Here is a 57,671-nt window from a genome sequence, read left to right on the forward strand (position 1 = left end):
CCGCCGCATTGGCTTATACGTATCAAGTTTCTCTCGTGCAGCAGGGCGGTACAGCCTATTATGCGGAAATTTTAAAAGATGAGGATCGTTCCGAGAAAGTAACCGGTACGCTTCTTCACATCAAAGACCGCAAAATGACGATGGATAACTTCGAAGTTTATGAGATCGGAAGCAGTGCGCTCGTATTGGATGCGGCCGGAGCGGAATCAAGCCTGTCTTCTCTCGTAATCGGAAGTAAGCTTGAACTGCGCCGTAATTCCATTACAGGCGGCAAAGAGTACGGACAAGTTGTGGTGAAGGAAATACCGGTCAACAAAACATCTACAGGCACGGTTCAAACCATTAGCGGAGATTCTGTCGCCATTGTGGATGCTCAAACAGGCAAAGCAGAGACTTATACGCTGTCCAAAAGCTCCACGATTGTAGATGCGGACAACCGCCTTGTTGAGAAATCGGCGATTCGTGTCGGTGACTCTATATCTTATACGGTGGAAGCGAGCCAGATTACCCAGCTGCGAATCGTAAAAACCCAAACGGGCGTGAGCAAAACCGTTCAAGGCAAGTTTTCGAGCCTGAGCAGCGACAAGACCGGTATTTTCTACAGAGACGAGAAGGATGGTTACGGAGCGGGCAATCTTGCACCGAATGTTCAGGTTATTATTGACGGTGTCGTTTCCCCGAGCCTGTATGATCTCGAAGAGGGCGACCAGCTCAGCATGGATATCGCGAACGATCAAATCGTGAAAATCACAGTGACGAATCGTTCCATTTCCAGTGTGCTGTTTGCGACTTTTATCCGTTTTGACTCGAAATATAATCGGTTAGACATCCAGCAAGCAGATGGTACACAAAATGCTTATACCATTTCGGATAATACGATTATTACCTTTGCTGGTAATTCGTTGCCGTTTAAAAATTATCCAGGCTTCGGCAGCCTCTTCACTGAAGGCAAAAAAATTGACCTGAAAGTATCGAAGAATAAGGTCACAGCTATCCAGCTTTCCCTTGATGTTTCGGGTGTTATTACTCAAATTAATACGGTAACGAACGAAATGAGCATTCGCGCAAGCAACGGGCAGTCGTTTACATTCAAAATGTATTCTCCTCAAGTGGAAATTCCGAATAAGAGCGGAGCTACTATAGCCGATCTCAAAATCGGAGATCAGGTTACGGCTGCGATTGATTATAATCAAACCGGTGTAACGAAGGTGAGCGTGGACAGCGCCAGCTTGATGCGCGTACAATATGTAAACAGTTCCCAGCAGGTCACTGCCGTCAATGAGCAGGGCAGCGGGTCCACTTTCTCTCTGACGAATGCCAAGATCGTCAAAAGCGATGGTTCCGCAGCGGTGGCAGCCGATATTCAAGCGGATGATTATTTGTTCGTTTCGTTTAAGGGCGGCGTGGTCATCAAAGCTGAAATCGTGAGTCCTGCCCGCGGTCAGGTGACGAATGTCGACCCGGTTAACGGGAATTTGACAATTCAGGAGCCGACAGGCAGAATTCAAATGTTTACACTCGGTACGGATGACGTGGTTAAGAACGGTTCCTCGGTCATTAGCTTGAATGCGATTAAAGCGGGAGACCGCGTCCAAGTCGTGTCGCAATCAAACGGCAAAGTAAGCGTACAGCTTGCTACGGCCATGACCAAAACCTTCAGCAGCTACGAGTACAACGTTAATCAGATGGAGTTCGGTACAGAAGGCTCTACAGAACGCTACAACATCCACCGCAGCGCTTATTACCATAAAGGCAGTGAAACGCTCAGCGCTTCTTCTTTTAACAAGGGAGACAGTGTAAAGGTGTACGTCGTGGAGAATAAGATTGTTGAGATGGAAAAGTAATCCGGCATTTCCGCCAAGACCGCCCCGGAAGCAGGGGCGGTTTTTACTTTGTTCGAAAGTTTTTGCAAAATGTTCGCAATTGATTGGTCCTTTCCATTGCAACCGGGGACACATTCGGCTAAACTTGTAAAAGAAAACGGGGAACTGAAAAAGAGGGTTACCATGAATAAGAAGCAGGTAAGGCACATTTTGGACACGATCGGCGATATGTATCCCGACGCGCACTGTGAACTGGTTCATTCGAATCCGTTTGAATTGACCATAGCGGTGCTGCTTTCCGCCCAATGTACGGACGAAACCGTGAACAAAGTCACCCAGACGCTGTTTCAGAAATATAAGACGCCTGAAGATTATTTGTCCGTTCCTTTAGAGGAGCTTGAGCAGGATATACGTCGAATCGGTTTGTTCCGCAACAAGGCGAAAAACATTCAGAAGCTGTGCCAGCTTATTCTAGAACGTTATGACGGTCAGATTCCTGAAAAGCATGAACAGCTAGTAGAACTTCCTGGTGTCGGACGCAAGACTGCCAATGTTGTCGTCTCTAATGCTTTTGGTGTTCCGGCCATTGCAGTTGATACACATGTGGAAAGAGTGTCGAAGCGTCTGGGAATAGCCGGCAAGGACGATTCGGTACTGGAAGTCGAGAAGAAATTGATGAGCAAAGTGCCTCGAGATGAATGGACCTTAACTCATCACCGGCTTATTTTTTTTGGAAGATACCATTGCAAGGCTCAGGCTCCCAAGTGTGACATCTGTCCGCTGCTTCTGGAATGTCCTGAGGGCAGGAAGCGTATGAAAATCAAGAAAGTACGCAAGACTAGTCAAAAAGAATGTGTAGTGAGGGATGAATAGGAATGAAATGCATAGCGGTGTATACGAAGAATTTTGAATTATTTTCCGATCTGTACGAAACGATCATGAACACGCCTCTTTCCGAGAATGAAGAAAAGGAAATCGAGGGAATCGTCGTCAGCGAGTCCGGCGAAGTACCGGAGAATTACCTGGAGAAAATGAAAGTAAAGCCCGAAGTTGTGGTTATGAAAGTGAAAGAAGGCGACATTACGATCCTTCAGCACGGTGATGTGTTCGAAATTTTCGTGCCGGAAGAAAACCTGAGCACGAGCGCTGTCGTTTCTTAATCGCTTCGCGGCAGCTCGATCTTCAGCCTAACACCCGTCTGACTGCCCGGAAAACTTCACTGCTTTAGCAGCGAAGTTTTCCGGAAGCAGTCAAGACGGGTTTTTTGCATACAAACATAAATTGACTTCCACCCGATCGGGCATTAAACTTTAAGGGCAAGTTGAACAGACGAGGCTGTATCGTAGTAAGATAGGAACAGTAACGGACGGATATCTCTTTAAAGAGAACCGAGATCATAAGGGCATGGGAGATCGAAACGGATGAATGTGAAGCTCATGGAGAAGAAACAGGATACGATTTTGGAGGCTTTCGGCAGACTGAGAGAAGAAATGCGCCAAGCCGGGGATAAAGCAAGGGTAAGAAAACTGGACCAGCTGGAAGCGAAGCTCCGTCTGGAAAAGTCGGTTATTGCGTTCTGCGGACATTTCTCCGCCGGTAAATCAACGCTGATCAATACGCTTTGCGGACACAGGCTGCTGCCATCGAGTCCAATTCCGACAAGCGCTAATATTGTGAGCATCGAAAGCGGGACAGCAGGTGCGGAAGTGATTCACCGCACGGAAGAGGATGGCGAGGCTAGAGCTCAAACGATCCAGCTGGAAGAACTCGACGCGTACTGTGTGAACGGAACCGACATAGAGGAAGTACGGATTCGTTATCCGCTTCCTTTCCTGGGTGAGCATGCAATGCTGCTGGATACACCGGGAATTGATTCTACGGACGATGCGCATCACATGGCTACGGAATCCGCTCTTCATCTGGCGGATGCGGTGTTCTATGTCATGGATTATAACCATGTGCAGTCGGAGATCAATTTGGCTTTTACCAAACAGATGAAGGAGCGCGGCAAACCGCTGTACCTCATCGTAAATCAGATTGATAAGCACCGTGAAGAAGAGCTTGCGTTTGCCGCTTATAAAGAAAGTGCTTACGATGCGTTCCGCAGTTGGGGAATTGAGCCGGACGGGATGTTGTTCGTCACGATGAAACAGCCGCAGCATCCTGCAAATGAATCTGCCAAGCTTAAATGGCTTCTGTCTAACCTCATCGGTATGCAAAAGCAGCTTAGAGAAGCAAGTGTGGATGCGGCAGCCGATCATCTGATCGGTGAGCACATTCTGTGGCTGCAGGAGCAAAGCGAATCCGAGAAAGCCGTGCTGCGGGACCGGATTGATGAAGAAGAAGCAGCGCTCTATTTGACTCAATATGAGGAGAAACGGCAGGTTCTTGCTGAAGCGGAAGCTCTCCCTCAGCGCCTGACAGACCAGCTGCGCAAAGAAATAACCGGCATTATCGAGAATGCCAATGTAACACCGGCATTAACGCGCGATAAAGCGCACGATTATTTGCTCAGCCGCAAGCCTGGCTTTAAAGTCGGCTTGTTCGGACGCGCGGCACAGACTGCGGCCGAAATCGACAAGCGGCTGTCCGCTTTCAGCGAAGATTTCGCTGAGCAGGTCCATGCGCAGATGGACTGGCATCTGCGTGACGCTCTCCGCAAAGCTTATACAGGTATCGGTATAAGCGACGAAGGACTTCTGGCGGACATCGACGCATTCACCGTCGATGTAACGCCGCAGTGGCTGGCTTCGGAGGTGAATACCGAAGCGGTCTTTAACAGCGAATATACGCTGACGTATATGAAGCAAGCAGCCGGTGAGCTCAAGGCCGCTGCCCGTCGTTCCGCGCTTGCGCTTACAGACCGCCTGGCCGGGCTGGCAGGGCAGCGGGCTCAGCAAGTGCATACGGAGCTGTCGCCGCAGCTTAGGCAGCTGGAGCACCGCCTGGAGGCGGTACGGGAGCTGGAGCGCTTCGAGCAGGCGGAAGCCGCCCGCGGCGATAGCCTCCGGCAGGCAGCCGACTGGCCGCATGCGGATGAGCCGGATCTGCCGGACCTCGGCGCCTACCGCGAGGAGGAGGCGCCCGGCGAGCTGCCCGGCGTGCTCCACTCATCCGCGATGGAGACGATCCTGCGCGCCGCGCACACATCCGCCGCTGCGGATGATCCAGCCGCAGGCGGTGCAGCGGCACCTCTGCCGCACCGTGGAGCCTCCGCGGCAGCGGGAGCCAGCGGCGCCACCGCGGAGGCCGGCGTGCCGGAGCATGGGCGCTACGGCGCTGCTCAGCCTGCGCAGCAGCAGGGGGCGAAGCGCGCGGAACGGCGCGCGCAGGAACTCTCCGCCGCAGCGGATCTCATCGAGGATATGCCCTCGATGAAGTCTATTGTGCGCTCGCTGCGGGAGAAAGCCGAACGTCTGCGCCACAAGACGTTTACGGTTGCCTTGTTCGGCGCGTTCAGTGCCGGCAAGTCGTCGTTCACCAACGCGCTGATCGGCAAGCGCGTCCTGCCTGTATCGCCGAATCCGACAACCGCGGCGATTAACAAAATCGTGCCGCCGACAGCGGATTGGCCGCACGGGACCGCGAGAGTCAAAATGAAGGCAGCCGAAGCGATTCTTCAGGATGTGCTTTACTCGCTGGAAGTGCTGGGAGTCCGGCTATCCGGGATGGAAGCGGCTCTGGATGCTATACGCAAGCTGACACCGGAGCACGTGAGCGCCAAGGGAAAACCCCATTTCTCGTTCCTCAAGGCGGTAGCCAGAGGCTGGGCGGAGGCTTCACCGCTGCTCGGGACGGAGCAGCGGGTAGGGGAAGAGGAATTCGCCGCCTATGTCGCGGAAGAATCCAAATCCTGCTTCGTGGATTACATTGAACTGCATTATTCCACTCCTTTGACGGAACAGGGAATTGTATTTGTAGATACCCCGGGTGCCGATTCCATTAATGCGCGCCATACGGGAGTGGCTTTTGACTATATTAAGAATGCGGACGCCGTACTGTTCGTTACGTATTATAATCATGCATTTTCTCAAGCAGACCGGGAGTTCCTGCTTCAGCTCGGACGTGTAAAGGACAGCTTTGAGCTGGATAAAATGTTCTTCCTGGTCAATGCCGCTGATTTGGCTGCCAGTGAGGAAGAGCTTCAAGGTGTCGTACGCCATGTGGAAACGAACCTGCTGCAGCATGGAATCCGCCATCCGCGGATATATCCCGTGTCCAGCCATCTTGCTTCGGAAGGAAAGCTGCATCAGGATCAAGCGGATCTTGAGGCTTCCGGCATTCTTCCTTTCGAACGTGATTTTATCCAGTTTACGCTGGAAGAACTAACCGATATTTCTTTGCGTTCGGCCGATCAAGAGCTTCAGCGGGCCGTTCATGTGTTAGGTGAGAGGATACAAGGGGCCCGGCAGGGCGAAGAAGCCAGGAAAGCCAAGCTGATTGCCTTGGAAGAGGCCGGGGAGAAGGCCGTTCAGCTGCTCAGCGGCACCGACCATGCTCCTGCCAACCGGGAGCTGAGTAAGGAAATTAGCGAACTGCTGTATTATGTGAAGCAGCGGACCCTTTACCGCTTCGGAGAGCTGTATAATATCGCGTTTAATCCGGGTTCTTTCCGGGGTGGAGAGCGTGATGCGAAGGCTGCGCTGCGTGAAAGCGTGCGGGATCTGATCCGGATGATCGAATTTGATCTTCAGCAGGAGGTACTGGCTACCAGTTTGCGGATTGAGCAGCAGCTTAACAAGCTGGCCCAAGGAACCTACGACAGCTGGGGTGCGGAGCTGCAAAAGCTGCTGGAAGGGTATGATTTCGAAGCCTATGAAGCATCCGCTTTCGGGACGCCTGATCAGTTCGTTTCCCTGGAGAGCATTGATATCCCGGATAAGGTTCTTACTTCTTATTTTAAGAATGCCAAGCAATTCTTTGAGGGGGAGGGCAAGAGCAAGCTGCGTACGGAGCTGGAAGGCCGTCTGGCGGACCCTGTGGCCCGTTTTGTAGAAGCGGCCGTCAGCGGATTGACATCCAAATATGCGCAGCATATAGAGGACACATTCCGAATGCTGAAAGACAGACATCTCGAAAGCAGCAGGGAGCACCTGGAAGGAATGCGGGATGCCCTTCAAATGCGTACAGATGTCGAGGTGCTCGTCTCCAAACGCGATGCACTGGCCATGCAGCTAAGCGGGAGATAGCACTCTGCAGCCATTTGGCAATCAACCGCTAACTCATATGACAGAATAGAATGCCATCCGGAAATCCGGGTGGCATTTTTTTGATGCGATGGAACGGCTAGACGAATAACCGGAAATATCGCCGGTAAATTATCAAATGGATTGACAGAGCGGCGCCAAATATAAGGGGCGGCGAATATAGCGATTGCATAATCCCGTTGGGGGTAAAATGCATTTTTTCAAAGTGTATCAAGGGTTTGCGGGATTCGGATTTTAACACCTATTTAAAGACGGATTAAAGAAAAAAGAGCATTTAGTTAGGTTTGTTATGGTAGCGCTTACATATCACCCAAAACCCATGATTTAGAAGCATGGGAACTGTTACTTCCCCATTTCGTTAGAGTACGCATTCTGAAGAGGTTTTTAGCCCGTTTCCACTCGTTGCTGGCAAACAGGGATGGTGTTAAGATTCATAAAGGTTTGCTGGGTAAAGCTGTTACAAAATCGGTGAACTTAGCCAAAATCCAGGGAGGATACTATGGAGGTCTTTAAGGGGCTCAAGAGATTTTACTGGCCCGAAAGGAAGCTGCTGTTGGCTTCTATCTTTTGTTTGATTTGTACCACTGCACTCGGACTGGTATATCCGAACTTGCTCCGCTACTTGATCGACGACATTATTACAAAAAGGCAATTCGATCAGGTTCCGATGCTGGCACTGCTCGTTGTAGCGGTTATATCGGTCAAGGCTTTGTTCCAGTTCCTGCACGGCTTCAGCGGCGGCAGGCTCGGTAACAAAGTGGCTTACAACATGAGAGAAGCCATGTACGAGAAGCTGCAGTATTTGTCTTTTCAGTATTACGACAAGGCGAGAACGGGTGACCTGATGTCGCGCTTAACCGCCGATTTGGAAGCGATCCGCGTCTTTGTCGGCTTTGGATTTGCCCAAATTCTGAACATCTTCCTAATGATCGGATTCGGCACGATTATGATGTTCTCGATCAACTGGAAGCTGTCTCTGCTCACGATGGTTACAATGCCGTTTCTGGCTTTTGCGGCGATCCGTTTTGAAGGTAAGATTCATCCGGCCTTCCGCTCGGTCCGTGCTTCCATGAGCAATATGACAACCGCGGTGCAGGAGAACATTACCGGGGTAAGGACGGTAAAATCATTTGCCAGAGAGCCTTATGAGGTAGAGAAGTTCACTCTGCGCAATGAAGATTACCGGATGAACAATGTGGCTACTTCACAGATCTGGTCCAAGTATTTTCCGGTAATGGAGCTGATTGCGAATCTGAGCGCCGTTATCCTGCTCGGTGCCGGCGGTTACATGGTAATTCAGGGAACACTGACGGTCGGCGAGCTTGTGGCTTTCTTCAGTCTCGTCTGGTATATCATCGGTCCGATGTGGGGCATCGGCTTTCACATCAACAACTATACGCAGTCCAAAGCGTCGGGTGAGAAGATTCTGGAAATTCTGCATCAATACATTCATGTAAAAGATGTTGAACATCCGGTCGTACTAAATCCCGATGAAGTGGAAGGCCGGGTCCGGTTTAATCAGGTTACCTTCGCTTATCCGGATGCCCAGCCCGCCCTGCACGATTTAACATTGGATGCTCAGCCCGGTAAAGTCATCGGCTTTCTTGGAGGTACCGGGTCCGGTAAATCCACGATTATCAGCTTGCTGATGCGCGCTTACAATGTGAAAGACGGCAGTGTAACGCTGGATGGTACGGATATTAGAGATATTCATCTGCAAAGTCTGCGAAATCAAATTGCAACGGTATTTCAAGAGACATTCCTTTTCTCCTCTACGATCCGCGGCAATATTTCATACGGGCGCAAGGATGTTACGATGGAAGAGATCATACGAGTGGCCAAACTCGTCAAAGCCCATGATTTTATTATGGAAATGCCGCTCGGATACGATACGGTGGTAGGGGAACGAGGCATGGGCCTCTCAGGAGGACAAAAACAGCGTATTGCGATCGCCCGCGCTCTGATTAAGGATCCCAAAATTCTTATTCTCGATGATGCGACAAGCGCGGTAGATATGGAAACCGAACAGGAGATCCAGGCGGGTTTCAAAGAAGTAATGAAGGGAAGAACGACCTTCATCATCGCACACCGCATCTCCTCCCTGAAGCATGCGGACGAGATCATTGTCCTGGACAAGGGACATGTTGTGCAAAGAGGCACTCATGATGAACTCATCCGGCAGGAAGGTCCTTATCTGGATACATACCGGATTCAATATGCGGATCATCCCGATGTTGCTGAGTCTTCAAGTTCACAGGAAAGAAGGGCAGTCCATTGAACCATAGCGAGCGGGAACAGAGGACGGGTACGCAGGGGAAGGGGAAGCAGAAGGATGCGCAGCCCCGGTTTGTCTACCAGGACGACGAGATGCTGGAGAAATCGTTCGACTGGGGGCAATTCAAGCGCCTTGCCGTATATGTGAAGCCTTACAGCAAGCAGTTTATTCCGGTTGTCGTCGTGATGATGATTGTAGGGGCGATTACCAAACTTACGATTCCGTTAATTATCAGTACAACCATTGACGAAGCACTCGTTATCGGCGGGGACGTGCAGTTTCTTTTTACCATGGTCGCTATTATGCTGGGCGTATATATTATTCAATGGCTGGCGAATAAATACCGGATCCGGTATACGAGCCTGATCGGACAGCGTGTTATCTTTGACCTGCGGCACGATTTGTTTCGTCATATCCAGCGGTTGTCGTTTGAATTTTTTGATAAAAGGCCGGCCGGTTCCGTACTTGTGCGTGTTACCAACTATGTCAACTCTCTGCAAGATTTGTTTACAAACGGTGTCGTTAATATGATGATCGACTGCGTGCAGCTGGTTGGAATTATCATCATCTTACTGACGATTAATTTCAAGCTGGGTGCGGCTATTATTATTACCGTGCCCCTGATGTTCCTTGTATCCTCTCAGCTGCGCAAAAGAGTCCGCCGTTCCTGGCAGACGGTGAACATTAAGCAGTCCCGCCTGAATGCCCATTTGAATGAATGTATTCAGGGCATCCGGGTCACACAAGCGTATACGCAGGAGAAGGAGAATATCGAGTTTTTCGAGCAGATGAACGGGGACAACAAGCAGGCTTGGAACCGGGCATCCAAGCTGAACCAGAGCTTTGGTCCGATCATTGAGATCACGGGCGCGATCGGTTATTTCATCTTGTTCTGGTATGGGGCTGCGCTCTTTCAGAACGGGGAAATTACGATCGGATTGTTGTTCGCTTTTGCCAGTTACATCGGGAACTTCTGGGAACCGATCAACCGGCTCGTGCAAATGTATTCGCAGCTGCTGGTTGCGATGGCGTCTGCCGAACGGATTTTTGAATTCATGGATGAACAGCCTACGGTACGGGAGAAAGAACATGCGGCAGATATGCCTCCGATTAGGGGCGAAGTGCACTTTGAGGATATCGTATTCGAATACGAGCCTGGCCGCAGGGCGCTTCACCAGATTAATCTGGATGCAGGGCCCGGTCAGAGCATAGCTCTCGTAGGGCATACGGGCTCCGGCAAAAGCACCATTATTAATTTGCTGTGCCGTTTTTATGATCCGACAGAAGGACGAGTGCGGATTGACGGTATAGACATCCGGGATGTGAAGCTGCACAGCTTGCGCTCGCAAATCGGTATTGTCATGCAGGATACCTTTATCTTCTCCGGAACCATCCGCGATAATATCCGGTTCGGTAAACTGGAGGCGACAGACGAGGAAGTGGAGCAGGCTGCAAAAGCCGTACATGCCCATGACTTCATTATGAATCTGCCCTTCGGGTACGACACGGAAGTTCAGGAGCGGGGCAATGCCCTGTCTATGGGTCAGCGCCAGCTCATTTCTTTCGCGCGGGCTCTGCTTGCCGATCCGAGTATTCTGATCCTGGATGAAGCTACAGCGAGTATTGATACGGAGACGGAACTGCGCATTCAAGAAGCGCTTAAGACACTTCTGAAGGGCAGAACTTCGTTCATGGTCGCCCACCGTTTATCGACAATCCGGGGTGCCGATAAAATTATCGTACTCGATCACGGCCGAATCATGGAGTCTGGAGATCATGATGATCTGATGCGGCAGGAGGGGATCTATTACGGGCTAATTCAGGCCCAGTATAAGTTTTTGCAAGAGGTCGGCTAGCTTCTGAACCTTGAGTGAAAGGAACTCCTGCGGGAGTTCCTTTTTGCTGCGCGCTCACAGGCTGGGAAATGATGAAAAAAATGGCGATATCCCCTCTGGACAGACAGGTTCAGTCATGTTAGGGTGATTAATTGAAAGACACAGCGCGAGGAGGATTTTTTTGAAACAGCAGACACCAACGCCTCTTGGAAGAAAAATGAGGATTAATGAAATCGATATAGTCCGCGCTGTCGCGATCATAGCCGTCGTGCTGATTCATTCAACGCCTGAAGCTGCAATGTATTCGTGGCAGGGGACGGTCGTTCCGGATGAAGGAAGCCTATCTCAAATCGTCATGTTTACGCTTAACCGATTGAGCCAATTTGCGGTGCCAATGTTTATTCTGATCAGCGGACTCGTTCTTTTCTACCGGTATTCGGGGAACTGGAGTTTCAAAACAGCTGTACAGTTTTACTACAAACGTTTGTGGAGTGTCGTTATTCCTTATTTGGTCTGGTCATTTATTTATTATATTTATAACCCTTGGCTCGCCGGTGTGCCCATGAACCTGAGCGCAGGCGATTTTCTGGAGAAAATAAAATGGGCGGATACGGGTTATCACTTGTATTTTATGATTATTATTTTCCAGTTCTATCTGCTGTTCCCGCTTCTAATGACATTCGTGCGTTACAAATGGTTTCGTGTCTCCATGATCCCTCTGGGCCTGGTGATTCAGTTAGGGTTCTATTCCTATCATCACTGGTTCGCGGAAGTAGAACATACGGCTTCGCTGGCTCCCACTTATTTCGCTTACTTCATGGCAGGGGGGTTCCTGGGCCTATATTACAACACCTTCCGCAGTAAAATAAAATCGTTCACAGCAGCTGCATTTGTCGTTATGCTTATCTCAGGCGGCGCTAATATAGCGATGTACCTGCTGAACCGGTATCAAGGACAGATGTTCGAGAATACCTGGTATGTCGTCACGATGCTCGTCTATGCCATCTCAACCGCTGTAGTGCTGCTGGGGGCGGGTAATGTCCTGCTTAAGCGGCTGCCTCGTATTTCGGGCTGGCTGCTCCCTCTGGGTGCGTATTCATTCGGGATTTACCTCGTTCATCCGGTTATCCTGTCTGCGTTTAAACACAAAATCAGCGCTCCGGGAAATATCCTGAGCTATAATCTATATGTTCTGGTCAGCTTCCTGACTGCGCTGCTCGGTTCTCTAATTGCCGCATTTCTGTACCGTAAGGCAGCCCAGAGCATCAAACGTTCCAAGCCTAAATCCGCCGCAGGCGGCCGGGTAACAGCCGGAGGCTGAACGCATGAAGAAAACACGTCCCCTTAGGACGTGTTTTTTGCTAGACAAGGTCTTCGGTATCCGGTTTGCTACTCTATTTTGATCTTGAAGAGGATAGCGTACCCGGCTTCCGCAGCGCTTTGGGCCCTATTATACGAATCGTCTAATTGGTCCTTGGTTATGGTCCGGAATCCCCAGACCGCTTCAGGAGTTTCTGTTGTAATCAGGATAGGTTCTGTGGGTGAGCCCTCCGTCTTTAAGAGTGGCCGTCTGGAACGGTGGCTGGCTGGAGGGCTGTACGCTTACGATAGAGGGCGAATGAACACGTGAAGGAGAAGGAGAAGGAGTTGTGCAGGAAGAAATCAGTAGAGGGGCAAGGCAGCTATATAACAGAAGGATGGAGGTACTTATTCTGTATTCATGTCAACCCTCATTTATCACCGGTTGATTTGATGTGTGTAAATTACCATATATGGGAATTTACATCTGCGCCAGCAGAGTGTTTATCCTAGTACGGTTAAAAGACTTTCAATAAACGAACGCTTGTTCTATAATGAAAGTACTCTTCTTTCCTGCCGATTTGCAAAACGCTTTGTGAAAAGATACTCTTGAAAGTAAGTAAATCCAGTGTAAACAAGGGGGCCGCTCAGCGGATGAAATCGCGAACGATATGGTGGACAGTCGGTACGACCGGTCTGATCTCGACCCTGGTCTTTGCCGGCGGTTTCGGATATGCAGTTAAAGATGTGCTGTTTCCTTCAGCCGTTCAGAATCCGATCGTCACAGCTCCGCAGGAAACTGCTGCACCAAGCGGGAGTATCGAGACGAAGGAGAAAGTGCAGCTGGTAACGCTTGGGGACTCGCTAACGGCTGGAACCGGCGACGGTACCGGAAAAGGCTACGTGGGACGATTCCGCGAGAAGCTTCAGACACAGCTCAATAAACCCGTATATGTGCTTAACAATCTGGCTATCCCCGGTGCAACGACGACGGCTTTGCTCAAGGAGTGGGATCAGAAGAAGACGACGGATGCGCTGAAGCAGGCGGATCTTATTTTGCTGACCATCGGGGGCAACGATATTTTTCAAGGCGGAACGGGGATCTTTGACAATGCCACCCAGGAGTTTAACCCGGATGCCGCAGCCAAGCGTGTGGAACCAACTCTTGTGAATCTCAAAAAGATTCTAGCTGATATTCACCAGGCTAACCCGGACGCTACGGTGATGTACATAGGCCTCTATCATCCCTTTCTTGATCTTGACGAGAAAAAAGCCGGTTCGCTCATTGTGCAGAAATTTAACGATGCGGCCTTCGCGCTTACGAACCAATATCCGAACATGATTTTTGTTCCAACCTATGATTTGTTCGAGCGGAACCTGAATAAGTATCTGTTCACAGACCATTTCCACCCCAATCAGGACGGATATGAACGGATTGCGGAGCGGATGGCGCAAATTTTAAAATAACGGGAGGGATTGGATTTGGGGACCGGGCGGGAGACGATTTTATCTGTCAAGAACGTGAAGAAAAATATCCGCGGGAAAGAAATTATCAAAGGCATCTCTTTTGACGTATACAGCGGTGAAATTTTCGGTTTCCTCGGACCTAACGGCTCCGGCAAAACCACCACGATTCGCATGCTCGTGGATCTGATCAAGCCGACGGCGGGCGAGATTACCATCTGCGGATATGATGTGCAGCGTGATCATGACGAGGCAATGCGTTATGTGGGGTGTATTGTTGAGAATCCGGAATTGTACGGGTATCTGACGGGGTGGGAGAACCTCGAGCATTTTGCAAGAATGCTCCCTGATGCAGGCGAAGACCGCATCCGGGAGGTGGTGGAGCTGGTCGGGATGGATGCGCGCATCCATGACAAGGTCAAGACCTACTCGCTCGGGATGAGGCAGCGCCTGGGCATCGCTCAAGCGCTGCTGGCCAGGCCTAAGCTGCTTATTCTCGACGAGCCGACCAACGGACTCGATCCCCAGGGAATCAAGGAAATGCGCGCGTTCATCCGCAAGCTGGCCAAAGGCGGGCTCAGCCTCTTCGTGTCGAGCCATCTACTGAGCGAGATTCAGCAGCTGTGCGATCGTGTCGCGATCATCAGCAAGGGACAGGTGATCTCGGTCGGTGAAGTGAACGAGCTGCTTGTCCAGTCCGGCAGCAAGGTGCTTTGGACCGTAGAGCCGGCAGAGCAGGCGGAGGCATGGATGCGGGCCCGGCAGGATATAACGGTTCTCGGGTACCAAGAAACGCTCACGTCGGAGGAGGACGAGCCTGTGGGGATGAGCCCTGGCGGGAGGGCCGGCCGAGCGGGTACGATTGTTACGCAGCTAGGCGATGAAGCGATCCCCGGGATCAATCGGGATTTGGTCGATGCAGGAATTCGTGTCTACGCTATCGAAATGAAACATCCGACCTTGGAAGATCTGTTCCTGAGTCTGACGGAGGGTGAGAAAATTGGGTAATATGACGGCGCTCGTCCAAAACGAAAGCATCAAAATGATCAAAAAAAGGCGGTTCCTGGTCGTCATCCTCATTCTTGTCGCACTTATTCCGATGTTTACTTATGCACAAATGCGTGTTTCCCAGAATACGCTTAAGCAGTTTGGAACGACGGACTGGAAAGCGCAGGAGAGGCAGAAGATCGTAGATTTCCAGCGGAGTCTGGGGTCTGCACGCGTACCGGAGGAATGGAAAGAGTTCAGGCGGGCACAAATAAAAATATCCCAATATTATCTCGATCATAATATTAATCCGCAGTCTCCGAATGGGGTAACATTCACGCGCGAGTTCCTGAACAACTCGATTTCTCTGTTCATTCCGTTAATCATTATGGTGGTCGCTGCGGACATCATGTCGTCGGAACATTCGACAGGGACGATTAAATTATTGTTGACAAGACCGGTAAAGCGATGGAAAATCCTAATGAGCAAGTTGATCACGCTTATCCTGTTTGTTTCCTTGATTGTTTTGTCCACCGCAGCGCTCTGTTATCTCATATCCGGACTGATTTTCGGGTATGGGGGATGGAATCTTCCGGTCTTTACCGGCTTCAAAGCCAGCGGCGGAGAAGTTGATTTGAGCGGCGTTCATGCAATCAGCCAATGGAAATATTTGTTGATGCAAACCGGCCTTGTCTGGTTTGTAGGGATTGTGGTTGCGATGCTTTCCTTGATGTTTTCTGTACTTGTCCGTTCAACGGCAGCAGGTATGGGCATCATGCTGGCCGTTTTAATTTCGGGCAATATTCTGACGAATATGGTATCATCCTGGGAAACTGCCAAATACTTGTTTATGGTGAATCTGAAGCTCACGGATTACATGACGGGGGCATTGCCGCCGATCAAAGGAATGAGCCTTGGCTTCTCGCTGACGGTTCTATCCGTATGGACTTTGGTATCGCTTATTATTTCGTTCGGGGTATTCACCCGTAAAGATATTTTAAATTAACAGGATACGTATGGACCCAACCGGGAATGGAAAAGGAAAGAAGGAGGCTCTTCGATGACCGAGCAGCTAGAGATCATGACGAATCAATCCAAACAGACGTCGGATTACGATGCGGACGCGATTCAGGTACTGGAGGGGCTGACTGCCGTCAGGAAAAGACCTGGCATGTACATCGGCAGCACCAGCTCTTCAGGGCTGCATCATCTGGTTTGGGAAATCGTCGATAATGCGGTCGATGAACACCTCGCGAAACATGGTTCCAAAATTGAAGTGATTCTCCATAAAGACGGAGCGGTCACGGTTCAGGACAATGGACGCGGTATTCCTACCGGCATGCACAAGATGGGCATTCCGACACCGCAGGTTGTATTTACGATTCTGCACGCCGGCGGCAAGTTCGGCGGTGGAGGCTACAAGAAATCGGGGGGACTTCACGGAGTAGGGGCATCGGTTACGAATGCTCTGTCAGAATGGCTGGAAGTTATGATTTTCCGCGACGGCAAAATACATAAACAGCGCTTCGAGTACTGGATTGACGAGAAGGGCATCGAACATGTAGGGGAGCCGACAACGGGTCTTGAAGTGACGGGTACAACGAACAAAACGGGCACCCGTGTTACGTTCAAGCCTGACCGGAGAGTTTTCCAGAATGGAATATCGATTAGTTACGATACGCTTTCGGAGCGTCTGCAGGAAATTGCTTTCCTGAATTCGGGGCTGGAAGTGCTTGTGAAGGACGAAAGAACCGATGCATCCCAGACGTTCAAATACGACGGCGGCGCGAGTGAGTTCGTGAAGTTTCTCAATGAGAATAAGACCGTGCTCCACGATGTCGTTCATTTTGCGGCGGAAAGAGACGATATTGAAGTCGAGGTGGCATTGCAGTACAACGATGGCTATACGGAGACGCTGGCATCGTTCGTCAACTCGATTCCGACACGCGGCGGCGGTACCCATGAGACAGGGTTTAAGACTGCTTATACGCGCGCAATGAACGAATATGCCCGTAAAACGGCAATTTTGAAGGAAAAAGACAAGAATCTGGACGGAACGGATCTTCGTGAAGGCATGATGGCGGTCATTAACATCAAGATGAGCGAAGTGGAGTTCGTCGGGCAGACCAAGGACCAGCTCGGCAGCGCATCTGCAAGAAGTGCCGTGGATGCCATCGTGACAGAGAAAATGGCAGTCTTCCTGGAGGAGAATCCCCAGATCGCACAGATGATGCTGAAGAAAGCCGTCCAGTCGGCCAGAGCCCGCGAAGCCGCGCGCAAAGCCCGCGAGGAAGTGCGCAGCGGCAAGAAAGGCCGTAGTGAAAGTTCGAATCTTGGCGGGAAGCTGACGCCGGCACAGTCCAAAGACTACGCGCGCAACGAGCTTTTTATCGTGGAGGGAGACTCCGCAGGCGGCTCGGCTAAGCAGGGACGGGATTCGAAACATCAAGCGATTCTGCCGCTCAAAGGCAAGCCGATGAATCCGGAGAAAGCCAAGCTGGCGGATATTTTGAAAAACGACGAATACAAGGCGATCATCGCGACGATCGGGGCGGGTGTAGGCTCGGAATTTGCCGTGGATGAGAGCAATTACGGCAAGATTATCATTATGACGGATGCGGATACGGACGGGGCGCACATTCAAGTGCTGCTGCTGACGTTCTTCTACCGTTACATGAAGCCTTTGATCGACAACGGGAAAATCTATATTGCACAGCCGCCGCTTTTTAAAGTGACCAAAAAATCCAATAAGAAGAACACGGTGCACTATGCGTGGACAGAAGATCAGCTTCAGGCACTGAATAAAGAATTGGGTAAAGGACTGGAACTTCAGCGCTACAAAGGTCTAGGCGAGATGAATCCGGATCAGCTATGGGAAACGACAATGGACCCGGAGACACGTACGCTGCTTAAGGTGCAGATCGAAGATGCGGCCAAAGCGGAGCGCAGGGTATCGACGCTGATGGGTGACAAGGTGGACCCGCGGAAGCGCTGGATTATCGAGAATGTGGACTTTACCGAATATGAAGAGTGACCTGAACGGTTAGAGGTGAACCAAGTTGAGCAGTTTGGAACAGTTTTTACCAGCATTTCTCGAAGAGGTGGTCGGGGACAGATTCGGCCGCTATTCCAAGTATATTATTCAAGACCGGGCGATTCCCGACGTGCGTGACGGCCTGAAACCTGTACAGCGCCGGATTCTGTACGCGATGTACGATGCAGGGAATACGCCGGACAAGACGTACCGCAAGTCAGCCAAAACCGTCGGTGACGTCATGGGTAATTACCATCCTCACGGGGATTCCTCGATTTACGAGGGAATGGTCCGGATGACCCAGCCGTGGAAGATGGGCCATATGCTCGTTGACGGACACGGCAACTGGGGTTCGATTGACGATGACCCTGCGGCAGCTATGCGTTATACGGAAGCCAGACTGTCGCAGATCGCAATGGAGCTGCTGCGCGATATTGAGAAGCGTACGGTGGCTTTCAAGGATAACTTCGACAATACGACCAAAGAACCGGTCGTATTGCCTGCACGTTATCCGAACTTGCTCGTCAACGGAGTCAGCGGAATATCGTCGGGCTTTGCCACAGAAATTCCGCCGCATAACCTCCGCGAGGTTATCGATGCCTGTGTGGCGCTGATGGATTCGCCGGAACTGGACGTTGAGGATCTGATGAAGTACATGAAAGGGCCTGATTTCCCGACCGGCGGCATCATCATGGGGGAAGAAGGAATACGCGATGCTTACCGCACCGGTAAAGGCCGTATTTATCTCCGCTCCAAGACCGCCATTGAGGATCTTAAAGCCGGCCGCCAGCAAATCGTGGTGACGGAGATTCCTTATCAGGTTGTCAAATCCCGCCTTGTTACGGCGATTGAGAATATCCGGTTGGAGAAGAAGGTCGAGGGAATCGCGGAAGTTCGCGACGAAAGCGGCCGTCTGGGCCTCAGAATCGTCGTAGAACTCAAAAAAGAAGCAGACGCCCAGGGCATTCTCGCTTATTTATTGAAAAAAACGGATTTGCAGGTGACATACAACTTCAACATGGTCGCCATTGTAAACAAGACCCCGAAACAATTGGGCGTCAAAGACATGCTGTCCGCTTACATTGAGCACCAGAAAGAGGTCGTCACCTTCCGTTCCCAGTATGATCTGGAGAGAGCGGAAGACCGCGCGCATGTTCTGGAAGGGCTTGTGAAGGCTCTCAACATTCTAGATGAAGTGATTGCGACGATCAAGGCTTCCAAGAACCGTCTGGATGCCCAGAAAAATCTCGTGACGAGTTTCGGCTTTACGGAGCGTCAGGCAGATGCCATTCTAGTCTTGCAATTGTACCGTCTGACGAACCTTGAAATAACGACGCTGGATAAAGAACTCAAAGATGTGATGAAAACCGTAGCTTATTTAAGGGGCATTCTCGGCAGCGCCAAGAAGCTCATGGGCGTCATTAAAGAAGAGATGAACGAAATCCGCAGCAAGTTCGGAATCGACCGCCGTTGTGAGATTCAGAACGAAGTGGAAGAAATTAAAGTGAATCTCGAAGTGATGGTGACACCGGAAGATGTCCTGGTGACGTTGTCCAATGACGGGTATATCAAACGCACAAGCATGCTTTCCTTTACTCGTTCGGGCGGGGATCTTAACAGTACCGGCCTGAAGGAAGGCGACTATTTGCGCCATGTTAAGGAAATTAACACCATTGAGAGCATGCTTATTTTTACAAATAAAGGCCAGTATTTCCTGCTTCCGGTCCATCAAATTCCCGAGTACAAGTGGAAAGAAAACGGAACCGCTATCGTGAATGTAATTCCGATCGCCAAAGAAGACCGGATTGTAAATGTAATTCCGGTTAAGCATTTTGATGAGGAAGGCAAATCATTAGTCTTCGTCACCCGCAAAGGTCAGATTAAAAGAACGGACTTGAAGGAATACAGCACGAACCGGTCCGGCGGACTGGTAGCGGCCAAAGTCGGTGCTGGGGACGAAATCCTGCATGTCCAGCTGAGTGACGGCACGAAGGATATTTTGCTGGTAACCAAGCAGGGAATGAGCATACGTTTCCGTGAAGAGGAAATTAATTCAATGGGGCGTGCAGCTGCCGGAGTGAGAGGGCTGCAACTTCGTGACGGAGATGAAGTCATCGGTGCGGACTGGGTTTATGGTGACGAGGGAGAAGTGCTTGTGATCTCGGATCTGGGTTATGCCAAACGTACCCTGCTGGTCGATTATCCTCAGCAAGGACGCGGGGGAAAAGGAATTGTGACGTTTGAATTTAAGGAAGGCAAACGGGTAAGATCCAACGGGAGCGAACTTGTCGGAATGTTCTTCGTGAAGCAGGATTATGAAATCATTGCTTACGACAGCCGTGGGGAGAAAACCGTATTCTTGACTAATCAGGCACCGCTTGATGACCGGAAATCGGTCGGTAAACAACTGGTTCCGGTCTCCAAAGGCGACACGATTCCTGTGATTCTCCGCAGTCCGCAGTCCTGATGTCCTGATCGGGAGGAAGATCCGGCAGGGGCTTAGCGCCCCTTAGTTTAACCGGATTTAATCATAGCTGGTGGTAGGCGGATCCATAGTATCCATAAGCCGAAATGCAATTTCCAGTACGACCCAGAGGGGGACCTCTTCATCGAGACGGTCCAACCACTGAGGGTCTTTCAGTAGACCAAGATCGAGAGCGCGCTGACCAAGCGCGCTTTTTTTTGCGTTCATAGGGCAATCCCCTTAACGGATCAGGATTAAACAACATTAGTTCGTTCTATTGTATGTCAGGGAGCCCAGAAAAGTGCCGGAGCCGCCTTAGGGGGAAGAGAGGTGCCCCGTAAGGATACGATAAGAAGGGTTTCATACGGGTAGAGGGCCGACTGGATTTTCCTCTGGGCTTAGGTTCTGCATCCGGGACTCTTTCTTATCCGAAATTCGGACAACTTTTCTTTTGACGGCTGCGGTAACTTAGCGAAACGGCGCGAAATGCCCCCTTTGCTGTCTTAAAGTATTAACGTCATTAACCTATATTTCGCCATTGCACCCATGCTATACTTGAAAAGGAAGATATGGATGAGCCTTGAAATCGGAGGAGTGATTGCATTGTATTCAATCGAATTTGCGAAACTATGGACGAAACTTTCCAAGGAACTCAAATCCAATATGGATGACCAATTGGCACCAACGATTACAGAAGGACAGCTTCATGTGCTGGAGGTACTAGAAGCTCATGGAACCATGAAACCTTCTGACTTTATTGAATATTTGACTACAACGCCAGCTGCGGTTACGACTTTGCTGGACCGGATGGAACGTGCGGGGTTGATTACCCGGAGCCGGGATGAGAAGGATCGCAGAGTGGTCTGGGTAGAGTCTACAGATAAAGGAAAAGCGGAAAGAGACCGTGGATTACAAATTCGCCAGGAAGTACTCGAATCGTATCTGGGCCGCATTTCCGCTCATAATCAGCAGTTACTCGTGTATCTGCTGGGGAAGGTTGCGAATTAGTTCCTGCCAGAGGAACCAGGGATGCCGCTCCGGGGGAGCGGACATAAAGGTCAGCGTCTCTGGCAGAGTGGGGTGCGGGAACGACAAGCGGGCCGACCACAGCGCGAGCTGCTGGCCCGGCTCATTGATCCCCGCACCATAGCGCTGGTCCCCGTACAGGGGGCAGCCGATGGCTGCCAGCTGTACGCGGATCTGATGGGGCCGGCCTGTATGCAGCTTGACCAGGATAAGGCTCAGCCCTTCGGCGCTGCCCAGCATCCGGTAGTCAAGCAGCGCTTCCTTGGCCCCATCGAGGCCGGGCTTGACCACGCTGACGGTATTCGTCCGCGTATCCTTCAGCAGCCAGTGCCGGAGGGAGCCCTGCGGTTCCTTCGGCTTGCCGCGCACCACCGCGACGTACGTCTTGTCGAACGTCCGCGTGCGCACGCTGTCCGACAGCCGTGAAGCGGCTTTGGACGTCTTGGCGAACACCATCACGCCGCCGACAGGGCGGTCGAGCCGGTGAACCAGACCGAGGAAGACGTTGCCCGGTTTATGGTGACGGCGCTTCAAGTCTTCCTTGAGCACGCTCAAAAGGTCCGGATCACGTGAACTGTCCTCCTGCGTGGGCATGTTGACGGGTTTCTCCACGACCAGCACATGGTTGTCCTCATACAGGATGGGAATTGCCGCCCCGTCTTCGGCATGTTGGGGTCCTGCCATCTTCTAGGCCTCCCAGCGGCCGAGAATACCGCACGGCAATGTAAGCCCGCTGGCGGTAATCGGCAGGCCGATTTCGCCGGAGGAGATGCTGCCGCCGTATCTGTGGTGCATCGCCATCGTCAGGATATTCTTGAGCACGGTCGAGGAGATACCGGTTGTATAAGAATTGACGAGCAGGAACAGAGGATTGTCAGACAGGATAGAAGTACATGTCTCCACAAAAGGATACAGGTCGTTCTCCAGCTTCCATGTTTCACCGTTCGGTCCGCGTCCGTAAGACGGCGGGTCCATAATAATAGCGTCATATTTATTACCGCGGCGCTGCTCACGCTGGACGAACTTAAAGACATCGTCGGTAATAAAACGTACATGGCGGTCCGCGAGCCCGGAAAGCTCCACGTTTTCTTTGGCCCACTGCACGACGCCTTTCGAAGCGTCCACATGTACGACGGAAGCTCCCGCATAGGCGCAGGCTACAGTTGCTCCGCCGGTATAGGCAAACAAATTAAGCACCTTGATCGGTCTGCCCGCGTTCTGGATCTTTTCGATCATCCAGTCCCAATTCGCCGCTTGTTCAGGGAAAAGGCCGGTATGCTTAAAGCCGGTCGGCTTAATGTGAAAACGCAGCTTATTATCATAGGCGATGGTCCAGCGCTCGGGGAGTGTCTGGCGGAAATCCCAGCTGCCTCCGCCTGAAGAGCTGCGCTGATAACGCCCGGCAGCCTGTTTCCATTCCGCCGTCTCCATATGGAGCGGCCAAATGATTTGCGGATCGGGACGACGCAGTACATAGGAACCCCAGCGTTCCAGTTTTTCACCTCCGCCGGTGTCCAGCAGTTCATAATCGTTCCAACGGTTAGCTATATACATCGGTTGTTTTCCTTCTTTCCTCGCATCAAAATGTGCGTCATTACTCATGATAGGTACATCTGCTGCTAAACATCTGCCGATCTCTTCGCTTGTATTCAAAGATTCGGCACCAAATCTCTTCCCGCACAAAGTCCGAACTCCGCTTAGCGGCAGCTTAAAAGCAAGAGCTGCATTCTAAGCATCTATTGTACAACATAAGGGTTGTGGAATAAAGCAAATTCCCGCGTCATAAACAGGCATTTATCGTTTCACACAAGGCTTATCGGGGTACAAGAATATGAGTATAGAATGAGTATAGTAAGAAGGGGAAGGGGTAAACGCATAAATGGCAGGAAAACAGATCCCCGGCTCCGAAGACATCTATCTGTTCCATGAAGGGACACATTATTATAGCTATCGCCTATTCGGAGCACACGTGGAGAAAAAAGGAAAGTCTAAGGTCGTACGTTTTACCGTATGGGCTCCGCATGCCAGGGAAGTACGAGTCGTAGGTGACTTTAACGAATGGAACGGGGAGGCGCACTTGATGCAGGCTCTGCCGGATTCTGGAGGCATCTGGTCTTTGGAGATACCTGACCTGGACGAGGGCGTTTTGTACAAATACGAAATTCATACGGCCGACGGTAGAGTTGTTCTGAAAGCAGATCCTTATGCTTTCTATTCGGAGCTAAGACCGGGGACGGCCTCACGCATATATAATCTCGATGGTTATAAATGGGGAGACGGGAATTGGCGCCGTCAACGGGGACGCAAGCGTTCTTATGACCAGCCGATGTCGATCTATGAAGTTCATTTGGGAACTTGGAAGAAGCGAAGCCGGGAAGAGGACGAGCTGTTTACATATCGTGAGCTGGCGGATGACTTGGTTGACTATGTGGTGCAGATGGGCTATACCCACATTGAACTGATGCCGATATCGGAGCATCCGTTTGACCGTTCATGGGGATATCAGTCTACCGGATATTTTGCGGCCACAAGCCGTTTCGGCGAGCCTAAGGACTTTATGTATTTTGTGGACCGCTGTCATCAGCGCGGAATTGGCGTCATTCTGGACTGGGTACCGGGACATTTTTGCAAAGATGCTCAGGGACTCAGGCAGTTTGACGGGCAGCCTTTGTATGAACCGGACGATCCCAAGCTTGCTGAGAAACCCGAGTGGGGGACACTGGCTTTCGATTTCGATAAGCCGGAGGTTCACAGCTTCCTCATTTCCAACGTCATGTTCTGGATGGAACAGTTCCATATTGACGGGATCCGGGTAGATGCTGTAGCCAGCATGCTGTCTCTTAATTTCGGCAAGCCAGAACATCAATGGACGCGTAACGCACAGGGCGGGGAAGAGAATCTGTCTGCAATTGAATTCTTGAAGAAGCTGAACACAGCTGTATTCGGCTACTATCCTCACGCCCTGATGATGGCTGAGGACTCCACGAACTGGCCTATGGTGACGTCCCCGGTCGATCAGGGGGGCCTTGGTTTTAATTATAAATGGAACATGGGCTGGATGAATGACATGCTGAAATACATGAAACTCGACCCGGTTCACCGCAAGCATCACCATAATTTGATTACATTCTCGTTTATGTACGCGTTTAATGAGAATTATGTACTTCCTCTGTCACACGACGAAGTTGTACACGGCAAACGCTCCATTCTTCATAAAATGCCGGGGGATTACTGGCAGAAATTCGCTAACACCCGAGTTCTTTACGGTTATATGACCGGTCACCCCGGCAAAAAGCTTCTCTTCATGGGAGGAGAATTCGGGCAATTTGATGAATGGAAAGATCTGGAGGATCTGGACTGGTTCCTTCTTGATTATGAGATGCACGGCAAAATGCATACATATAATCAAGCATTGAATACCTTTTATCTGCAGGAGCCTGCGCTGTGGCAGGCAGATCATGAGATGGAAGGTTTCCAGTGGATTTCTCCCGATGACAATGAGCAGAGCGTCGTAGCCTTTATCCGGAAAGGGAAGAAGCAGAAAGACGATCTGATCGTCGTCTGCAACTTCACGCCAGTGGTTCATCCGGATTACCGTATCGGGATTCCTAAGGCGGGAGTCTACGCCGAAGTCTTCAACAGCGATGATCCCGCTTACGGAGGTTCGGGGCAAGGGAATTCCGAGCCCATGATCAGCGAGGACATCCCGATGCACGGTTTCGAGAACAGCTTGTCGCTTCGCGTACCGCCGCTTGCAGCCGTTTATCTCAAACGGACTAAGCTTCAACCAGCTTCGCCAGTAAAATCGGGCCGAAAGGGGAAGTCGAAGAATGCGTAGTAAATCTTGTGTAGCCATGCTGCTAGCCGGGGGAGAAGGCAGAAGATTAGGTCTCTTAACCCGGCAGTTAGCCAAACCAGCCGTTCATTTCGGCGGCAAATACCGCATTATCGATTTCACTTTGAGCAACTGTACGAATTCCGGTATTGATACAGTCGGAGTTCTGACCCAATACCAGCCGCTGGTACTGAATTCATACATCGGGATTGGCAGCGCCTGGGATCTGGACCGTAAGAACGGCGGAGTTACCGTACTCCCTCCTTTTATCGAGCAGGGCGGCGGAGAGTGGTATAAAGGAACGGCTAACGCCATCTACCGCAATATCGGGTTTATTGAACGGTATGATCCCGAGTACGTGCTTATTATTTCGGGGGATCACATTTATAAAATGGATTATGACCGGATGCTTGCGTACCATAAAGCCAGAGGAGCGGAAGCAACCATAGCCGTGATCGAGGTGAAGTGGGAAGAGGCGTCACGCTTCGGGCTGCTGAGCGTCAATGAAGACAGAGAGATCACGGAGTTTGCCGAGAAGCCGAAGGAACCTAAAAGCAACCTGGCTTCCATGGGTGTTTATGTGTTTAACTGGAAAGCTTTGAAGAGATATTTGGAACTGGACGAGGCGGACAAGGAATCCAGCAATGACTTCGGCAAGAATATTATTCCATCCATGCTGAAAGACGGCGCCAATCTGGTGGCGTACCCTTTCCAGAGCTACTGGAAGGACGTCGGTACAATTGAAAGTCTGTGGGAAGCGAATATGGATCTGCTTGACGATCCGACGCAGCTTAATCTCAACGACAAGTCGTGGCGTATTTATTCGGTCACGCCTTATCAGCCTGCGCAGTTTATTTCATCAGGCGCCAAAGTCGTACGCTCTCTCGTCAACGAGGGCTGCTCGGTGTTTGGGGATGTGGATCACTCCGTGCTCTTCTACGGCGTCCATATCGGCGAAGGCAGTGTTATTCGTGACTCGGTTCTGATGCCGGGAGCACGAATCGGCAATAATGTGACAATCCGCAAAGCGATAATCGGTGAGAACACCGTCGTTGAGGACGGCGCAGTGGTCGGCAATGGGGAAGAAATCGTGCTGATCGGTTCAGGGGAACACATTCGGGCCACTTCGGAGTCGAAAGGATGAGAACGTATGAAGCATGTAATGGGTGTTATCAATCTGGTCAATGAGCCTGATGATTTAGAGGAACTTACCTTACACCGGTGTGCGGGGTCCGTTCCGTTTGGCGGACGGTACAGATTGATTGATTTTATATTATCGAGCATGGTGAACTCCTCGATTGACAATGTGGCTGTGTTTACCCAGCACAAATACCGCTCTCTGATGGATCACCTCGGTTCCGGGAAAGAATGGGATCTGGACCGTAAACGCGGCGGACTGTTCGTCCTCCCGTCAGTCCAGGATGATCCGAACGGAATGTCGCGGGGGGATTTGTTCCAATTTTATTCCCACCGGGATTATTTCTACCGCGGGCGGGAAGAACTGGTTATTATCGCGCGCAGCCACATGGTATGCAACATTAATTTTGAAGACGCGGTACGTTATCATGAAGAAACCAAGGCGGATATAACCGTCTTGTATAAAGAAGCGGAGGAAGAGTATTCCGGCAGCTTCCGCAGGCTGGCAATCCGTCCGGATGGCCGCGTTACCGTAATTGAAGATCAATCCGGCCGCCTGCGAACCAGCAACGTTTCCATGGAAATGTACATCATGAGCAAGGCGCTGCTCCTTGATATGGTTGAGACTTGTCTGGCACAGGGCTACGACCATCTCGTACGCGACGGGATCATGAAGAACATTGATAAGTTGAATGTGTACGGATACCGGCATGAAGGATATCTGGGTATCGTCAATTCCATCCCGGGCTACTACCGTCACAGTATGGAACTCCTGGATCCTGCGATTCTTCGTGATTTGTTTTTCCGCAAGGATCTGATCTATACGAAAGTTAAGGATGAACCGCCGGCGAGATATGAGGCGAGTGCGAATGTACGCAACTCATTGATTGCGAACGGCTGTATTATCGAGGGGAAAGTGGATAACAGTATTTTGTCGCGCGGGGTCAAAATCAGCAAAGGCGCCACCGTCAAGAACAGTATTATTCTCCAGAACTGCGACATTGAAGAGAATGTCGTGATTGAGAATGCTATTCTGGACAAAGACGTATTTATAAGCCGCGGGCGGGTCCTGACCGGTGATGTGAGAGCGCCGTTTATTGCGGCCAAGATGAAAGTTATTTAATGAACGTACATCAGGCCGGGCGCTAATGCGTTCGGTCACGATTTTTGATAGAGGGAAACTTACAGAGACGGGAGTGGAGAATGGAATGAACATTCTATTTGCGGCTTCGGAAGCGGCACCGTTTGCCAAAACGGGGGGATTGGGAGATGTAATCGGCTCCCTGCCGCAAGAGCTGCGGCGCAGCGGGGCAGATGTGCGGGTGATCATGCCGAAGTATGATGAGATACCGGGCCTGTTTAAGGAACAAATGCAAACCTTAATCACCTTCGGTGTAAACCTGGGCTGGCGTACACAGTATTGCGGTATTCAGACGTTGGAATATGAGGGTGTGACCTTTTATTTCGTAGACAATGAATTTTATTTCCGCCGCCCGGGCCATTACGGCTACGGGGACGATGCGGAACGGTTTGCGTTTTACTGCCGGGCGGTAATCGATGCGCTTCCTCATATCGGCTTCCGGCCTGACGTCATACACTGTCACGATTGGCAGGCAGGTATGATTCCGGTTCTTCTCCGCGCCCAGTACAGCCCGTATTATCCGTTCTATGAGAACATGAAGACGGTCCTGACGATCCATAACTTAAGATATCAGGGCATATTCTCCAAAGAGTCGATGATGGACTTTTTCGGACTTGATCCCGGCTATTTCTCGGGCGAGCAGCTTGAAATGTACGATGGGGGCAGCTTCCTTAAGGGCGGTCTGCTTTATACGGACCGGATCACGGCAGTAAGCCCTACCTATGCGGAAGAAATCCGCACCCCGTTCTTCGGAGAGAACATGGACAGTCTCCTCCGCTACCGGAGCCAATCGACTGTGGGTATAGTCAATGGAATTGACTACGACCAGTTTAATCCGATGACGGATTCGCATCTGGCCGTCCAGTACCGGGATTCGTTGCCCAAAAAGAGGCTGAACAAGACGCACCTCCAGCAGAAGCTGGGTTTGCCGGTTCGTGACGATGTGCCGGTTATTTCTCTGGTGACGAGACTGGTCGAACAGAAAGGGATAGATCTTATCCGGCATGTGCTGCCAGAGCTCTTGTCTCTTGAAGCGCAGTGGGTTATCGTCGGAACCGGCGACCAGGAATATGAGCAGCTGTTCAGAGATGCGGCAGCCCGCTATCCGGACAAACTGGCGGCTTACATCGCTTTTGACGACGGGTTGGCAAGGCAGGTGTACGCGGGTTCAGATTTGTTCCTGATGCCCTCGCTGTTTGAGCCCTGCGGGATTGGCCAGCTGATTGCGATGAGGTACCGTACAGTGCCGATCGTGCGGGAGACCGGCGGACTCAAAGATACGGTGCAGCCGTATAATGAATTCACGGGTGAAGGTACCGGTTTCAGCTTCTCGGCCTATAACGCCCACGATATGCTGCACACGGTAAGACGCGCGGTGGAGTTCTTCCTGCATGACCAGCAGGCCTGGAAGAAGCTGCTCGCGAATATGAGAAAGAACGATTACAGCTGGAAAAGATCGGCCCAGCAGTATAAGTCCCTCTATCAGGAGCTGATCGAGGAATCGGTCCAAGCGGCCCGGCAGCGGCATATAGCCAGCGAAGAAGCCGGGCGGCAGCAGGCCGGTTCCCTGCAGGCCACTCAAGACTCATATGATCCGCAGCAGCCGCAGAAGGCTCATGTGAGCAGCCTTGCAGAGAGCACGGATGAGCCGGTTCACCGGGCTTCTCACGAGGCTCCAGGTAATCCGCCAGCCCGTGCATGGTGGAAAGAAAGTGTCGTTTATCAGATTTATCCGCGGAGCTTTATGGATAGTAACGGGGATGGAATTGGCGATCTGCAAGGTATTATTTCCAAACTCGATTATTTGAAAGAACTGGGCGTAGACGTCATCTGGCTCTCTCCGGTGTATCAGTCGCCGAACGACGACAACGGCTACGATATCAGCGATTACCGGGATATTATGGATGATTTCGGCACGATGTCCGACTGGGATCAGCTCCTTGGCGAAGTACACAAAAGAGGGATGAAGCTGATCATGGACCTGGTCGTGAATCACTCTTCGGACGAGCATCCGTGGTTTCTGGAATCCCGGTCCTCCAAGGATAACGAATATCGCGACTATTACATTTGGCGCCCCGGCAAAGAGGGCAGGGAGCCGAATAACTGGACGAGCTTCTTCAAGGGTCCGGCCTGGGAATATGACGAAGCGACAGACGAGTATTACTTACATCTGTTCACCCGTAAGCAGCCGGACCTGAACTGGGAGAATCCCAAGGTGCGCGAAGAAGTGTATGATATGATGACCTGGTGGCTGGATAAAGGAATCGACGGTTTCCGGATGGATGTGATTAACCTGATCTCCAAAGTCGATGGGCTTCCCAGTGCGGGCGGCGAGCGTTACGCATGGGGAGGAGAATATTTCATGAACGGACCTAGAATTCATGAGTATTTACGTGAAATGAATGAAAAAGTCCTATCCCGCTACGACATTATGACGGTAGGTGAAATGCCGGGCGTTTCTCCTGAAGAAGCTGTGCAGTACGCGAATGCGGACGGAACCGAGCTGAACATGGTTTTCCAGTTTGAACATATGGAACTGGATAATGGCAGCGGAGGCAAATGGGATCCCTGCCGTGTAAACTTGCGCGACTTGAAACGGTCTATTTCCAACTGGCAGACCCGGCTGGAAGGCAGAGCATGGAACAGCCTGTACCTGAATAATCATGACCAGCCGCGGATGGTATCCCGCTTCGGAGATGACCGGGAGTACCGTGTTGAATCCGCCAAAATGCTGGCGACTTTCCTTCATACTCTGCAGGGTACGCCTTATATTTATCAAGGTGAAGAAATCGGGATGACGAACATGCCGTTCGCTACAATCGAGGACTGCCGGGATATTGAATCGCATAATGTATACCGCGAGCATGTGGAAGGCGGGGGCAGCGCGGATGAAATCATGAACGCTATCCGCGCCAAAGGAAGGGATAACGCCCGTACTCCGATGCAGTGGAACGCGGATGAGAATGCAGGCTTCACGAGCGGAGAACCGTGGCTGCTTGTGAATCCGAATTATGAGGAGATTAACGCTGAAGCGGCGGTTTCGGATCCGAACTCGGTCTATCACTACTACCGGAAGCTGATTGCACTGCGTAAAGCCCATCCGGTCATCGTGTACGGATCTTACGAGCTGCTGGCAGAAGAAGACGAGAACATTTTTGCCTATGTGCGCACGCTCGGAGAAGATAAGCTGCTGGTGATGCTGAACTTCTCGAATGACATCCAGGCTTTCGCTAGTCCTTATCCGCTGCTTGCGTCCGGCCATGCAAATTTGCTTATTGCGAATTATGCAGTCGGAGAGGGCGGAGCAACGAGCGGACTTGAAGCGGAAATCCAGCTCCGCCCGTATGAAGCGAGGGTGTATTTGCTCCAGGGGGTATGAAGCCGTATCAGGCAACGTGATAACAGAGAGTCTTAAGCCGTATATAAGACGCGTTTAGCGTGCGTTATAAGTGTAAGCTTGTGTATGCAGGCTTGCTTGCGAAACTTCTGCTGATTGTATTCGTTAGCTGTCGGAACTGCTGCCGAAAAGCGGAAGCTGGAGGGCTCAATCCGGCATATATCTTATTCGCTCATGAAGCACCTTAAACCCCTCGGGTTTAAGGTGCTTTTTTATGCAAATCTGGGGTGGAAGTTTTTAAAAAGATTCAAAAAGGTTCAAAAAGGAATATTTTCCATTCTAAATAGGGCGTGATAAGATGGTGACAAGCAGATAGATAAAACCGGTTGGCTTGAATGACATCTCTGGAATCTAAAGTTCGCGATCCGTGATGAAAGGGAGGGATTCATCATGCAAGAAAAATGGCTGGAATGGGCGAAGCAGATCCAATCGATCGCCCAGACGGGATTGGCTTACGGCAAGGACGAATACGATCTTGAACGCTATGAAATGTTACGGGATTTGAGCATAGACATCATGAGTGAGTATACGGATATGGAGCCGGTCAAAGTCAGAGAGCTTTTTGCCGGTGAAACAGGATATGCGACGCCAAAGGTCGATATACGGGCTGTCGTATTCAGGGAACACAAGCTGCTGCTTGTCCGTGAAAAGTCAGATGGGGCATGGGCTTTGCCCGGCGGATGGGCGGATATCGGCCTGTCTCCATCGGAGGTTGCCGTGAAGGAAGTGAGGGAGGAAGCGGGATTCGAAGTAAAAGCGGATCGTCTGCTCGCCGTATGGGACAAGAAGTTTCATGAGCACCCGCCCTCTCCCTTTCATGTGTATAAAATGTTTATTCTATGCCGGATTACCGGCGGAAGCGCTAAGATAGGCCTGGAGACAAGTGATGTGCGGTTTTTCGGCAGAGACGAGCTTCCGGAGCTTTCATTGGAGCGGAATACGGCTGCGCAGCTGCATACGATGTTCGAGCGATATGAGGAATCTTCCCGTCCGTCCTTGTTCGATTGATTGTCCCGTTACCCGGCGTCCCCTAATCCTAAATTGAAATGACAGGAGTGCAGATGCAGATGAGAAATAGCTATCAATTAAGTAAGCTTGCGGAGCAGATGTCGGAAGCAGATAAGAATTGGCTGGAGTTTCTTCGGGTGCCTTCCATGAGTGCAGGTATTTACCGGCTCCGTGCCGGAGAAACCGACGGGCAGCTTCCTCATACGGAGGATGAGTTATACTATATTGCCGAGGGCAGGGCGGAACTGCAGGTATCCGGGGAAAGTGTTCCTGTCGAGAAAGGCTCTCTGGTATATGTTGAAGCCCATGCGGAGCACCGGTTTCACACCATAACAGAGGATCTTACGATTCTTGTCTTTTTCTCGCCAGCCGAATATACGAATAAGCCATAAGCCCGGCTTGTGTGGTAATTGGCCCTCTATCAAAAGCAGACGAACGCCCCACTTTCGGATGGAATCCATCGCGAGTGGGGCGTTCGTTGTTTCGGCACAAACACAAGAGGGTGCACGGTCAGATCGTTTCGTATTTCATAATACCGAAAACGGTTTTTTTGTTGTGCATGCCGTGTTGTAAGGGCATGTATGCGGCCGCGGCCGCCCGCCTCCCATCCAAAAAAAGGAGGGGGACTGCTGAGCTGGAAGCCTACATGATTTTAGCATTTTGGCGAAAAATAAGGGCTACTGCTTATTTGATACGGAGGAAACGTCCAGCATGAAAAGAAAAGGATTCATCATATTTTGTCTGCTGTCCCTCACCTCGATGAGTGTTCCTGTGTCGGCAGCCCCAGCGAAGGTTCTCGAAACCATTACCCTTACCATCCAATCGACCCCGGCTTCGGACTTCCAATCGGAGGTCACAATTTATCCCGCTTCCCGGGAAAAAATTCTGACAGGGAGCATAGTTAAGTCAGCCGATGCCATGCCGGTTTCGGATACGTATGCCACACTGAAACAAGCAGGATCAGCCGATAAAGGAACAAGCTATGTCGTGGATAAGGATTATAGCCTGTACGACCCTGTTAGCCAGAAGATTGTGACGCTTAATGAGAAAAAGAGAGAGAAATTGCGCAGGTACGTTGAAGCGCTTCGCAGCCGGCACTACGGGGAATTGCTTCCTTGGAAGGAAGCCCGGCAAGTTATCCCGCGCAAAGACAAGGTCGAAGTGATCGATCTGGAGACGGGTCTTAGGTTCCGTGTTCAGCGCAGAGCGGGGCAGGATCACGCGGATGTCCAGCCCCTTACCAAAGGGGATACCAAAATCATGAAAGAGATTTATAAAGGAAGCTGGAGCTGGAAACGAAGGGCTGTTCTTGTCCGGGCAGGCAGCCGGTATTATGCCGCTTCCATGAACGGAATGCCGCACGGAGGAGACGGAATTCCGGGCAATGATTTTGACGGGCATTCCTGCATTCACTTTGCAGGCAGCACGACTCACGGATCACACTCCGAGGATACAGGGCATCAGCTTATGACGTATAGGGCCGCGGGGCTTCTGAGGGACTATATCAACAAGGCCTCTCCTGCACAACTGGTGGATGCGTTTGTCCTGGCGATGAATCAGGAGGATCCTCAGGTGCTGGATCTCATTACGTATCCGCGCCATGCGGAATTCGTTCAAGATCTGCACGCACAGATGCAGGACGTAGACGCGGTCACGAAATTGTCCAAGACGAAGCATCGGCAGGAAATGCCCGATCTTGATCCGGGGCTGCTCATGGTGCAATTAAGGGAAGAGCTTGCCGTTACACGCACAGGAAGCAAGGCTCGTAAAGGAATGTATAGCTTTACGATCAGCCGGGAAAGGGCGGATATGCCTTGGCGGATTACGGATATAAGCACGGGGGACAAACAAAAGGAAAAGAAGTCATGATCAGCCGGTACAGTTATAAGCTTCTATTGAGCTTAGCCTTACTGGGGGCGGCGATGAACGCCACTCCTGGTTCTGCGCGGCAAGTTATTGCAGTCCCGACTATTCCTATCGTTGCGGATCAAGGATTGTTTTCCATCGAGGTATACCCGCAGCGCCATAAGCTAGTAGTGATGATGCACCAGAGGCCGTTCAAAACGTATCCTGTTGCTGTGGGAGAGCTGGAAACGCCAACCCCGGTGGGAGAATACAAAATTGTTTATAAAGGGAAAGATTGGGGGGCCTCGTTCGGGCCGCGTTGGCTGGGACTTAATGTCCCTTGGGGAGCATACGGGATTCATGGCACCAATAAGCCTCATTCGATCGGGCAGCATTTGAGCCACGGGTGTATCCGCATGCGCAACCGGGATGTGGAGGAGCTGTTCGACATGATTCCGGTAGGGACGAAGGTTGTGATATTCGGACATGTGCTCGGGGATCCGAATCATGAACCGAGGAGTCTTGCTCAAGGACTGGCAGGTGCCGATGTCCAGCTTATCCAGACGCGGCTGCGGAGCGCCGGTTATTATAAAGGAGTATGCAACGGGAAATTCCAGTCTTCCACAACGATTGCCGTGAGAAAATTTCAGCGGGACCAGGGGCTGCAGCAGGATGGGGTGGTCTCCCCGAAAGTCTATGAGAGGCTGGGCCTAATCGAATAAACAAGTCTCCTGACATGGCAGGAGACTTGTTTATTGTGGTTGCAGGCGGGTGTCTTACCCATACACGGGTTTCTATACTATATGAAAGCTTCCCCCAGTGACTGGAAATGATTTATAATCATTTCAATACGTCCTGAACCGGATACAAGGTCACCGGGATTGCGGAGATATTTCACATTATAGAGATTAGGAGAGGGTCCGTGTGTATAAAGCTATATTATTTGATGTCGATAATACCCTGCTCGATTATGATTTAAGTGAATTAGCATCGATGAAGCAAGCCCTGGCGGTCCACAATCTGCATAATGATATGGTCTGGGAGGAGTTCTGGGATACATTCAGACCTATCAATTTCCGGTATTGGACCGAAAGGAACCGGAATAATCATCACATTCGCGAAGTGCTGGAATATTCTTTTACCGATACATTCACACAATTGCAGCAAGACACATCCGTGTCCAAGTTGATTACGGAGACATACTGGGAACTGTTCTGCAACAGCTGTCATTTGGAGCCGCACGCAGAGGATATTCTGGAGTACCTTCACGGGAAAGTTAAATTGGGTATTATTACGAACGGGATTGGGGAAGCCCAGAGGAGAAGGCTTCAGGCCGGGGTGATTTTTGATTACTTTGATGCGCTGATTATATCCGACGAGGTAGGCAGCTGGAAACCGGAGAACCGGATTTTCCAAGAAGCACTCGACCGGCTGGATGTGCATGCTTCTGAGGCTCTGTTTGTGGGGGATTCCATCCATGATGATTTTGCGGGGGCCATGCGGATGGGAATGGATTTCTGCCTGTACAATCCCCGCAGACTTCATTATGATCAGCACCCGAAACCGGCTTACACGATCCATAGCTTAGCGGATCTTAAGAATATGTTAGGAGGGTAATGCAAATGGAATTCGTCGCAGCTCTATTCGCGATGTTAGTTATGTTTTGTTTCCTCCTTACGCTTCATTCGATGATCAAACGCGAGGAAATGAAGTTTATTGCCCGTGCTGCATTTACTTCTATTTTGTTTGGAATCTTCATTCTTATTCTTTATGGTTTATAGGGATGAATTGAGATTCTTCCCATGGTACAGAGTCCGGTGGCGACTCCTCCGGCGATAATTGTAAGCAGGGAATGCAGGAAGATCTCGCCCGACAGCAGCAGCCCGCCAATTCCGATAATCAGACCGTCCATCAGGAAAATAATAAAGCCAACATTGAGAGGCACATACTTCGATATAAACTGAGCCAGCAGGTCGGTGCCGCCGGTACTTGTCTCATACCGCAGCATAATGCCAAGACCTGTCCCCACCATGAAGCCTCCCAGAATTGCACTGGAAAAAGAACTGAGCTCGATATAATACAAAAAATAATATTGATAAGGTTCCAGGAAGTCGATAAAAAAAGACGAGACAATGAGTCCGATTATACTGTTGTAGAAGATGGCCCGGCTGCTGAACCAAGCTACGATAAATACCGGAACACTGCACAGCATGATACCGATCCCGATTTTAAGGCCGGTCAAATAGTTGAAAATCAGTGAGATGCCGATAATCCCCCCGTCCAACACGGTAAAAGGGACTAGGAAAAAATTAATCCCCGCTGCAAGAAATAAGCTTCCTGTTAATATGGCCGAGAATTTCCGGGCAGATATCATATCAGACCGCTCCTCATTAAGGGCATGTTCTGATTTATATGACGGACAACCCAAAACATGCACAAAAACTCCCTTCGATTGCGCTGCAAGAGGGAGTATGTCCAGCCTGTATGTTATCTTTTGAGGACAGGTTCCAGTTCTTGTATCATCTCCGTGAGCTCTCTGGAACACTGTTCATACATATGCTTGGCTGCTTTATCGCGGGTGGAAAGTGCGAACAAAGTAATGTCCGCTTCGCATTTTTTTAAAGAAATAAACAGTTTGGCTTTCTCTTGCGGTGCGGGAACGGTAATTTTGTCGTCATAAATGTCGACATACAATTGACCGAACGCATCTATTTGACCCAGGAATACATTATCAACGATCAAGCCCAGCTTCTCTAGCTCCGTGTTCACCCATCCCCTGCTGAAGCCGATTTCAGCCAAAGGTTCATCGAGCATTTTACCGTCCATAATTACGGTTTGCGGAGCTGCTTCAGGCGCTACTTTGATGCCCAGATGCTTGGCTGTTAGCGGCTGGTTTTCCCGGGTTAACAAGACGTTGATGTCCCCGCTTGGTTCCATGATGGCGAATTCTACATCCGCAAACCGAAAGGCGTTTTTCTTGCGCAATTGTTCCAGCAGTTCATCGGTTGTAAGTCTTTCTTTCTTGAGATTTTCCTCCAGAACTTTGCCGTTCTGAATGAGGACAGTCCCTGTACCATCGACAATATCCCGCCCTTTTTTACTTTTGATTTGTAGAAACTCAATGGCTAGTGAAACGGCGACCCACACACACAATGAAATAAGCCCCAAGTACCAACTGGATTCCAGGTCCAATGAAATAACGGCAGCTAGACTCCCGATTGTAATTCCGGTAATGTATTCGAACATGGAGAGCTGTGATACTTGCCTTTTGCCTAGCAATTTGGTCAAGATAAACAGAACTACGACTGAGATCAAGGTTCGTAATGCGACTTCAAAGCCCTCTGCCATCCATACTCCTCCTCTAAAAGTATTTTTTGTAGCTTCATTCGTTATTCTGAGCTGTAATGGGAAAAGTTATGACAACCGGAACAGTTTTATTTGACTAAGAATGTTTTAACGGGAAATTGGTAAATAGTAAGGTAGTCCTTACGGATATATATAAAAGGGAGCGGAGGTGTAAGTATGACAGTAGCATCCGATGTGAAAACATGTGTGGCTTCTTTAAAAAGCGCCCAGGCAAGCCTGGAGCAATTTGCTTTGTCCACTCAGAACGAACAGGCCAAGACGCTGTTCACCAATGCTGCAAGTCAAACCCAGCAAATCGTGGATCAGGTTCAGGGCAGAGTAAACGAGCTGGAGAATGAAGAGCCGCAATATAAAGGTTTCTAATGAACCTTTAACTGGAGCAGTATAAAAGGCCGCCTTAATGTGTCCCGAGACGCATAAGGCGGTCTTTGTGATGTGGAGGAAGCACGCCCTGTCACGGAAGAGATCGGTGTATGTAGGGGATTCCAGATTGTGGTATACTTGACATGTTTAACGGGAGGTTTGTACATGGATATGGACAAGGAACTGCAAGACATTAAAGCTAGACTAAGCGCTATTGAATCCGGAATGAATCAGCGTCGGAGTATCTTTGCTTCTTACGTGTGGCCGTTTGTTATCGGTTTTATTGTGTTTTTGGTTGTGATTTTAGTAACTATGGGAATTGTTCATTTCATCGGTACACAGTAACTGTTAGAAGCGGGGGATATATCGTTGGGGAGCACTAGAAAAAGGAATGTAATCTTGTTTGGTTTATTTTCTGCTGTCGTTGCCGTTGTTTATTACCTGATTCAACTGATTCACGGGATGGTGCTCACCCTGGCTTACGTGCCCGATGTTGTACGAGCCTACGAGAATGCAGAAGTGCATAATCAGCAGGTCTCTTTCGGAAGCGTCGCCTCTATGCCTTATTTGCTGGTTGTGGAAGTCGCCTTATTCATGCTTGCGGGTGCTACGATTACCTTGATTTGCAACAAAGTGATTCATAGACTGAACTCTTCTAATCAGGTTTGAGATCAGGAGGCTGCTATGTCTGTAAAGCTTCGTCTGATTCACAATTTGCTGTTTGTAGGCACTACCGGATTGGCGCTCTATTTGATGTATTTGCTCTTGATACCCGGATTTATGGATGGGCTCAAAAGCAGTATATTTTTGATTGGTTTACTAATCGGGATAAATCTCAGACCTGTAAATAAATGGGTAGAAAAAGAACCTAATTCTCCAAAGAAGTATGCATGGGGATACCTCATAGGAACAGTCTTCCTCATGCTGGTTCTCCTTTATTATGAAGGGTGGATCATGCTGTTCAGGGCTCCGTTAGCGATGTTGATTCTCTTTGCCGGGCTCTATTTGTTCGAAGTTATGGAACGCACATTTATTATCAGCAAACTGGAAAATCAAGCTTTTGAGCGGTGATGATTAAATTGAAGAGAAGAAATGTTGGAATAGATGGATCTGATCGTATGGGGACTTAGCTTGCTTCTACCTAAGGCATGATATTAATACTAAAAAAAGCTGGGCGTAACACGGTGCCGTTGGAGCACATGTGTTACGCCCGGCTTTTTCATCGTACGTTGATCCAAGGGACTAATTTGTGAAGCTGGAAGATGCTTCTGCAGCACAAGCACAAGGTAAGCCTCACGTATATCGAGTGGGCGGATTGAAATATTCACGCCCGTTCACCGGACGGCTACTCGGCTCGGGACGCCAGCCGCCGCGATGCGGCTGGTTGTGCTCTCGTTATGGAGACGATCGAGCGCAGTCACGACATAACGGACCGTCTGATCCCTAGGCGCAGTCTTGTCCGTATAGGAATCAGCCTCCCCGCCGGTGCTCCGGACCGTATCCAGCAGGCGGGCATCGCCTCCGGCGTCCACACGGTAGACCGCGAAATAGGCGGCCTCGCTGCCGGCGGCCTGCCAGCTGAGCCGGATACCGTCTGCCGTGCTTACGGCCTGCAGAGACGCCGGCGGCTCCGGCGGCGTGCTGTCCAGCCACGGCATGGCCGGCACCAGCGCGGGGCTGGCGTAGAGCTCTTCGTTCAGCCGGGTCTTCAATCCGAGCGGATTGCGCCGGATGTCCTTAAGGCTGAACAAGATACTGCCGCCGATCTGACCGGCGCGCTCGGTATTGTAGCGGAGCTGATCGGGCAGCTCGCTCGGGTTGTTCCAATCGGGGGAGTCCGACCCGATTTTGAAGGGCGCGTGCCCGATGTAAAGCTGCACGGGCTTGCCCGCCGTTTCTTGGACCCACCAATCGGCAAGCTTGTCGTAGGCGGCCGGCTTATAACCGAAGCTCCAATAGAGCTGTGGAGCGATGTAATCAATCCAGCCGGCATTGATCCAGGTTCTCGTATCCGCGAAGAGCGTGTCATAGTTCGTAGTTCCGGCAGTTGTTGCGGAACCGGAAGGATCCATGTTCTGATTGCGCCAGACGCCGAACGGGGAAATGCCGAATTTTACGTACGGTTTTTCTTTTTTGATAGCGGCATGAATATCTTGAACCAGCTTGTTGACGTTATCGCGCCTCCAGGCGGGTTTGGATGAATATCCGGACTTACCATAGCGCTGATAGGCGGCGTCATCCGGGAAGTCTTTGCCTTTCTCCGGGTAGGGGTAAAAATAATCGTCCATATGCACAGCATCGATATCATAGTTCTGGACGACTTCTGCGATACTGCCGGTTACGAAGCTGCGGACTTCCGGGATTTCGGGGTTGAAGTACAGTTTACCGGCATAGGAAGCGACCCAGCCTGGATTTTGGCGGGCCGGATGATCCGGCGTCAGCTTGTCCAAATCTTTCACAGAGCCAATCCGGTAAGGATTGAACCAGGCGTGGAACTCCAGGTTGCGTTTATGTGCTTCTTCCACCATAAAAGCGAGCGGGTCATAACCGGGGGATTGTCCCTGCTTCCCGGTAAGCACATCCGACCAGGGCCCATACCGGGACGGGTATAGGGCGTCTGCGCCCGGTTTGACCTGTACAATTACGGCATTCATGCCCAGATTCTTAGCTTCATCTAATAGGGAGATCATTTCTTGCTGCTGTTTCTCCTTCTTGAGTCCGGGTGATGAAGGCCAGTCTATATTCCAGGCTGTTGCAATCCAGACGGCCCTTAGCTGTCTATCAGCCGGCGGCTTAATCAGATTCACCTGTTCGCCGTCTTTGATCTCTTCGCCGGATGCCGTAAGGAAAGAACCGGCTTGGAGAGTTTTGCGGTCGTCCATCCGCCCGAATACGTACATAGCGAGAGCCGTGGTAATCAGAATGATCAGGGGCAAAAGCATTCGATTTCTTGTCAACACAAAAACGTTCCTCCTTGCAAGACGTCATTTAGTCAGAAGCGGATATAACTGCTTATTAAAAGAAGGTACAGTCATTCTATGAATGGGCGGGCTGCTCTATGACAAATTAAGAGGAAAAGGAGAGTGAAAGTACTGGATAGAGTCATCGGAAGGTAACAAATCACCCAACTGTAAAGGGTGGAAAATAAACAAGCAGGCACCTTTAAGGATGCCTGCTTAATCAATAATGTTCAGTATCGTTCAGTATGGTCAGGCAGATGTTTCATCTGCCTGAGCATTTTGCTAATCTGCCGTAACTCGCTTAATAATAGTGGCTGCTTCAGCCCGTGTCGACATACCGTTCGGAACGAATTTACCATTCTCCCGGCCATCGATAAGGTTGAGTTCGGCCGCTATTTTCACATAAGGAAGCGCCCAGTCGGCCACTTCTGATTCATCGGTGAACGAAGCTGCCGCTGCAGCGCTTCCCGCCGTTTTTTCATTATAGGCACGCATCATCATGGCGACCATTTCCTGGCGGGTGATGTTCGACTGCGGCTCAAAGGTCGTGCTGGTCTTGCCTTCGACAATTCCGGCTTGGACTGCAATGGAAATGGAATCCGCATACCATTCATCTGCACGAACATCCGTGAATGTATGCATACCGGATGCGGATAGCTTCAGTGCCCGGACGAGCAGGGCCGTGAACTCGGCACGGGTAATGGAGCGCTGCGGCTCGAAGGTGTTCTCGCTGGTGCCGTTAATCATATGCTTGGCCGTCAGCTCTTCAACGGTTTTGAAAGCCCAGTGCGTTCCAGGAAGATCGGCAAAGGTCTGTTTCCACTCCAGAGCGGCGAAAGTACTGAAATGATGAAGTTCTGCCGTGATTTTACCTGGGCTGTGCTTCCCTCCGATATATTCCAGTGTACCGTTATCTGCAATATAATAGATGCCTGTGAGGGCCGGGTCCGCGTTTGTTCCGGTTGTAAAATGAACCGTCACCGGTTTCTCAAATGTGGTTAGGTCGGTTTTTACTCCGTCTTTAGTGAGAATCGACAGGCTGAGATTGGCAACCGCACCGGCAGGTCTGATCCGTGTGCTTGCCGTTTGAGAGCCAGACAGAAGTGTCTGGGCATCCGAGGCGCTTAAGGTGCTCATCTCGATTGTGAACGTGCTGTCCTTCCTCTGTTCGGCTGTTACCTTATCCGACAAACGTTTGAGCAGTTCAGCCGGGATTTCAAGGGTAAGATCTTCCCTCTGAAGAGCCAGCTTGCTCGCACCGAGAAGTTCTACAGCGCTGGCAGGAATGGAGATCTGTTTAGCCGCTGCCGGTACAGGTAAGGTTACTTTACCGTCTACCGGCGGTTTCTGAAGATCGGATTCCTTAAATTCGTGCTGGCCGTTGCCGGTATCAGGAGCAGGCGGAGTTACGGGACCGGGCCCTCCGCCGGAACCGCCATTCGATCCGCCGTCCGAACCACTGCCCGATCCGCCATCTGAACCACCTGTATTGTTTTCAGTTTTGGCAGGGACAAGTACAGGAATGCTCACCGTATCGGCTTTGGTGTCATCGGAAACTTTAGTTACTGTGAGCACAACATTGACCGTTGTATCTCCAGCAGGCGGATTAATAGTGCCATCCGTATTAAGAGTTGCCGGCTTATCCGTGCTTTTGATCGTTACCTTGAATCCTTCAGGTACAGAAGGGAGAGTTAGTTTAGTCGCATCTTTGGCGACTGCCGGCAGCGTCACCAGATCTGCCGCTATTTCGGCAGCGGTATAAGGAGCGGATACGGTCAATTTATAAGTTCCCGTCTGATTCCCATAGTGAACTTTGAGGTCTGTTTGCCCGCGCTTGTGTGCTTTCACTAGTCCGCTAGAGTCAATCGTTGCGACCGCGGGATCGCTGCTGCTGAATGTAATCCCCGCCGTCCAGGCCGCGCTGCTGCCGTCCGTATAAGTTGCTTTAACGCCGGCCTGCTTGTCATCCCCCGCATTCATGTCCGTAAGCCCCGTTAGTTCGAGCTTCTGAATTTCAAACGGTTCGCCGGTCGCTTTTTCCAGCTGCATATTGGAGTAGTAGGCGTTTAGAATCTGATCATACTTCCAGCCTTTCCCTCCAAGCATGGAGGCGCCATATTGGCTCATGCCAACGGCATGTCCGTTGCCTCCGCCGTAAAAAGTGACATTCGTGAGATCGCCGTTTGAATCCTTTGCAAGATCAAAAGTAAAGAAGGCGGAGAAAAGAATGCTCGGATTTTTGACCGTCGACTTTGAATCATAGCTCAGCGAACCGCCTTTTGCGCGTTCGGCATAGATGTCGCCTGTTCTTCCATCGACCGGTTTGATGGTAAAGCGGATATTGAATTCTTTTAAAATTTTATAAGTCCCTGTAGAACCTTCAATTACCAATTCTGTGATGTTACCGCCTGCCCCTCGCTTGGCGGCATACATATTCGTAAGGGTGCCGATTCCGTCTGCCGGAATAGGTTTACTTACAAAACGGTCGCCTTCTTTGGTCAAGATGGCCGTCGGGTCCGCATTAAAACGGAGAGGGAGGTTAATATTGATCGTTTTTTCCAGGTGCTGCTTCGTCATATCGATTTTCCAGCGGAAATAAAGCGACTCGGAATCGTAACCGGTATAGGACAAATCCTTGTACAAGGCGCGGATCGCTTCTTCATCGGAAGTGTCGATGTCGAGCATTTTGGACGGGTCCGATTTATCGTAGGTGTAGCTCTTTGCGACCAGATAAGGGATGGGAGTGCCCGGGAACGAACCGCCCAGACTGTCGGACCATACTTCATGCTTGGAAGCGCCAAAACCGCCGGAAGTCGAGTAGAAACGCGCATCCACAAGTTCATTGCCGCTCTTCATGATTAATCCGGCTGTTTCATTGACAGCTTGTGTCGTCAGTTCGTTCTCCGCACTGTTGTTGAATACCTGACTCAGCGTGCTGTCATCAATATGCATGCCGCGATCGGAGAACCGGCTGCTGAAATAGTCGGTGAGAGCATAGGTCCGGGCTGCAATGGCCTGGGCCTTGAGAGCTTCTTTACCGAAGCTGGCAGGCATTTCGCTTGGAACAACCTGGTACAAATACTGTTCCAGAGTAATGTCGTTCACCAGTCTCAGTTTATCCTGAACAGGACTGCGTGTTATTTCAAGTGATCCTCTATAGAGCGGATTTCCTTGTCCACGCTTAAAAGTCATAATCTGCATCAGGGAGGACTCAGGAGTGATTTGCTCGGCATAAAGGCGGTTAGGAGTCCGGTACAGTTCCGTTCCGTCCTGTTTGACAACCGTCTGGTTCTCATAGACAGAGAACGTTACGGTTTTATCTGCGGAAATTTCATGACTCCAGCTGCCTTTTTTGTCACTCACCCGGAAGCCGTCAGCAGATTTGATATCCAGTTGGCTGTGCTCAAAGGTTGAATTGTCTGCGATATTTGAAATATCCCGGCGTATTCCTACACGCATCCGGTCAGAGGTAGTAGCCTCCTGGATCAAGATTTTTTGGATCTTACCAGAACTGTCAGGATATACAGTCACATTAGCGGCACCAACCATAACATCTCCCAGACTTCTGGTAAGGGTCTGCCCGTTCAATGTTTGTTCCACGGTGTATGAATCTGCAAGCTGCAGCGTTCCTGTCAGCTCCAGTTCCAGCGTTTTGTCGGCCGTGCTTTTGGCCATGATCTTTTCTGTAAGCGGTTGCGCAAATAAAGGCGATTGACCGGACAAGACATTGACCGGCCGGGCTGTATTCTCCATCACGGAGACACTGGGGGTCTCGGCTCTTGCCAAACCTGCTGCACCGGGAATCCCGGCAGTAAAGGTACTGCAAATCAAAGCAGAAGATAACAAAACCATCATTTTACGCTGTGTACCCGGGGTCTTCGACACGCTCATATCTTCACTCCTTGTAAAAATCTATTGGGTTTCATTCATGGCAGGGGTTGGCGAAAATTCAGTGTGTGAACGGATGAGATGAAATGAGGTCTAAATTATGTAGCTTGATCGGAGAGTAAACCCTGCACCTCCTTCAATTTAGATAGCGCTTACAATTGATGCACATGTCCATTCTATCTATTTTGAAATAATATTTCAATAGATTTATTTGAATTGAAATATTATTTCAGTTTTCTGCACGATGAGTTTATAATTAGAAAAGAAAAAACCTCTTAAAAAACAGAGGGATAAAAACACCTGTCTGTATTTTTAAGAGGTTCATAAAAGCAATGAAGATTAGTTGAAAGAGTAAAATTCTTGATCCGTATTATACCCAACATAATTGTTGCCATTATAGTGATAGGTTTCTAAGTAAATGCGGTACGTTTTTCCTTTTGGCATGGAGGCTACGATGTCAAGAGGAATTTGATAGTAAGCTGTAGATGCACCCGCATTAGAATAGATCGCGCCTGAATTGTAACTGAAAGTATTGTCGGTTGATCCGATAAAAATTTGAGCTGCTTTTGCATTGGATTGTTGACTCCAAGTAATTGTAGTCGGAGCACTCGTATAGGAGCCTATTGGAGAGATGATTTCAGTGCCTCCAGCAGCACTAGCGGAGAGAGCAAGGCTTAGAAACAATGCAACCGCTAAAAAGAAACTGGACATAGTACGAGTTTTTAATAATCTTTTCATAATTAAATCCTCCTTAAATATGATTGAGTAGATGAAGTTGGCCAACTTTTTATCTACTATACCTATATGTAACATAAAAAGAAAATTATGTAAATATAATAGAGAAAACAATTTGTAAAAGTTACAAAAAAGTTATATGGAATATTTATGAAACGAATGTAACCCTAGATTGCTCATATATCTACCAGTCCCGGGATGTGTCTATATCACTAGGAAACTTTTACAGATTCAAAGTTTGTTCATAGAAATGTAGAATGAAATTGCTTTTTCCGCCGTATTTCCGGTTATAATGGATGAAGGTTTTCTTTCGAAGGTGTAATTTAAGCATCCGTTTATAAATGGGGAGGAAGTTTGCTTTGGTCGGTCAATCTCTGGACGCCTTAACTTTAAACATGTTTATGATTAGTCTGGTTTTTATTTTATTAATCGGCTCTATGGCCAGCGTAAGCATTATGCAGTTCTTCCAGAAGAAGAAAGTGAAAGGCTTTGTGTACTTAGCGATTGCAATTATCGCGCTGGCGGTGTTCATTATGATGGCATCCGGTTGGGAAGCCAGTTGAGCTGGTTCTAACTGCGGTTATCTTCGATCTATTATGTTTGCCTTTGTATTCAAAAAAGCCTGTCAGGTCCGTATAGAACGGAGAGCCTGACAGGCTATTTTTCAACCCGGTGCACTTATTTGCGGAATATAATGACTGCGGGGCAAACGCAAGTCTTACCTGCCGGCCGCCTGCAAAATTTCGTATAACAAGAAAAGCAGGGCGATGATGTACATCGTGATGGAGACATCCTTATGTTTGCCTGCGGCTAGTTTGACAACCGGGTAGGCGATAAAGCCGAAAGCGATGCCGTCCACAATGCTGTAAGTCAGCGGAATGAACGCTGCCACAAGAAAGGCGGGGAACGCCTCGGTGAAATCATCGAACGGTATCGCACGGATGCTGCTGAGCATGAACGATCCGAGAATGATAAGCACCGGAGCGATCGCACTATCCGGAATGATCTGCAGGAGCGGCACGGCGAAGTAGGAGCCCAGAAACAGCAATCCGGCGGAGATTGCCGTAAGCCCGGTACGTCCGCCTGAAGCGATGCCTGCGGAGCCTTCCACCGCGGATACGGTCGGGCTCGATCCGAGCAGTCCGGCCGCTGCGTTAGAAACCGCAGTAGCCTGGAACGCGCGGCGGTAGGTTTCCGGTCTTCCGAAGCTGACGGTCTGGCTGTGAATGAGGCCGAGATTCTCGAAGACGATTACCATCGCCAGCGAGAATGCCGCTACCCAGAATGGCAGCGACCAGAGGCCCTCGAACGAGAGAGCGCCGACGACGACCGCAGCCTCGTCAAGATTAACGCCGGCCGCCACGCTTGCCGGCTTCACGATCCCGAGGAACCAGGCAAGCGCTGTTCCTGCGGCGATCGCTATGAGGAAACTGCCGCTCACTTGCCGGATGTACAGGATCAGCATAATGGCAAGCGTCGCCATAGTAACGATAGCTTGAGGGCTGCCAAGATCGCCCAAGGCCACGTATGTAGTCGGATGTGAGACGACCAGTCCGCTTTTCTGCAGGCCGATAAAAGTCAGGAATAATCCGAGTCCGACGGATATGGCCTCTTTGAGCGGATGGGGCACGGCCGCGGATATTCGGACCCCGAGTCCGCTGAAGGCTACGAGCATAAACAGCAGCCCGGATACAAAAACGGCAGCAAGTGCCTCCTGCCAAGTCAGACCCATCGTATGGACGATGGTGTACGAGAACAGGGCGTTGATACCCATCCCGGGTACGATAATAAGCGGGGTATTGCTCCATAATCCGACCAGCAGGCAGCCTGCGAATGAAGCTGCAATGGTAGCTAACATGCCGGCTTGAACGGGAATTCCCGCATCGGCTAGAATCGCAGAGTTGACGATCACAATATAGACGCTGGTGACAAAGGAAACCAGCCCGGCCATAAGCTCGCGGCGCACGGTCGTTCCGTTGCTGCGGAGCTGGAACCGGCGATCGAGAAATTGAATCACATTTATCCTTCTTTCTGATAAGATCCCTCGGCCCACCCTCGAAACATGAAGCATCCGCGTCCCGCAATAAGAACGGCAGTTGTTTCGCTTCGATCATTATATCAAAAATCATCAGTGGAGCCACGTTTATCTGGGCTTAGTATGGCGAATATCCGCCAAAAGAAACAGCGGACAGCAAAAATCCCCGCTCTTCAATAGAACAAGGGAGAGAGGGGAAGGTTGCGGTTATTCACTCGATTTGGCGCGGGTGTTTAACGGCTCCGAGGGCCTGTTTGCCCGTGCTTTAATCCAGGTTAATCCATACACTTTTAACTTCGGTATAATTGCTAAGCGCGTAGGAGCCCATTTCACGCCCGATCCCGGATTGCTTATAACCCCCGAATGGAGAAGCCGCATCGAATACATTGTAACAGTTTATCCAGACGGTTCCCGCGCGAAGACGATTCGCAATGTAATGGGCGTTCTTGACGTTCTCTGTCCAAAGTCCGGCCGCGAGTCCGTAGTCCGTATCGTTGGCACGCGCAATGACATCGTCGAGGTCATCATATGGCAGAGCGGTCACAACGGGCCCGAAAATTTCTTCTTTGGCAATGGTCATCTTATCCTGAACACCAGCGAAGACGGTTGGAGCAATAAAATACCCTTCTTCATACGGATTGATTCCGCCAGTCAGAAGCTCCGCGCCCTCCTTAAGTCCACGTTCGATGTAGCCGATTACCCGTTTCTGTTGTTCTTCGGAGACGAGAGGCCCAATTTGTGTGTCGGGCATAAGGCCCGCCCCCTGCTTGAGCTTGCGCGAGTGAAGGACAAGATCGGCCACCACATTGTCGAACATTTTTTTCTGGATAAAAAGACGTGAGCCGGCGGAGCATACTTGCCCTTGGTTAAACATAACCCCGGACAAAGCCCCCGGAATGGCGCGTGACAAATCAGCATCCGGCAAAATAATGTTCGGCGACTTGCCGCCAAGCTCCAGCGTGACGCGCTTCAGGCTGTCCGCGGCCCCTCTCATAATTGCGCGGCCGACCTCGGTGGAGCCGGTGAAGGCAATTTTGTCCACCTGTGAATGCTGGACGAGTGCTTGGCCCGCAGTTTCACCAAAGCCCGGCACAATATTGACTACACCGGCCGGGAATCCTGCCTCTTGAATGAGCCAGGCGAGATATAGTGCGGACAGCGGAGTCTGCTCCGCGGGTTTGAGCACGACGGTGCAGCCCGTGGCAAGCGCCGCGCCAAGCTTCCACATGGCCATCAAGAGAGGGAAGTTCCACGGGATAATCTGCCCGACAACGCCGACAGGCTCATGCCGCGTATAGTTGAAATAGCCGCCGCTGACCGGAATTGTCTGCCCGACGAGCTTGGTGGCCCAACCTGCAAAGTACCGCAGATGTTCGACAGCCAGCGGCAAATCCACCGCGCGTGTTTCTGCTATCGGCTTGCCGTTATCGAGTGTCTCCAGCTGGGCGAGTTCTTCCAGGTTGTCCTCGATTAGCTCGGCCAGTCTATAGATGAGCCGGCTCCGGTCTGCCGAGCTCATCTTCGTCCACGGCCCGTGATCAAAAGCTCTGCGTGCCGCTTGTACGGCCAGATCGATGTCTTCTTCAACTGCTTCGCTCACTATGGCGAGGATGTCGCCTGTGGCAGGGTTCGGTGTCGTAAAAGTACGCCCGTATACGGAGTCTACAAAGTCGCCGTCAATAAACAGGCGCTTTGTTCCGGTAAGAAACCGCTGTACCTTAGGCCGGATCGGCAGGGTGGATTCATTCATAAGCCAAAAGCCTCCTTCTAGCTTGGGTGAAAGTCTTCGGACCTTACTGCGATAGCTTGTCACCCGCATTACTGTATCTATATAAGAAGGAACTGAGAAATATGACTAATCTGGCCGTTGAGGCAGTCCGTGCAGGGCGCTGTACCTTCTGAGCGGCATCATGTTAAACTACATAAATAGGTAGATAGGAAAGAAAGGTGTTTCCGGCATGTTTTTATCGCGTGATCAGAAGAGGCTCATCCTGGAAGTACTGAAGAAGGAAAACAGGCGTCTGCTTTCCGGGAATAAAGGGCCGCTGCTGCGCAAAACCATCGAAGATTTCGAGCAGGCTCTGCGCAACGAAGCGATTAATGAAAAACGGTGATAGTAACCTTCGCAAAAGTTCACAAAAAAAGATCCCCGGAGGGATCTTTTTTTGTGAACTCTATGAATGGCTGTGCTTCCGGTTTAATAGAGGGACAGCGCTAGTGTGTCACTTTCACGTCTTGCATGGAGAATGGCTTCCGTACCGTCGATTTCGATGCTGATCAAGCTTTCCAGACAAGTCTTCACGGCACGTTTACCGTTGTTCCATTTGGATTCCAAAGCAATTTTGAGTAAGCTTAATGCTTTTTTGCTCGCATCTGTATAAAAGACGGGTATTTTTTGGTTGTTAAAAATAATGATAGTTTTCATTATGATTTCTACCTCCTGTAAGATAGATCAATCTTTTTAATAGTATAGGTTACGAATATTAAAGGAAACTTAAAAAATGAAGAATTCTGCGTGTTTTATAAAGAAAAATTCCTCCTTCGCCACAGAATGTTTGAAATTTGGAGGGTATCAGCCCTTTTTTTTAGAGAATTCGGATGGAACTTGTTGTTTGGAGCCCATTTAGTGGCAAAGAAAACAATTTGCTTACTTAAATTTAGGCATATACGAAAATATTCATACATCTTATAAACCGATTTTCGTCGATTGAAACGTTTTTATTGAGCGATTCGCATTTTTTTCGATTACAGGAGGAGATAGCGGTGAGGAAAGCCATTTTTTACGGATCGGTACATGTTTTTTTAGAACGGGGAGAGGAAGTGCTCCTTTTAAAAAGAAAAAATCCGGATTTGAGAACGATAAACGGAGTGTAATCGCAGGAAGAATCGATGGAGAGGAGGAGGTTGTCAGCGCGGCGATAAGGGAAGCCAGAGAAGAGGCGGGTATTGAGCTTGCTCCGGATGACCTGAAAATGATCGGTGTTATGCATCGCAAAAACATCGATTCAGAATGGATCGATGTTTTCTTGACCGCAAGCAGTTGGCAAAGGGAGATTGTAAATAAGGAACCGCATAAATGTGAAGAACTCTTCTGGCATAACGCCAATAAACTTCCTGCGAATATGGTTCCTTTTGTAAGAAAGGTGATCGAAATGCCCCGGAACGGCATGTGGTTTGCAAGCTTCGGATGGCCCGGTAAGGATCCTGCCTAGCTTAAGTGGCGCCGTTACAATGATAGAATGCAAAAAAAGGATGACCTCACTGGAGGTCATCCTTGCTCGTAGATACTAGAGAGAGCAGCATGGTGTTCAAAGTAAAGCCGCGTTCCTGCTGCGCAACCATAGGAAAATTCCTGTTACGATAGAGAATAGCGGAAATGCAGCAAACAAAATTATAAAATAATCGAATCCGAGCTCTAATGTGTAAGCCAGCGCTCCACTGAGTAAAGCTCCGAGAAGATTAAAGATAGTGAACTGAATACTCGAACGGGAACAATGCTTACCCAGCAAATAATTCATTCCGCTTGCCACAAGATTAAGCGGATAGAGGAGGAGAATAGAGAGAAACCACAGAAAAACCCATTCCTCGCTAAAAAGGCGGCTTTCAAGACTGGCAGAAAAAAAGGATACGATCATACTGGAAAGAAACGATAAGACCGTAACATCGAATACGAGTTGGTTGTTCGGCCGATTGATGACGTGACCCTCCTTGCTGGGTAAAGATGGTAAAATTGTGTACACGACTACCATGCAATCGTCAACCGGATCGTATAGGGGTATCTGTTAACGTTCCTGTTCAGAAGCACGGACCCTGGCCCCGGCCCCGGAGCTGCCTGATGAAGTCTCAAATTTATGCTTATTATTAGGGTTTGTTATTCTGTAAAGTGCATAAAAGACAAGAAATAACACCATAACCCCGGCCGCATACCGGTACATGACAGCGTAGCTGGTGCTCGAAGCGATAACGCCGAGCAGCATCGACCCGACTGCTACACCGAAATCTATGGAATTGTAAAACATACTATTCGCAGTCCCGTGCTGATCGGCAGGCGTCTCACTTAGCATCCATGCCTGAGTCGTCGGCTGAACGGCCCCGAAGCCAAGGCCATACAGAAGTGCGGACACAATGAGCATAGGCATAGTAGTAGCCATCGAGAGAATAAACAGGCTTGCAATCAGCAGCAGGGCGCCGGGTATGAGGACGGCCGCATGGCCTTTGCTGTCGAATAGGCGTCCGGATATCGGGCGGACGACCAATACCGTGATCGCATTAAACAGGAAGAATAGACCGATTTGTTCCAAATGAACTTCCTTGCCGTATAACGCGATAAAACTTAGCAATCCTCCATAAGTGATGGAGAGCAGGGTGTTAAGCAGCGCGGGCAGCAGCAGTCTGCGGCCCGGGCCGCTGCGTTTCTTGCCGCTCTTCGCCGGCGATGGGCCCGCTGCTGAGCCAGCGGATGTCGCTTCGGCCGCCCGGGGTACCATGGCGGCGGCAGGCTGTGCCGGAATGCTGCGGGTGAACAGCAGCAGCGGTATGATGAGGGCGGCCGCCGCCGTACCCAGCACCGTCAGCGGCCCGAAACCGTACCCGCCTATCACGGCTAGGCCGATGGTCGGTCCTACCGACATGGCAAGGCTACTGGATAGGCCGAAATAGCCGATCCCTTCCCCGATGCGGCGGGGAGGGATGATTTGTGAGACCAGCGTAGGCATGACCGTGCTGGTCATGCCGAAGCCGATCCCGAAGCATGCGCGAAGAGCGAGCAGCATGCCGACGGAGCCGGCAAACGAATACGCCGCTGTCGACGCCGTGGCGATTGCCACACCGCAAATCAGCAGCGTATTGCGGTGCACGCGGCGCAGCAGCGCGGCCGTTGCGAAGCGCGAGATAATCGCCGAGATTGCGAAGATGCTCGTGACCAGACTAAGGACAAAATCCCCCGAACCGAACTGCTCTTTGACATAAGCAGGGAAGGGGGACAGCAGCATTTGCAGGCAGAGGAATAACAGGAAATACGAGAGAGTGAGGATGATGAAAGATTTGGTCCAGAGCTTGGCCGTGCTTGCCGCATCTCGACTGGGATCAGGGCTTCCTGTTATATCGGACTGAAACCTACGGACTGAAGGACCGGTTCCCGAATTTAAACGGGCTCGCGTATCTTCTAATTCTTGTTGTTGAGACATGCTGTAAGACACTCCTATTCATTCTGTAAGCTCTTGGATGTTGGCTCCGATCTGATGCAGCAGTTTGATCAGCAGGTCATACTCATCCTGACTGATATGTTTCACTGCGTCCTGTACGGTTTTTTTCTCAATAGGCTCCGCAATTCGAATCAGCGACTGCCCTTTTTCCGTAATATGGACATGAAAAGATCTCCGGTCGCCTTGACCGGCTTTTTTGTGTATGAAGCCCTTGGCTTCAAGGCTGTCCAGAATCCGGGTCGTGGTGGGTTTGTCTTTACCGGCCCGGTCTGCGATTTCCCTCTGAATCAATCCGTCCTGTTCGTAAATCCGGTACAAGACCGACCATTGTTCGGGCGTAATATCGTAGTCTTTTAACCGCTGAGTAAGGAGATTGGAAATTTTACGATAGGTGATCCCGAGCAGGAAGCCGATCGAGTCATCCAAGGCGCTTTTAAAATCCGGGTGATTGGGATGCAAAAGTAGGCTCCTCTCCTAAATAGTTGTTTAAACAACTATATGATAAGCAACTATAAAAGTCAACGCAGGGAGCAACACCCGCAATTATTCTTTCAGAGAGAGTCTTTGTTTGTTATAATTTGGACAGTCCATATAAAGAACCCGCTCAGGAGGATTGTCCAAGTTGATTATTTTACTCGCGATTTCCTTTTTACTTGTGCTTATCTGTGTTGTCATTCTTCGCAGGACTGCATTCAGACCGCTTCCCTGGTTTGTCAAAATGTCCGCAGTCCGGAGATTTAGAGGACCCTTCGCGTATGGAGGGTTCGTGTTCCTGCTTAACATGATTATTTTCATTACGCTTGCCGGCCTGTTTGTTGCTTTTATTTCTGTCAGCTTCGCCGGAGCATTCCTTCTCCTGCTTCTCATCGGAATCAGTTTGAGTATGTTCGTATGGATTCAAACGGCCATTTCCCGGGGGGGCAAGACCAAAGACAGGTGGATCACGGGTGCGATTGGCAGTGTTTTTTACTTCGCTGTCATGATTTATTTATTCCTTCAAATCTTCCAGGTTCCGGCCGATACACCCGAAGGGCAGATCCAAATTGTCGGGCTCATGCTCGGTTTTGTGATCACCTTAACAGCCGGGGTCACATGCATGCTGACAATTCGATTTGCCCGGGAGAAAGGTTCGGTATAGCACCGGATTTCTTGCACGGCGAGTTATACGATAAACCTTCCCTGTGATACTTCATGGAAGGTTTTGTGCACTATCAGCTATCAGCAAGAGCCACAAAAAAGACTACTCACCCGATATAAAGGAGAGCAGTCTTTTTTGATTAGCTGAAATTTAAATTTTCTTCGCGCCGTTCTTCTTAATAGCTTGACTGACAAAACCTCCTGAGAGCTCAAGAAGTTTCTTCGCTTCTTCGGCATCGACACCGGCCCTAATCATCACGATAGCTGTCTTGACGTGGCCGTCCGCTTCCTGAAAAGCTTGTTCTACCTGGTCCTCCGCAGCGTCCGTAGCCATTTCGATAATACGTTTGGCGCGGTAAACGAGCTTCTCATTGGAAGGATTGAGATCCACCATTAGATTCCGGTACACTTTACCGATGCGAATCATCGAAGTTGTCGTCAGCATATTCAGGATCAGCTTCTGGGCTGTCGCCGACTTCATTCTTGTCGATCCCATAATCGCTTCCGGTCCTACAACAGCTTCAATCAGCAGTTGTGCATGCAGCGTCATCGGGGTGCCATGATTGTTGCAGATGCCGACAACCCGGGCACCGAGTTCGCCTGCACGCTTCATTGCACCGAGTACATAAGGCGTTCGGCCGCTCGCGGCAATCCCGATGACCACATCTTTGCTGGTAATGCCATGCTCGTCGATATTTTGCGCCCCAAGCTCCGCACTGTCTTCCGCGCCTTCGACGGGGTCTTTAATGGCTTTGAATCCGCCTGCAATGAGGCCTTGAACCATTGATGGATCGGTGCCGTATGTCGGCGGACATTCAGATGCATCCAGGATGCCGATCCGTCCGCTGGTACCTGCCCCGACGTAGAACAGGCGGCCTCCTTCATTGAAGGCATCGACGACCCAATCAGCGGCTTTGGCGATAAGGGGGATCAGCTCATGTACACAGCTTGCAACACTCTGATCCTGTTCGTTGATCAGATACATGATCTGCTGCGAATCCAGCTGATCAATGTGACTGGTTTTTGCATTGGGCTGCTCCGTGATCAAATTGCTCAGAATATGGTTCATATGATTTCATTCTCCTTGTGTTAAAATTCATTTGTAGAGCACAGCGATGCAGGCAGGGAGGCTAAGCAAATAATTTACGGGCAAGAAGAGCGGCGCCGGTAGCGGCCGTGAATCCGCTGGCTGCTTCTATCATACGCAGCTCCGGGAAATCGGCTGACAAACCTTGGCTGTATACTTGACGGAATAAATGCGAATGAGTAAAGACGGAGCCGGCCAGGACAACATTCATCTGCTGCAGTTCCGGCTGCCGCTTCAGCAGGGCTGAAGTTGTTCTCACAAGTTTATCGGCTTCTTCTTTAATAATGTGACAGGCAATTGCATCGCCGGATTCGGCAGCACGTATACAGTGAGAAGCAAAGGAAGCGATTACGGCTTTATCGACATTGGGTTGATAAATCACTTGTTTAAGGTCCGTAATACGTTGAAGTGTTAGCGCTTCCATGATTGCTGGAGTGAGCAGCGTGGCAGGCAGGACGCCATCGTAACTCTGCATCACGGCTTTCAGCGCCTGCAGACCGATCGCATATCCGCTGCCTTCATCGCCGAGATAATGCCCCCAGCCGCCTGAACGGAATTGACGTCCATCCGGCATAAAGCCGTATACAATGGAGCCGGTTCCCGAAATAACGAGCACACCGTAATCTTGTTGAAGCGCAGCCATCAAAGAAATCTCGCCTTCGGATTTTATGGCGACCCGGAAAGAAACTCCGCGTCTTTGCTGGTAGAGCGCCAGGGATTCCGTCAATCGTTCCTTCTCTTCATCGGTAGATATTCCCGACATGCCCAGACAAATGCCCTGGGGTATAGTCTGCGCAGATTGAAGATTATCCAGCAATTGATCCAGCAGGTTCTCCAGTTCACGGATGGCAGATGGAAACGTTACGGCATGAGGATTGGTCGTTCCGACTCTTGCTTCTATAAGAAGTTTGCCTTCGGAATCAACAACCGATCCCTCCGTTTTAGTGCCTCCTCCATCGATTCCGAGATAAGTATACATAGAATCACCATTTCGGTTTTTTTAATCAGTATATGGGAATTTGGTGTGCTTGTAAAATAAAATTTTAATTATAAAAAAAATGTTGAAATTATATTTCACAACACATATAATGAACTCAATCCGGTGGATTCATGTAGTACAAAGGAACCGAATTAGCTGTATGGATCACATCTCATGTTGTTTGATTGAGGGGGAGATAGGCGGTCAGTCCTACACATGAACTTGTTTAGAACAGGAGTGGTAAGTATGAATGGCGGTTTGGTGCGATTACGTGAAGTGTACAACACACTCAATCCTTCCGAACATAAAATCGCAACCTTCATTCTGCAGAATCCGGATGAGATGATCCACTTGTCTGTGGCTGAACTGGCTACAAGGAGCGGAGCAAGCCAAGCGGCCATCATCAGATTGTGCAAGACATTGGAAATTAAGAGTTATCAAGATTTGAAGTTGAAGGTAGCCGGAGATTTACGAGGAGCCGAGACGACCGGATATCAGGAAATCAGGCCGAACGATACGATCAGTTCCATCATTCAAAGTGTATCCAATAACAATATCCAATCCATTAGGGATACGCTCAAAATACTGGATGAAGAAGCTGTTGAACGTTCTGTGACAGCGCTTACTAATGCGAAGAGGATCTATTTCTTCGGTGTGGGAGCTTCCAATCTGATTGCTATGGATGCCCAGCAGAAATTTATGAGGATCAACAAGACCAGCTTTTCCTTTGCCGATCCGCATGTTCAGCTGACTTCCGCCGTTACACTGACCCCCGAGGATGCCGCTGTATGCATATCCTACTCCGGTGAGACAGATGAAGTGATTCGGTCCGCATCCATCGCCAAGAAGAACGGCTGCACGACGATCAGCCTGACCCGGTACGGGAACACAAGCCTTAGTTCGATTGTGGATATCGCTTTGTTCAACTCTTCTACGGAAAACGAAATTCGAAGCGGGGCAATGGCATCACGTATTACTCAACTGAATGTGATCGACATTCTTTATCTCAGCGTTGCGAGCCGCAACTATGAGCAGTCGGTCAAATATTTGGAGCAGACCAGGCAGGCTATTAGAGGGTTATAAAAAAACAGCCTGGCATTTATAGACAAGAACCATCGTGTGGAGTTGTGAATTACCATAAATCCTAACAAACTAAGGGAGATGAAGGGTATGAAGAAAAAGGGGCTCATTCTTTTAACGGCAGCTGTTCTCACAATGGGAAGCGCTTGCAGTAAGGAAACAAATAACCCGGGTACGGGAGCAAGCACATCGCCGGAAGCTAAGGCAGATACGGTTGTTGTGTGGACATATCCGGTACACGGAACTTACGAGAAGGACCTTCCCGGATTAATCGAAGATTTCAATAAGAAATATCCTCACATTAAGGTACAAACGGAAATGCTCTCCTGGGCAGAAGGCCCTAAGAAATTCGACGTTGCTCTGAACGCGGGTAACCCGCCGGATCTTTATTTTCACGGTGTTGATGGCGCTTACGTAAATACGGGTCTTGCACTGGAACTCACTAAATACCTGACTCCGGAAATTAAAGCGGATTACTTGCCAGGGGTCCTTGAGCTCGGACAAATTCAAGGTAAACAGTATGGAATGCCACTTTATCAGTCCCAGTGGGCTTGGGGCGGCAACAAACGCATTCTGGAAGAAGCGGGAATCGACTGGAAGAAGATCCAGAAGGACGGATGGACCTGGACCGAGTTTAATGAAGCTTCCGCCAAGCTGACCAAGAAGCTGGATAACGGTTCTCAGCAGTACGCGCTCGTTACGGACGGAACTTCCCTTGATTTCATCGAAATGATGACACGCAACAACGGGATGCCGGATGTGCTTGATGAGAAAGGCGCTTTCCAATGGAACGATGACCGCGTTCTGAACACCATGACCTTTGTAAGCGATCTCATTAAAAAAGGAAATATGCCGAAAGAAACATCCGCGCTTACACCTGCTAAACGGACTGAAATGTTCTACGGGGGCCAAGCGGCGATCATTTCCAAAGCGATCCCTTACTACGATGTGATGATCCAGAACCGCAACAAGGATATTGATGCGGGCAAAATCAAAGGCGAGAAAATCGACTTCGTTCTTCTGCCGGTACCGCACAATGACAGCGCCAAACCAGGTACGA

The 57,671-nt window shown here is 50.1% G+C and carries 47 protein-coding genes and 2 pseudogenes (2 of these 49 only partly in view); 34 read left to right on the top strand and 15 right to left on the bottom strand.

All coding sequences use genetic code 11. From position 1 onward, the window contains the following. The 12 genes from AR333_RS11340 to gyrA all read left to right on the top strand — a co-directional run. A protein-coding gene (locus AR333_RS11340; RefSeq protein WP_068775478.1) for an S-layer homology domain-containing protein crosses the window boundary here: on the top strand, positions 1–1,844 show its 3' portion. 856 nt of this gene lie to the left of the window's left edge; 1,844 of the gene's 2,700 nt are visible here — the last part of the coding sequence; its start codon lies beyond the left edge, outside the window; its stop codon occupies positions 1,842–1,844. 162 nt (positions 1,845–2,006) lie between these two features. Then, positions 2,007–2,696, top strand: coding sequence for an endonuclease III (gene nth, locus AR333_RS11345; RefSeq protein WP_068775479.1), 690 nt, complete (start codon positions 2,007–2,009; stop codon positions 2,694–2,696). Between the two features lie 2 nt (positions 2,697–2,698). After that, positions 2,699–2,983 (top strand): NAD/NADP transhydrogenase alpha subunit, encoded by a 285-nt coding sequence (locus tag AR333_RS11350; RefSeq protein ID WP_068775480.1) that lies wholly within the window; start codon positions 2,699–2,701, stop codon positions 2,981–2,983. A gap of 261 nt (positions 2,984–3,244) precedes the next feature. After that, positions 3,245–7,012 carry a dynamin family protein gene (locus AR333_RS11355; RefSeq protein WP_068775481.1) on the top strand — a complete coding sequence of 1,256 codons (3,768 nt, stop codon included), beginning with the start codon at positions 3,245–3,247 and terminating at the stop codon, positions 7,010–7,012. Positions 7,013–7,529: 517 nt separating this feature from the next. Continuing rightward, positions 7,530–9,308: an ABC transporter ATP-binding protein gene (locus AR333_RS11360; RefSeq protein WP_068775482.1), complete on the top strand. Its 1,779-nt coding sequence runs from the start codon at positions 7,530–7,532 to the stop codon at positions 9,306–9,308. Beyond that, positions 9,305–11,161, top strand: coding sequence for an ABC transporter ATP-binding protein (locus AR333_RS11365; protein WP_068775483.1), 1,857 nt, complete (start codon positions 9,305–9,307; stop codon positions 11,159–11,161). The genes AR333_RS11360 and AR333_RS11365 overlap by 4 nt, the downstream gene beginning before the upstream one ends. Before the next feature lie 160 nt (positions 11,162–11,321). Continuing rightward, complete coding sequence (locus AR333_RS11370; protein ID WP_253735810.1) at positions 11,322–12,461, top strand: acyltransferase; 1,140 nt, start codon at positions 11,322–11,324, stop codon at positions 12,459–12,461. Positions 12,462–13,093: 632 nt separating this feature from the next. Further along, complete coding sequence (locus tag AR333_RS11375; protein ID WP_068775484.1) at positions 13,094–13,906, top strand: GDSL-type esterase/lipase family protein; 813 nt, start codon at positions 13,094–13,096, stop codon at positions 13,904–13,906. A 15-nt stretch (positions 13,907–13,921) separates the two neighbouring features. Next, complete coding sequence (locus AR333_RS11380) at positions 13,922–14,911, top strand: ABC transporter ATP-binding protein (RefSeq protein WP_068775485.1); 990 nt, start codon at positions 13,922–13,924, stop codon at positions 14,909–14,911. Beyond that, positions 14,904–15,896 carry an ABC transporter permease gene (locus tag AR333_RS11385; protein ID WP_068775486.1) on the top strand — a complete coding sequence of 331 codons (993 nt, stop codon included), beginning with the start codon at positions 14,904–14,906 and terminating at the stop codon, positions 15,894–15,896. The genes AR333_RS11380 and AR333_RS11385 overlap by 8 nt, the downstream gene beginning before the upstream one ends. A 54-nt stretch (positions 15,897–15,950) precedes the next feature. Next, the gene (parE, locus tag AR333_RS11390) at positions 15,951–17,924 is read left to right on the top strand and encodes a DNA topoisomerase IV subunit B (RefSeq protein WP_068775487.1); all 1,974 of its coding nucleotides are present in this window, start codon (positions 15,951–15,953) and stop codon (positions 17,922–17,924) included. A gap of 25 nt (positions 17,925–17,949) precedes the next feature. Continuing rightward, positions 17,950–20,391 carry a DNA gyrase subunit A gene (gyrA, locus tag AR333_RS11395; RefSeq protein WP_068775488.1) on the top strand — a complete coding sequence of 814 codons (2,442 nt, stop codon included), beginning with the start codon at positions 17,950–17,952 and terminating at the stop codon, positions 20,389–20,391. Positions 20,392–20,448: 57 nt separating this feature from the next. Here gyrA and AR333_RS24970 read toward each other — a convergent pair whose 3' ends face one another. Continuing rightward, entirely contained in the window at positions 20,449–20,616 is a 168-nt protein-coding gene (locus AR333_RS24970; protein ID WP_172798841.1) for a hypothetical protein, read from the bottom strand. A 375-nt stretch (positions 20,617–20,991) separates the two neighbouring features. Here AR333_RS24970 and AR333_RS11400 point away from each other — a divergent pair, with 375 nt between their 5' ends. After that, positions 20,992–21,396: a MarR family winged helix-turn-helix transcriptional regulator gene (locus AR333_RS11400; RefSeq protein ID WP_068776076.1), complete on the top strand. Its 405-nt coding sequence runs from the start codon at positions 20,992–20,994 to the stop codon at positions 21,394–21,396. Here AR333_RS11400 and AR333_RS11405 read toward each other — a convergent pair. Next, entirely contained in the window at positions 21,361–22,098 is a 738-nt protein-coding gene (locus AR333_RS11405; protein ID WP_068775489.1) for an RluA family pseudouridine synthase, read from the bottom strand. The two genes, AR333_RS11400 and AR333_RS11405, sit on opposite strands and share 36 nt — an antisense overlap. 3 nt (positions 22,099–22,101) lie before the next feature. Further along, the gene (locus AR333_RS11410; protein ID WP_068776075.1) at positions 22,102–22,968 is read right to left on the bottom strand and encodes a class I SAM-dependent methyltransferase; all 867 of its coding nucleotides are present in this window, start codon (positions 22,966–22,968) and stop codon (positions 22,102–22,104) included. A 325-nt stretch (positions 22,969–23,293) separates the two neighbouring features. Between AR333_RS11410 and glgB the strand changes: the two genes are divergently transcribed. The 11 genes and pseudogenes from glgB to AR333_RS24615 all read left to right on the top strand — a co-directional run bounded on the left by glgB (position 23,294) and on the right by AR333_RS24615 (position 35,558). Further along, positions 23,294–25,252, top strand: a complete 1,959-nt coding sequence (gene glgB, locus AR333_RS11415; protein WP_068775490.1) for a 1,4-alpha-glucan branching protein GlgB — start codon at positions 23,294–23,296, stop codon at positions 25,250–25,252. Further along, entirely contained in the window at positions 25,245–26,393 is a 1,149-nt protein-coding gene (locus AR333_RS11420) for a glucose-1-phosphate adenylyltransferase (protein WP_068775491.1), read from the top strand. The genes glgB and AR333_RS11420 overlap by 8 nt, the downstream gene beginning before the upstream one ends. 6 nt (positions 26,394–26,399) lie before the next feature. Beyond that, the gene (gene glgD, locus AR333_RS11425) at positions 26,400–27,509 is read left to right on the top strand and encodes a glucose-1-phosphate adenylyltransferase subunit GlgD (protein WP_068775492.1); all 1,110 of its coding nucleotides are present in this window, start codon (positions 26,400–26,402) and stop codon (positions 27,507–27,509) included. 85 nt (positions 27,510–27,594) lie between these two features. Then, positions 27,595–29,010, top strand: a pseudogene (glgA, locus tag AR333_RS25380) (glycogen synthase GlgA); the annotation flags it as partial. Between the two features lie 216 nt (positions 29,011–29,226). Further along, positions 29,227–30,906: pseudogene (locus tag AR333_RS25385) on the top strand (alpha-glucosidase); the annotation flags it as partial. Positions 30,907–31,314: 408 nt separating this feature from the next. Then, entirely contained in the window at positions 31,315–31,932 is a 618-nt protein-coding gene (locus AR333_RS11435; protein ID WP_068775494.1) for an NUDIX hydrolase, read from the top strand. Positions 31,933–31,991: 59 nt separating this feature from the next. Continuing rightward, positions 31,992–32,324, top strand: coding sequence for a cupin domain-containing protein (locus tag AR333_RS11440; protein ID WP_068775495.1), 333 nt, complete (start codon positions 31,992–31,994; stop codon positions 32,322–32,324). Positions 32,325–32,643: 319 nt separating this feature from the next. Beyond that, positions 32,644–33,801, top strand: a complete 1,158-nt coding sequence (locus tag AR333_RS11445) for a hypothetical protein (protein ID WP_068775496.1) — start codon at positions 32,644–32,646, stop codon at positions 33,799–33,801. A 53-nt stretch (positions 33,802–33,854) separates the two neighbouring features. Then, positions 33,855–34,499, top strand: a complete 645-nt coding sequence (locus AR333_RS11450) for a L,D-transpeptidase family protein (protein ID WP_253735848.1) — start codon at positions 33,855–33,857, stop codon at positions 34,497–34,499. A 202-nt stretch (positions 34,500–34,701) separates the two neighbouring features. After that, entirely contained in the window at positions 34,702–35,394 is a 693-nt protein-coding gene (locus AR333_RS11455; RefSeq protein ID WP_068775498.1) for a YjjG family noncanonical pyrimidine nucleotidase, read from the top strand. A gap of 5 nt (positions 35,395–35,399) precedes the next feature. Further along, positions 35,400–35,558 carry a hypothetical protein gene (locus tag AR333_RS24615; RefSeq protein ID WP_156430885.1) on the top strand — a complete coding sequence of 53 codons (159 nt, stop codon included), beginning with the start codon at positions 35,400–35,402 and terminating at the stop codon, positions 35,556–35,558. Here the strand turns inward: AR333_RS24615 and AR333_RS11460 are convergent. Together AR333_RS11460 and AR333_RS11465 are read right to left on the bottom strand one after the other, a co-directional pair. Then, positions 35,546–36,151, bottom strand: a complete 606-nt coding sequence (locus tag AR333_RS11460; protein ID WP_068775499.1) for a YitT family protein — start codon at positions 36,149–36,151, stop codon at positions 35,546–35,548. The genes AR333_RS24615 and AR333_RS11460 overlap by 13 nt on opposite strands. 113 nt (positions 36,152–36,264) lie before the next feature. After that, a complete protein-coding gene (locus AR333_RS11465) occupies positions 36,265–37,125 on the bottom strand; it encodes a DUF421 domain-containing protein (protein WP_068775500.1) in 861 nt (286 codons plus the stop codon). Positions 37,126–37,299: 174 nt separating this feature from the next. On the opposite strand from AR333_RS11465, the gene AR333_RS11470 reads away from it, so the two are divergent. The 4 genes from AR333_RS11470 (at position 37,300) to AR333_RS11485 (ending at position 38,577) form a co-directional block, all read left to right on the top strand. After that, a complete protein-coding gene (locus tag AR333_RS11470; protein WP_068775501.1) occupies positions 37,300–37,506 on the top strand; it encodes a DUF1657 domain-containing protein in 207 nt (68 codons plus the stop codon). A 165-nt stretch (positions 37,507–37,671) separates the two neighbouring features. Further along, positions 37,672–37,851 carry a hypothetical protein gene (locus tag AR333_RS11475; protein ID WP_068775502.1) on the top strand — a complete coding sequence of 60 codons (180 nt, stop codon included), beginning with the start codon at positions 37,672–37,674 and terminating at the stop codon, positions 37,849–37,851. A gap of 54 nt (positions 37,852–37,905) precedes the next feature. Next, positions 37,906–38,175: a hypothetical protein gene (locus AR333_RS11480; protein WP_068775503.1), complete on the top strand. Its 270-nt coding sequence runs from the start codon at positions 37,906–37,908 to the stop codon at positions 38,173–38,175. A 15-nt stretch (positions 38,176–38,190) separates the two neighbouring features. Further along, on the top strand, positions 38,191–38,577 hold the full coding sequence (locus tag AR333_RS11485) for a hypothetical protein (protein ID WP_068775504.1): 387 nt from the start codon (positions 38,191–38,193) through the stop codon (positions 38,575–38,577). A 263-nt stretch (positions 38,578–38,840) separates the two neighbouring features. Here AR333_RS11485 and AR333_RS11490 read toward each other — a convergent pair whose 3' ends face one another. The 3 genes from AR333_RS11490 to AR333_RS11500 all read right to left on the bottom strand — a co-directional run bounded on the left by AR333_RS11490 (position 38,841) and on the right by AR333_RS11500 (position 45,092). Further along, positions 38,841–40,466, bottom strand: coding sequence for a glycoside hydrolase family 10 protein (locus AR333_RS11490; protein WP_253735811.1), 1,626 nt, complete (start codon positions 40,464–40,466; stop codon positions 38,841–38,843). Positions 40,467–40,748: 282 nt separating this feature from the next. Next, positions 40,749–44,357, bottom strand: coding sequence for a SpoIID/LytB domain-containing protein (locus AR333_RS11495; RefSeq protein WP_068775506.1), 3,609 nt, complete (start codon positions 44,355–44,357; stop codon positions 40,749–40,751). Between the two features lie 336 nt (positions 44,358–44,693). Next, a complete protein-coding gene (locus AR333_RS11500) occupies positions 44,694–45,092 on the bottom strand; it encodes a hypothetical protein (protein ID WP_068775507.1) in 399 nt (132 codons plus the stop codon). 356 nt (positions 45,093–45,448) lie between these two features. On the opposite strand from AR333_RS11500, the gene AR333_RS11505 reads away from it, so the two are divergent. Beyond that, positions 45,449–45,652: a hypothetical protein gene (locus AR333_RS11505; RefSeq protein WP_156430886.1), complete on the top strand. Its 204-nt coding sequence runs from the start codon at positions 45,449–45,451 to the stop codon at positions 45,650–45,652. A gap of 155 nt (positions 45,653–45,807) precedes the next feature. Here the strand turns inward: AR333_RS11505 and AR333_RS11510 are convergent, their stop codons facing one another. Together AR333_RS11510 and AR333_RS11515 are read right to left on the bottom strand one after the other, a co-directional pair. Continuing rightward, positions 45,808–47,106: an NCS2 family permease gene (locus tag AR333_RS11510; protein ID WP_068775509.1), complete on the bottom strand. Its 1,299-nt coding sequence runs from the start codon at positions 47,104–47,106 to the stop codon at positions 45,808–45,810. A gap of 283 nt (positions 47,107–47,389) precedes the next feature. After that, positions 47,390–48,874 (bottom strand): aldehyde dehydrogenase family protein, encoded by a 1,485-nt coding sequence (locus tag AR333_RS11515; protein WP_068775510.1) that lies wholly within the window; start codon positions 48,872–48,874, stop codon positions 47,390–47,392. A 208-nt stretch (positions 48,875–49,082) separates the two neighbouring features. On the opposite strand from AR333_RS11515, the gene AR333_RS24975 reads away from it, so the two are divergent. Further along, positions 49,083–49,238: a hypothetical protein gene (locus AR333_RS24975; RefSeq protein ID WP_172798842.1), complete on the top strand. Its 156-nt coding sequence runs from the start codon at positions 49,083–49,085 to the stop codon at positions 49,236–49,238. 83 nt (positions 49,239–49,321) lie between these two features. Here the strand turns inward: AR333_RS24975 and AR333_RS11520 are convergent, their stop codons facing one another. Next, complete coding sequence (locus AR333_RS11520; protein ID WP_068775511.1) at positions 49,322–49,549, bottom strand: 3-dehydroquinate dehydratase; 228 nt, start codon at positions 49,547–49,549, stop codon at positions 49,322–49,324. Between the two features lie 493 nt (positions 49,550–50,042). On the opposite strand from AR333_RS11520, the gene AR333_RS11525 reads away from it, so the two are divergent. Continuing rightward, the gene (locus AR333_RS11525; protein WP_367584479.1) at positions 50,043–50,336 is read left to right on the top strand and encodes an NUDIX domain-containing protein; all 294 of its coding nucleotides are present in this window, start codon (positions 50,043–50,045) and stop codon (positions 50,334–50,336) included. A 570-nt stretch (positions 50,337–50,906) separates the two neighbouring features. Here AR333_RS11525 and AR333_RS11535 read toward each other — a convergent pair. Continuing rightward, positions 50,907–52,310: an MFS transporter gene (locus AR333_RS11535; RefSeq protein WP_084783614.1), complete on the bottom strand. Its 1,404-nt coding sequence runs from the start codon at positions 52,308–52,310 to the stop codon at positions 50,907–50,909. An 18-nt stretch (positions 52,311–52,328) separates the two neighbouring features. Beyond that, the gene (locus tag AR333_RS11540; protein ID WP_068775513.1) at positions 52,329–52,787 is read right to left on the bottom strand and encodes a MarR family winged helix-turn-helix transcriptional regulator; all 459 of its coding nucleotides are present in this window, start codon (positions 52,785–52,787) and stop codon (positions 52,329–52,331) included. Positions 52,788–52,950: 163 nt separating this feature from the next. Here AR333_RS11540 and AR333_RS11545 point away from each other — a divergent pair, with 163 nt between their 5' ends. Then, positions 52,951–53,466, top strand: a complete 516-nt coding sequence (locus tag AR333_RS11545) for a hypothetical protein (RefSeq protein WP_084783616.1) — start codon at positions 52,951–52,953, stop codon at positions 53,464–53,466. A gap of 150 nt (positions 53,467–53,616) precedes the next feature. Here the strand turns inward: AR333_RS11545 and murQ are convergent, their stop codons facing one another. Continuing rightward, positions 53,617–54,534: an N-acetylmuramic acid 6-phosphate etherase gene (murQ, locus tag AR333_RS11550; protein ID WP_068775515.1), complete on the bottom strand. Its 918-nt coding sequence runs from the start codon at positions 54,532–54,534 to the stop codon at positions 53,617–53,619. Positions 54,535–54,595: 61 nt separating this feature from the next. Next, positions 54,596–55,531: a BadF/BadG/BcrA/BcrD ATPase family protein gene (locus tag AR333_RS11555; RefSeq protein WP_068775516.1), complete on the bottom strand. Its 936-nt coding sequence runs from the start codon at positions 55,529–55,531 to the stop codon at positions 54,596–54,598. Between the two features lie 246 nt (positions 55,532–55,777). On the opposite strand from AR333_RS11555, the gene AR333_RS11560 reads away from it, so the two are divergent. Beyond that, positions 55,778–56,614 carry a MurR/RpiR family transcriptional regulator gene (locus AR333_RS11560; RefSeq protein WP_068775517.1) on the top strand — a complete coding sequence of 279 codons (837 nt, stop codon included), beginning with the start codon at positions 55,778–55,780 and terminating at the stop codon, positions 56,612–56,614. A gap of 87 nt (positions 56,615–56,701) precedes the next feature. Next, a protein-coding gene (locus tag AR333_RS11565; RefSeq protein WP_068775518.1) for an ABC transporter substrate-binding protein crosses the window boundary here: on the top strand, positions 56,702–57,671 show its 5' portion. The gene runs 398 nt beyond the window's last position; 970 of the gene's 1,368 nt are visible here — the first part of the coding sequence; the start codon lies at positions 56,702–56,704; its stop codon lies off the right edge, out of view.

The organism is Paenibacillus sp. FJAT-26967, assembly GCF_001541095.1.
Classification (GTDB): Bacteria; Bacillota; Bacilli; order Paenibacillales; family NBRC-103111; genus Paenibacillus_F.

Coding starts and splice junctions, on each gene's coding strand:
- AR333_RS24615 (WP_156430885.1), top strand. CDS start 35,400: ATGGAATTCGTCGCAGCTCTATTCGCGATGTTAGTTATGTTTTGTTTC.
- AR333_RS11420 (WP_068775491.1), top strand. CDS start 25,245: ATGCGTAGTAAATCTTGTGTAGCCATGCTGCTAGCCGGGGGAGAAGGC.
- AR333_RS11495 (WP_068775506.1), bottom strand. CDS start 44,357: ATGAGCGTGTCGAAGACCCCGGGTACACAGCGTAAAATGATGGTTTTG.
- AR333_RS24975 (WP_172798842.1), top strand. CDS start 49,083: ATGTTTTTATCGCGTGATCAGAAGAGGCTCATCCTGGAAGTACTGAAG.
- AR333_RS11515 (WP_068775510.1), bottom strand. CDS start 48,874: ATGAATGAATCCACCCTGCCGATCCGGCCTAAGGTACAGCGGTTTCTT.
- AR333_RS11440 (WP_068775495.1), top strand. CDS start 31,992: ATGAGAAATAGCTATCAATTAAGTAAGCTTGCGGAGCAGATGTCGGAA.
- parE (WP_068775487.1), top strand. CDS start 15,951: ATGACCGAGCAGCTAGAGATCATGACGAATCAATCCAAACAGACGTCG.
- AR333_RS11555 (WP_068775516.1), bottom strand. CDS start 55,531: ATGTATACTTATCTCGGAATCGATGGAGGAGGCACTAAAACGGAGGGA.
- nth (WP_068775479.1), top strand. CDS start 2,007: ATGAATAAGAAGCAGGTAAGGCACATTTTGGACACGATCGGCGATATG.
- AR333_RS11520 (WP_068775511.1), bottom strand. CDS start 49,549: ATGAAAACTATCATTATTTTTAACAACCAAAAAATACCCGTCTTTTAT.
- AR333_RS11560 (WP_068775517.1), top strand. CDS start 55,778: ATGAATGGCGGTTTGGTGCGATTACGTGAAGTGTACAACACACTCAAT.
- AR333_RS11360 (WP_068775482.1), top strand. CDS start 7,530: ATGGAGGTCTTTAAGGGGCTCAAGAGATTTTACTGGCCCGAAAGGAAG.
- AR333_RS11535 (WP_084783614.1), bottom strand. CDS start 52,310: ATGTCTCAACAACAAGAATTAGAAGATACGCGAGCCCGTTTAAATTCG.
- AR333_RS24970 (WP_172798841.1), bottom strand. CDS start 20,616: ATGAACGCAAAAAAAAGCGCGCTTGGTCAGCGCGCTCTCGATCTTGGT.
- AR333_RS11350 (WP_068775480.1), top strand. CDS start 2,699: ATGAAATGCATAGCGGTGTATACGAAGAATTTTGAATTATTTTCCGAT.
- AR333_RS11450 (WP_253735848.1), top strand. CDS start 33,855: ATGAACGCCACTCCTGGTTCTGCGCGGCAAGTTATTGCAGTCCCGACT.
- AR333_RS11475 (WP_068775502.1), top strand. CDS start 37,672: ATGGATATGGACAAGGAACTGCAAGACATTAAAGCTAGACTAAGCGCT.
- AR333_RS11355 (WP_068775481.1), top strand. CDS start 3,245: ATGAATGTGAAGCTCATGGAGAAGAAACAGGATACGATTTTGGAGGCT.
- AR333_RS11410 (WP_068776075.1), bottom strand. CDS start 22,968: ATGTATATAGCTAACCGTTGGAACGATTATGAACTGCTGGACACCGGC.
- AR333_RS11405 (WP_068775489.1), bottom strand. CDS start 22,098: ATGGCAGGACCCCAACATGCCGAAGACGGGGCGGCAATTCCCATCCTG.
- AR333_RS11435 (WP_068775494.1), top strand. CDS start 31,315: ATGCAAGAAAAATGGCTGGAATGGGCGAAGCAGATCCAATCGATCGCC.
- AR333_RS11460 (WP_068775499.1), bottom strand. CDS start 36,151: ATGATATCTGCCCGGAAATTCTCGGCCATATTAACAGGAAGCTTATTT.
- AR333_RS11465 (WP_068775500.1), bottom strand. CDS start 37,125: ATGGCAGAGGGCTTTGAAGTCGCATTACGAACCTTGATCTCAGTCGTA.
- glgB (WP_068775490.1), top strand. CDS start 23,294: ATGGCAGGAAAACAGATCCCCGGCTCCGAAGACATCTATCTGTTCCAT.
- glgD (WP_068775492.1), top strand. CDS start 26,400: ATGAAGCATGTAATGGGTGTTATCAATCTGGTCAATGAGCCTGATGAT.
- AR333_RS11470 (WP_068775501.1), top strand. CDS start 37,300: ATGACAGTAGCATCCGATGTGAAAACATGTGTGGCTTCTTTAAAAAGC.
- AR333_RS11375 (WP_068775484.1), top strand. CDS start 13,094: ATGAAATCGCGAACGATATGGTGGACAGTCGGTACGACCGGTCTGATC.
- AR333_RS11445 (WP_068775496.1), top strand. CDS start 32,644: ATGAAAAGAAAAGGATTCATCATATTTTGTCTGCTGTCCCTCACCTCG.
- AR333_RS11485 (WP_068775504.1), top strand. CDS start 38,191: ATGTCTGTAAAGCTTCGTCTGATTCACAATTTGCTGTTTGTAGGCACT.
- AR333_RS11500 (WP_068775507.1), bottom strand. CDS start 45,092: ATGAAAAGATTATTAAAAACTCGTACTATGTCCAGTTTCTTTTTAGCG.
- murQ (WP_068775515.1), bottom strand. CDS start 54,534: ATGAACCATATTCTGAGCAATTTGATCACGGAGCAGCCCAATGCAAAA.